Annotated in this window: 40 protein-coding genes, 1 tRNA gene and 2 rRNA genes (1 of these 43 running past the window's edge); 28 read left to right on the forward strand and 15 right to left on the reverse strand. The window is 33.3% G+C overall.

Translation table 11 applies throughout. The features are described 5' to 3' along the window. Nucleotides 1–1,288: ribosomal RNA gene (locus tag LI_RS06265) — 23S ribosomal RNA — on the forward strand; it begins 1,642 nt to the left of the window's first position. 32 nt (nt 1,289–1,320) lie between these two features. Beyond that, nucleotides 1,321–1,435, forward strand: a 5S ribosomal RNA gene (gene rrf / locus LI_RS06270). A 91-nt stretch (nt 1,436–1,526) separates the two neighbouring features. On the opposite strand, the gene LI_RS06275 is transcribed toward rrf, so the two are convergent. From LI_RS06275 to sctW, 4 genes are all read right to left on the reverse strand, one after another. After that, nucleotides 1,527–3,491, reverse strand: a complete 1,965-nt coding sequence (locus LI_RS06275) for a SpoIIE family protein phosphatase (protein ID WP_015353828.1) — start codon at nt 3,489–3,491, stop codon at nt 1,527–1,529. A 399-nt stretch (nt 3,492–3,890) separates the two neighbouring features. Continuing rightward, on the reverse strand, nt 3,891–5,171 hold the full coding sequence (locus LI_RS06280) for a sigma-54 interaction domain-containing protein (RefSeq protein ID WP_011527229.1): 1,281 nt from the start codon (nt 5,169–5,171) through the stop codon (nt 3,891–3,893). A gap of 8 nt (nt 5,172–5,179) precedes the next feature. After that, the gene (gene sctX, locus LI_RS06285) at nt 5,180–5,548 is read right to left on the reverse strand and encodes a type III secretion apparatus assembly protein SctX (protein ID WP_011527230.1); all 369 of its coding nucleotides are present in this window, start codon (nt 5,546–5,548) and stop codon (nt 5,180–5,182) included. A gap of 299 nt (nt 5,549–5,847) precedes the next feature. Then, nucleotides 5,848–7,035 carry a type III secretion system gatekeeper subunit SctW gene (sctW, locus tag LI_RS06290; RefSeq protein WP_015353829.1) on the reverse strand — a complete coding sequence of 396 codons (1,188 nt, stop codon included), beginning with the start codon at nt 7,033–7,035 and terminating at the stop codon, nt 5,848–5,850. Between the two features lie 859 nt (nt 7,036–7,894). Here sctW and LI_RS06295 point away from each other — a divergent pair. The 18 genes from LI_RS06295 (at nt 7,895) to LI_RS06380 (ending at nt 25,165) form a co-directional block, all read left to right on the forward strand. After that, the gene (locus LI_RS06295) at nt 7,895–8,542 is read left to right on the forward strand and encodes a hypothetical protein (RefSeq protein WP_015353830.1); all 648 of its coding nucleotides are present in this window, start codon (nt 7,895–7,897) and stop codon (nt 8,540–8,542) included. Between the two features lie 476 nt (nt 8,543–9,018). Then, complete coding sequence (locus tag LI_RS06300; protein ID WP_015353831.1) at nt 9,019–9,594, forward strand: hypothetical protein; 576 nt, start codon at nt 9,019–9,021, stop codon at nt 9,592–9,594. 923 nt (nt 9,595–10,517) lie between these two features. After that, nucleotides 10,518–11,024: a hypothetical protein gene (locus tag LI_RS06305; protein WP_011527234.1), complete on the forward strand. Its 507-nt coding sequence runs from the start codon at nt 10,518–10,520 to the stop codon at nt 11,022–11,024. Between the two features lie 613 nt (nt 11,025–11,637). After that, nucleotides 11,638–12,171 (forward strand): SycD/LcrH family type III secretion system chaperone, encoded by a 534-nt coding sequence (locus LI_RS06310; protein WP_015353832.1) that lies wholly within the window; start codon nt 11,638–11,640, stop codon nt 12,169–12,171. Continuing rightward, entirely contained in the window at nt 12,168–13,358 is a 1,191-nt protein-coding gene (locus tag LI_RS06315; protein ID WP_011527236.1) for a type III secretion system translocon subunit SctE, read from the forward strand. The genes LI_RS06310 and LI_RS06315 overlap by 4 nt, the downstream gene beginning before the upstream one ends. Nucleotides 13,359–13,423: 65 nt before the next feature. Then, nucleotides 13,424–14,203: a hypothetical protein gene (locus tag LI_RS06320; protein ID WP_015353833.1), complete on the forward strand. Its 780-nt coding sequence runs from the start codon at nt 13,424–13,426 to the stop codon at nt 14,201–14,203. A gap of 1,240 nt (nt 14,204–15,443) precedes the next feature. Beyond that, nucleotides 15,444–17,243, forward strand: a complete 1,800-nt coding sequence (gene sctC / locus LI_RS06325) for a type III secretion system outer membrane ring subunit SctC (RefSeq protein WP_015353834.1) — start codon at nt 15,444–15,446, stop codon at nt 17,241–17,243. Beyond that, on the forward strand, nt 17,243–18,664 hold the full coding sequence (sctD, locus tag LI_RS06330) for a type III secretion system inner membrane ring subunit SctD (RefSeq protein ID WP_011527239.1): 1,422 nt from the start codon (nt 17,243–17,245) through the stop codon (nt 18,662–18,664). Before sctC ends, sctD begins: the two co-directional genes overlap by 1 nt. Beyond that, nucleotides 18,661–18,867, forward strand: a complete 207-nt coding sequence (locus LI_RS06335; RefSeq protein ID WP_015353835.1) for a hypothetical protein — start codon at nt 18,661–18,663, stop codon at nt 18,865–18,867. The genes sctD and LI_RS06335 overlap by 4 nt, the downstream gene beginning before the upstream one ends. Before the next feature lie 21 nt (nt 18,868–18,888). Further along, entirely contained in the window at nt 18,889–19,356 is a 468-nt protein-coding gene (locus LI_RS06340; protein WP_015353836.1) for a hypothetical protein, read from the forward strand. 20 nt (nt 19,357–19,376) lie between these two features. After that, nucleotides 19,377–20,201 (forward strand): type III secretion system inner membrane ring lipoprotein SctJ, encoded by an 825-nt coding sequence (sctJ, locus tag LI_RS06345; RefSeq protein WP_015353837.1) that lies wholly within the window; start codon nt 19,377–19,379, stop codon nt 20,199–20,201. Nucleotides 20,202–20,221: 20 nt separating this feature from the next. Beyond that, complete coding sequence (locus LI_RS06350) at nt 20,222–20,878, forward strand: FliH/SctL family protein (protein ID WP_015353838.1); 657 nt, start codon at nt 20,222–20,224, stop codon at nt 20,876–20,878. Between the two features lie 4 nt (nt 20,879–20,882). Next, complete coding sequence (locus LI_RS06355; RefSeq protein ID WP_015353839.1) at nt 20,883–21,731, forward strand: hypothetical protein; 849 nt, start codon at nt 20,883–20,885, stop codon at nt 21,729–21,731. A gap of 53 nt (nt 21,732–21,784) precedes the next feature. Further along, complete coding sequence (gene sctQ / locus LI_RS06360) at nt 21,785–22,891, forward strand: type III secretion system cytoplasmic ring protein SctQ (protein WP_011527244.1); 1,107 nt, start codon at nt 21,785–21,787, stop codon at nt 22,889–22,891. A 76-nt stretch (nt 22,892–22,967) separates the two neighbouring features. After that, the gene (locus LI_RS06365) at nt 22,968–23,306 is read left to right on the forward strand and encodes an STAS domain-containing protein (protein WP_011527245.1); all 339 of its coding nucleotides are present in this window, start codon (nt 22,968–22,970) and stop codon (nt 23,304–23,306) included. 13 nt (nt 23,307–23,319) lie between these two features. Continuing rightward, nucleotides 23,320–23,763 carry an ATP-binding protein gene (locus tag LI_RS06370; RefSeq protein WP_011527246.1) on the forward strand — a complete coding sequence of 148 codons (444 nt, stop codon included), beginning with the start codon at nt 23,320–23,322 and terminating at the stop codon, nt 23,761–23,763. A 49-nt stretch (nt 23,764–23,812) separates the two neighbouring features. Further along, the gene (locus LI_RS07690) at nt 23,813–24,511 is read left to right on the forward strand and encodes a lytic transglycosylase domain-containing protein (RefSeq protein ID WP_011527247.1); all 699 of its coding nucleotides are present in this window, start codon (nt 23,813–23,815) and stop codon (nt 24,509–24,511) included. Nucleotides 24,512–24,679: 168 nt separating this feature from the next. Further along, nucleotides 24,680–25,165 carry a chemotaxis protein CheW gene (locus tag LI_RS06380; protein ID WP_011527248.1) on the forward strand — a complete coding sequence of 162 codons (486 nt, stop codon included), beginning with the start codon at nt 24,680–24,682 and terminating at the stop codon, nt 25,163–25,165. Between the two features lie 104 nt (nt 25,166–25,269). Here the strand turns inward: LI_RS06380 and LI_RS06385 are convergent, their stop codons facing one another. Then, the gene (locus tag LI_RS06385) at nt 25,270–26,958 is read right to left on the reverse strand and encodes a bifunctional metallophosphatase/5'-nucleotidase (RefSeq protein ID WP_011527249.1); all 1,689 of its coding nucleotides are present in this window, start codon (nt 26,956–26,958) and stop codon (nt 25,270–25,272) included. A 199-nt stretch (nt 26,959–27,157) separates the two neighbouring features. On the opposite strand from LI_RS06385, the gene LI_RS06390 reads away from it, so the two are divergent. The 4 genes from LI_RS06390 to LI_RS06405 all read left to right on the forward strand — a co-directional run bounded on the left by LI_RS06390 (nt 27,158) and on the right by LI_RS06405 (nt 32,764). Continuing rightward, complete coding sequence (locus LI_RS06390) at nt 27,158–28,246, forward strand: hypothetical protein (protein ID WP_015353840.1); 1,089 nt, start codon at nt 27,158–27,160, stop codon at nt 28,244–28,246. Then, nucleotides 28,246–30,711, forward strand: coding sequence for a mechanosensitive ion channel family protein (locus LI_RS06395; protein WP_011527251.1), 2,466 nt, complete (start codon nt 28,246–28,248; stop codon nt 30,709–30,711). Before LI_RS06390 ends, LI_RS06395 begins: the two co-directional genes overlap by 1 nt. A gap of 320 nt (nt 30,712–31,031) precedes the next feature. Next, complete coding sequence (locus tag LI_RS06400) at nt 31,032–32,195, forward strand: transglycosylase SLT domain-containing protein (RefSeq protein ID WP_011527252.1); 1,164 nt, start codon at nt 31,032–31,034, stop codon at nt 32,193–32,195. Between the two features lie 56 nt (nt 32,196–32,251). Continuing rightward, a complete protein-coding gene (locus LI_RS06405) occupies nt 32,252–32,764 on the forward strand; it encodes an OmpH family outer membrane protein (protein WP_011527253.1) in 513 nt (170 codons plus the stop codon). A 68-nt stretch (nt 32,765–32,832) separates the two neighbouring features. Here LI_RS06405 and LI_RS06410 read toward each other — a convergent pair whose 3' ends face one another. The 9 genes from LI_RS06410 to LI_RS06450 all read right to left on the reverse strand — a co-directional run bounded on the left by LI_RS06410 (nt 32,833) and on the right by LI_RS06450 (nt 45,723). Beyond that, a complete protein-coding gene (locus LI_RS06410; protein ID WP_011527254.1) occupies nt 32,833–33,612 on the reverse strand; it encodes a nitroreductase family protein in 780 nt (259 codons plus the stop codon). Further along, nucleotides 33,609–36,482: an excinuclease ABC subunit UvrA gene (gene uvrA, locus LI_RS06415; RefSeq protein ID WP_011527255.1), complete on the reverse strand. Its 2,874-nt coding sequence runs from the start codon at nt 36,480–36,482 to the stop codon at nt 33,609–33,611. The genes LI_RS06410 and uvrA overlap by 4 nt, the downstream gene beginning before the upstream one ends. A gap of 337 nt (nt 36,483–36,819) precedes the next feature. Then, complete coding sequence (locus LI_RS06420) at nt 36,820–37,530, reverse strand: hypothetical protein (protein WP_011527256.1); 711 nt, start codon at nt 37,528–37,530, stop codon at nt 36,820–36,822. Next, nucleotides 37,508–38,248 (reverse strand): energy-coupling factor ABC transporter ATP-binding protein, encoded by a 741-nt coding sequence (locus tag LI_RS06425; RefSeq protein WP_011527257.1) that lies wholly within the window; start codon nt 38,246–38,248, stop codon nt 37,508–37,510. The genes LI_RS06420 and LI_RS06425 overlap by 23 nt, the downstream gene beginning before the upstream one ends. Further along, nucleotides 38,235–38,792: a biotin transporter BioY gene (locus LI_RS06430; protein WP_011527258.1), complete on the reverse strand. Its 558-nt coding sequence runs from the start codon at nt 38,790–38,792 to the stop codon at nt 38,235–38,237. The genes LI_RS06425 and LI_RS06430 overlap by 14 nt, the downstream gene beginning before the upstream one ends. 37 nt (nt 38,793–38,829) lie before the next feature. Beyond that, the gene (gene alaS, locus LI_RS06435) at nt 38,830–41,484 is read right to left on the reverse strand and encodes an alanine--tRNA ligase (protein WP_011527259.1); all 2,655 of its coding nucleotides are present in this window, start codon (nt 41,482–41,484) and stop codon (nt 38,830–38,832) included. A 31-nt stretch (nt 41,485–41,515) separates the two neighbouring features. Beyond that, nucleotides 41,516–42,583 (reverse strand): recombinase RecA, encoded by a 1,068-nt coding sequence (gene recA, locus LI_RS06440; RefSeq protein ID WP_011527260.1) that lies wholly within the window; start codon nt 42,581–42,583, stop codon nt 41,516–41,518. Between the two features lie 100 nt (nt 42,584–42,683). Further along, the gene (gene metG / locus LI_RS06445) at nt 42,684–44,639 is read right to left on the reverse strand and encodes a methionine--tRNA ligase (RefSeq protein WP_011527261.1); all 1,956 of its coding nucleotides are present in this window, start codon (nt 44,637–44,639) and stop codon (nt 42,684–42,686) included. Nucleotides 44,640–44,772: 133 nt separating this feature from the next. Further along, entirely contained in the window at nt 44,773–45,723 is a 951-nt protein-coding gene (locus LI_RS06450) for a PSP1 domain-containing protein (RefSeq protein ID WP_011527262.1), read from the reverse strand. 452 nt (nt 45,724–46,175) lie between these two features. Between LI_RS06450 and LI_RS06455 the strand changes: the two genes are divergently transcribed. Continuing rightward, nucleotides 46,176–46,252, forward strand: a tRNA-Met gene (locus tag LI_RS06455). A gap of 515 nt (nt 46,253–46,767) precedes the next feature. Here the strand turns inward: LI_RS06455 and LI_RS06460 are convergent. Further along, the gene (locus LI_RS06460) at nt 46,768–47,385 is read right to left on the reverse strand and encodes a cytochrome b/b6 domain-containing protein (protein WP_011527263.1); all 618 of its coding nucleotides are present in this window, start codon (nt 47,383–47,385) and stop codon (nt 46,768–46,770) included. A 267-nt stretch (nt 47,386–47,652) separates the two neighbouring features. On the opposite strand from LI_RS06460, the gene ruvA reads away from it, so the two are divergent. Genes ruvA through thyX form a run of 3 tightly spaced genes read left to right on the forward strand, consistent with a single transcriptional unit; the run spans nt 47,653 to nt 49,989 of the window. Next, entirely contained in the window at nt 47,653–48,252 is a 600-nt protein-coding gene (ruvA, locus tag LI_RS06465; protein ID WP_011527264.1) for a Holliday junction branch migration protein RuvA, read from the forward strand. Between the two features lie 14 nt (nt 48,253–48,266). Further along, nucleotides 48,267–49,250 (forward strand): Holliday junction branch migration DNA helicase RuvB, encoded by a 984-nt coding sequence (gene ruvB / locus LI_RS06470; protein WP_113613298.1) that lies wholly within the window; start codon nt 48,267–48,269, stop codon nt 49,248–49,250. A gap of 16 nt (nt 49,251–49,266) precedes the next feature. Beyond that, nucleotides 49,267–49,989, forward strand: coding sequence for an FAD-dependent thymidylate synthase (gene thyX / locus LI_RS06475; RefSeq protein ID WP_011527266.1), 723 nt, complete (start codon nt 49,267–49,269; stop codon nt 49,987–49,989). The last annotated feature ends 130 nt before the right edge of the window (nt 49,990–50,119 follow it).

Below are 50,119 nucleotides of genomic sequence, written 5' to 3' on the forward strand. Positions count from 1 at the left end.
AACTCAGGTGGGTAGGATGAGAAATCCAAGGCGCTCGAGAGAACTCTGGCCAAGGAACTCGGCAAAATGGCCCTGTAACTTCGGAAGAAGGGGCGCTTTTGGGGGTGAAAATAAAACTATTGGAGCTCCTGGAAGCCGCAGTGAATTGGTGGTGGCGACTGTTTACTAAAAACATAGGTCTCTGCAAAGTCCAAAAGACGACGTATAGGGACTGACGCCTGCCCGGTGCTGGAAGGTTAAAAGGAGGTGTTAGCGCAAGCAAAGCACCAAATTGAAGCCCCAGTAAACGGCGGCCGTAACTATAACGGTCCTAAGGTAGCGAAATTCCTTGTCGGGTAAGTTCCGACCTGCACGAATGGCGTAACGATCTCCACACTGTCTCGGCCAGAGACTCGGTGAAATTGAAGTCGCGGTGAAAATGCCGTGTATCCGCAGAAAGACAGGAAGACCCTGTGCACCTTTACTATAGCTTGACATTGGATTTTGGGCTTGTATGTGTAGGATAGGTGGGAGCCAGTGAAACCTATACGCCAGTATAGGCGGAGGCAACCTTGAAATACCACCCTTACACGTTTAAGATCCTAACCCTGACCAGTTAGCCTGGCAGGAGACAGTGTCTGGTGGGTAGTTTGACTGGGGCGGTCGCCTCCTAAAATGTAACGGAGGCATGCAAAGGTTCCCTCAGCCTGATCGGAAACCAGGCGTTGAGTGCAAACACATAAGGGAGCTTGACTGCAAGACAGACATGTCGAGCAGGAACGAAAGTTGGCGTTAGTGATCCGGTGGTCCCGAATGGAAGGGCCATCGCTCATTGGATAAAAGGTACGCCGGGGATAACAGGCTGATCGCATCCAAGAGTTCATATCGACGATGCGGTTTGGCACCTCGATGTCGGCTCATCACATCCTGGGGCTGAAGCAGGTCCCAAGGGTACGGCTGTTCGCCGTTTAAAGTGGTACGCGAGCTGGGTTTAAAACGTCGTGAGACAGTTTGGTCCTTATCTTCTGTGGACGAAGGAGAATTGAGAGGGTCTTTCCCTAGTACGAGAGGACCGGGATGGACGCACCGCTGGTGGTTCTGTTGTCACGCCAGTGGCATAGCAGAGTAGCTATGTGTGGAAGGGATAACCGCTGAAAGCATCTAAGCGGGAAGCCCGCCTCAAGATTAGTTCTCCCCCCTCGAAAGAGGCTAAAGGACCCAGGTAGACTACCTGGTTGATAGGCTGGAGGTGTAAGTACGGTGACGTATTCAGCTGACCAGTACTAATAGTCCGTGAGGCTTGCTCTATTTTACTTTCTTCATCCCCTATACATATTTTGTCTTGGTGTCCATGGAGGAGGGGGTACACCCGATACCATCCCGAACTCGGCAGTTAAGCCCTCCATCGCCGATGATACTGCATATTTATGTGTGGGAAAGTAGGTCGATGCCAAGACTTTTTTATAAAAAAGGCTCTCTATCAGAGAGCCTTTCCTTTTAACAAACACCTCTCTACACACACACACACACACACACAACAACTCTCTCTACTTATACATAAATGCTAACATCGTTATATCGTCAGATTGTTCAGCTTCTCCTCTATGTTCTATTATTGTTTGATTTACTGCTGCTATTAATCCCTTTAATGACTTCTTCCTGTTCATATCAAGCGTTTTTTCAAAACGTTCAGTACCATAAAGCTCAAGATTTGGGGCCATTGCTTCAGTAACTCCATCTGTATATAGGAAGCATATATCATTTTTGTGAAGTTGAGTTTGATTATTTACATATTCAGCATGTTCTAGAACTCCAACAATTGGGCTTTGGTGGCTATTATCTAAAGTAGTTATAGGTTTATCTGTAGTTGAATTAATGATATATGGTAGACAATGTCCACAATTTACAAATTCTAATATACCACTTTCTGGATCAAATATTCCAATAAAAAGAGTAACAAACATATAGCTTGGATTATTTTTTCTAAGGACTTCATTTATTTCTTTTGCTACTTCAGCAGGAGATAAGCCTTTTCCTATAGCATAGCGAATAAGAGTTACTGTCATAGACATAAATAGTGCAGCTGGAATACCTTTTCCTGAAACATCACCAATAACAACAACTTGCTTTCCTTCTGGTGAAGTGAAAAAATCATAAAAGTCACCACCAACTGCTTTTGCAGGATCAAGAAAAGCAGAAATGTCATAGTGAGGAACAAGTGATGCTGTATCAGTCGTAGGTAAAATACCCATTTGGATATCTCTAGCAGCACTAATTTCACCTAACATACGTTCTTTTATAGTGGTTGTTTCCATTAGTTCACGGATATTTTGAGTAAGTGTTTTTCCCATCATAGAGAAGGCTCGTGACAACTGACCTACTTCATCAGAGCGTTCTATTGGTAAATCAGCTGTTGCAAGCTCTTCAGCTTCTGGTGAAGAAAAATCAATTTCTGCAAGAGATAAGGCTTTTTCTGTTAAGGTTTGTAGTGGAGTTATTAGCCTAGCTGTTAAAATTAGTGTGACAAGTAAACTATTTAAAATAGCAGCAAGAGCAATACCTACAAGTTGATGGATAAGGGCACGTGTTGGGGCTTCAATTTCTGATTGTGGAGCTGCTGCAACAATATACCAATTTAAAGATTTAAAGTAGGCTACATGGAGAAGTAGTTTTTCATCTTTCGATAATGAAATAACTTCTTCTGACATACTTTTATTACGAGCTTCTTCAAGTGTTTTTTCAGATATAAAATCTATTTTTTTACCTATATTATTACCTTTATGCGCAATAAGTGTTCCATCACTATCAAATACAGCTATAAAGCCATCCTTATGTAGATCAAATCCTTCTATTTTTTCTCTAATTGTTTTAGCAAGTTGTTCTTCAGCATCAAGAGCATTTTTAGAAATATCAGAAATATTTATAGCTGTTAGAATAATGTGTTGATCTTCTGGTGATGGTAATAAAAAGACAAGGATAGGATCAGATTTTGAGGAATTTTTATTTTCAAATACTGTAAATTCTCCATTAATTGGTAATTGTTCATAATTAAGTAATGATTCAAATGAACGATTTTTAGCATCTTTAAGGTTATATTTTGTTTTTAATGTGGTAAATAAAGGATCATTTACTAGAGGCTTTTTATTAGCATTATAAACTTCAATATGAATATTAAGCTGTTGTAATTGTTTGATCCACTCTTGGAGAAAAGTAGATTGCTCTTTTGATGGAAATTTTTCTAATATATTTAGATTTGAGTCCAACATCATAGCTATCCTACGAAGTTGATTTTTACTTTGTAGAGTATTTGTTGCTTGATATGTAAGAATATCAAAGTAGCGAGCTTCAAGTCCATCTTTAACAAAAGATGTTATACTTCTAAAAGTTTTTCTTTCTAGCTCAATATTAGACGAGCGAAAATCTTCATAAGCTGAAAAAATAATAGGAATGGCCGCCATAGAAATAGAAACAATGACTAATAAGAAAAGTTTCGTTCGAAGTGTGATACCCATGACGTCACCTTTTTGCATGATAGAGAGACTAGTTGTTTGTTACTAGTACTATCGACAGGAGTGCAAAATATATTAGGGCTATTTCATAGTTTTTTTGCATAGTAACTAATTAATAGTTGTTAGAAATAAAAAAATATTATTAATTAAAAATAATTATGTCTTTTCCTATAAAGATTTGGTATACCCTTAGCTAATGATTATAACATAAGTTATAACATAGTTAATTCTAATCTGTAGAAAAAAGGTAAAGAAATATGTAATAGGTAGTAAATAATATCAATATATTTTTCCAACACTTGGGAATAAATAGTATTTCTTAAAAAATAGTAAAGAAATTAATGCAATAGAAAGTATAGTGTTTAATAAATAGATTGGATAAAATAATTAGTTAGAGTTAGGTTAATCAAAAATTTTCAAACGGAGAAGTTTTTTACGTAAACCTTCTCTTGTAATCCCAAGTAATTCTGCTGCCTTACTTTTATTACCATTAGTTTGTTTGAGTACACGAATAATCAGATTATATTCCATTTGTTGTAAATTAAGAGAATCTTGTCTTTGTGATGTTTCTGATGGTGTTGTTAGGTTCTCTTGTATATCTTGGGTATTTTCTTCCCATTCTTTAATGATTCGTTGCGAGAGATCAGATGACTCAACTGTATCTCCGATTGTAAGAGCAGCAACACGTTCCATCTCATTATTAAGTTCACGTACGTTTCCAGGCCAACTGTAAGCTAAAAATTTTTTTTGCACATCATGAGAAAGAGTTAATGCTGGACGATGCAATTGAGAACAATGGTAGTTGAGAAAATTTTGTGCTAATAAGAGGATATCATCACCTCTACTAGCTAATGGTGGTAGTTTAATTTCTACTACATTGATTCGGTAGTAAAGATCCTCACGAAATTTTCCTTCTTTGACTGATTGTTCTAAATTGACATTAGTAGCTGCAATAATTTTTATATCAATAGGAATAGGTTTAGAGCTTCCTACTCGTACAACTTCTTTCTCTTCAAGTACTCGTAATAGTTTTGCTTGATTTGCTAAACTCATATCAGCTAATTCATCAAGGAATAATGTTCCTTTATCAGCTTCTTCTATTAGACCTTTTCGGTAATTTACTCCTGTTGCCACACCTTTTTCTATTCCAAACATTTCACTTTCAAATAGTGTGTCTGGTATGGCTGTACAGTTTACAGCAATAAAGGGTCCTGCACTTCTAGGAGAACTGTAATGAATCATTTTTGCAATGACTTCTTTACCTGATCCAGTTGGTCCTAATATCAATGTATTAATAGGATATCTTGCAATTGCTTTTGCAAGTTCAAGGACTTTATGCATTTCATCACATTGTCCAATAATTTTTTGTGATTGGTAATTTTCTTGTATAGTTCTACTTAAATGTGTGTTTTGTTCAGCAAGTATTTTTTTTGTTGATTCAAGCTCTTTATTTTGTAGTTGAAGATCATTAATAAGTTTAGCTTGTTGTAAGTTTTTTGCTTCAACTTTGACTAACATTAGACCAAAAGCTTCTGCAAGCCTCATAACTTGTGTTGGGGCAGCTCCATGTTTGGTAAGAGTAAAAAGTTTATTTTCGTCAACAGGTTTTTCCCAGGCAATAGATTCACAAAGATCTATAAGGGTTTCATAAAATATAAACTCATTAAAGACAGTTTCAGCCATTTTAATGATTATCCTTCAATCATTAGTGAAACATACATTTTAAGTAATGCTTCATTATCTATAAGTGGCTCTAAGTCATGTTGTAAAAAGTTTTGTATTTCTATTTGATTAGATTGACTAAGATTTTCTTTACATTTTTGGAGATTAGAAGAGAAAACAGATGGAATAAGAAGTCCTCCATCTCCCGCATCTGGGCAAATCGCCTCTTCTAATACAGTTTGAATATTAGAGGGAGCATAAGTGGCCTCTAAACTTGTAGTGGTTAAACTAGTAGATGCAAGTGAGCGTGATTGGGGTATTGTAGGTTCTGGTGTTTCTTGAGGTCCAAGAATTGTTCCAATACCAATACTAGCATCAAGTAGGGAAACCCTTTTCATGCATTACTCCTTACTCAGATATAGTTATTAAGTACATATTGCTACCCATTTAGTTATATTTCAAAGTTTGTAATTATGCTATTTTATTTTAATGTACTATTATACCCATCTATGTATAAGTTAAATTTAACTTATCTAGTATATAATATAGACTGTAGCTAGTTACTTTATCTAGTTAAATCATTATAGGAGATTTTTACTATAGATCTAATAATAATCTCTTTTTCAATAAGTATATTATATCTTAATAAATTTTATATAATATTGATTTAGATTTCATATTACCATTCTTATAGTTGTTATTGTATATTATTTTCATCTGGTTGTAGTGGTACATCAGGATGTTCTTTTTGAAAGAGGAATTCATCTTCTCTTCTTACAGCATCGTCAACAGCATCTTGTACAGCACCCATAACTCTTACACGATTTTCGACATTATCAAATACCATAATGGGAAATTTTCTTACAGCAGCTAACATCTCTTGTAAAAAAAGGACTTCTTTTTCAATATCTTGGGGATCAGCTTGATCAACAATTTTATCTATAGAGGAAGGAGAAATAAAATTTTCATTTTTTAGTGCAATTAGTTCACGCATCATTTCTAAAGGAGTTAGTGTACTATTTTCCCCCCCACCTTTATGTTTCTCTTTCCACCTGCTAAGGGCTGTAGTACATTGTTTATGAGAGCTATGAAGTTGTTGTGTTTTTTCAATATCACCCATTACACTTTGAAGATGTACTTTATCCATACTTGGATCAGCTGATTCAAGCTCTCCACCAAGTGTAGATAGAAGGAAATCAATGGCTCTATCCAGATCATCATCACTCTCATATTCTTCAAGAAGTCTTGCTAACACTGCATCAGGTGCAGCTGTTATAGTTACTGTTGTTGTATAAAGATCTCTTAACTGTGCTGCACTGCCTATATCAGTAAATTCTTTTGAATTTAGAGCTCCTTTTAGTCCTGCTTTAATTTCATCACCAAACTCATTTTCTAATGTCTCCATAGCATCTAATACAGATTTTAATCCTGTTGGCTGTGGAGATTCTGCACCATATTCTTGTGCAATTTCTGCAAGAGAAGCCCAAGCATCTGTTTTATTAGAAAATTGTTCTAATGTTTTTTCGAGTACATCTTGTGAACTTTGACTTGCACGTAATACCTGGGATAACATAGCTCTTTTAGCATTACGGGTATCATCATTCGTCAGCTCTGTATATTCTTGAACCATTTTTAATAGAGAATCAGATCCTTTCCCTTGTCTTTTACGATCTTTAATTGCAAAGTCGTCACTGCTTTTAGATTCAAGAGAAGTTGTTAATTCTTCTGAAGCATTATCAATCATGGACTGAGGTGTTTTTATTTGTGTGAGATTACGACCGTTCATACTACCGGTAGCTCTATTAGTATTACCAGCAGCTGCATTGGTCATTTGATTTGTTGTGGAAAGTAATCGTGGTGCAGGGATTCCACTAACATTAGCCATAACTATCTCCTAACTTATAGTTTTTCCCACAGTAATAACAATAATAAATAATAGAAGTTAACTTAGCCACATAGTTCTTTATTTAAGATGATACTACTTTTTACGTGTATTAGTTATAACTAAATAACTTTATTATTGTATCAAAAATAATAATAAATTACACAGGATAATTAATAAAAATTTTTATATTTCAGCCAGGTTAATAAATAGATGTTATTAAGTTCTTTAATCTCAGTATATTATTTGGTTAGTATAGAAGTTACTAACTAACCTAGTGTAATTCTACCTGTATAGTTTATATAATTATGTAACCTTATTAAGGAAGTTATAATTTTAATATATTTATTTTATATTGTAGTATAGAGCCAATAAAATAGTATAGTAATAATATATAATTTAGGTATTTTTTAATAAATGTGTAGTAAAATCATATTTTATTTTTAACTTATTGTAGTTATTAAGAAATATTTAGTTTAATTTCTCTCTATCTAAATTTAATCTATCTAAAGTAAGAAGTAATTTACTTATTAGTGAAGCAGTTATTATTTGTTACTAGTATTATTATCCAAGTAATTTTTTCTATTTATTTTAATAAAAATATTCTTAGTTAAGCTATCTCTTTGAAAAAGAAGAGGTATTATAGTAATATTATTGCTACTTACTTTTTTATTATTACTACTTACTTTTTAATGTTTATATTATAATAAGTCAGGTTGCAAATACAACAATGATGATAATAAGTAATATAAAATAAGTACTAACTATATAATAGTTAAAATAAAATGAATATATTTTGTTCTTAAAAGCTACTTAGTTTATTTTGATTTTTAACATTGTTTTTACTGGTGGAGGAAATATAATGTCTGATTCAACAAATTTATCTTCTTTTGGATTCCAAGGGAATAGTATGAATGACTTTACAAACTCAGAGGAAATGTCACAACCTTCTGAGGTACAAGGTAATTCTAAAGAAGTTAGGAGTAACTCTGAAAGAGGAATACCTCGAATTACAGTAGATCCTACAAAGAATCCAACCCCAATGTTTCGTTATGCTATGTTAGAATTAGTTACTGCTAGGAATATACGTGAATCAGCAACATCTCTAATGAATAGTATAGCAGATACACAGCGTGAACAAAAAGCTGCAAGTAGTTACCTTGATCAGTTTCGAAAGCATCAAAGTGATGTTAGCCAAGGTCATGGTAGTGGTAGTCAGGGGAAGTGGGAGCGGATACAACAGTGGCAAGTTGATTGGTTAAAATCCCATAATATAAAATATCCATCTAAGGTTGATACAGGTGACACATGGCTTAATGCTGATGAGTGGGATCTGATATGTAAAGGAACCCAAGCTTACATAGATAATATAGGCTCAAGTACACAGCAAAAAATGGTTCAAGCTCAAGATGCGCTAGGACAGTATAATGCTCAAGTTCAAGGAGCAACATCAAGTATTACTAACGATATTGAGTTGAGTAGATCTGTGAATACTACACAACCTTTCTAATGTAATGTATTGAATTGTGTAGTGTTAGAGTTTGCATAAGCTAATTAATTGAAGAAGTTAGTTGGCTTTTTAAAAAGATCTATCAAAAATTTTTTATTTATTATTGACTAAAAAGTAAAGGTAATAAAATAAGCAAGTAAATAATATGTACTATAGTTTCTTTAAGAAAGAATAACTTATCTTTGTTATTTTGTAGCTTATTAATTTATTGTCTCTATCTTTTGTTATATGAGTATCTCAATCTTGTCCCTTTTATTAGTATATAGCAACCTATCTGAGTATACATTATATTAGTTTTAAAAAATATTTTTTATCTTATTTTTGATATGCTTAACTAACTTATTTAAGTAATTCATCTAGCAAAATTAGATTAGATAGTTTTTTAGGAATTATAATACACTTATTACTTTTATTATTTATTATTTTATTATAATAAGGTAGTATTATCTCCAATATAAAATTTGAGGAGGTGTTCTATGAGTATAACTGGTGTATCTGGGGCAACTGGGGCAACTGGTGCAGCTGATGTAACTGGAACAGCAGCACCTAAATTTGCAGTAGATCCTACAAAGAATCCAACCCCAATGTTTCGTTATGCTATGTTAGAATTAGTTACTGCTAGGAATATACGTGAATCAGCAACATCTCTAATGAATAGTATAGCAGATACACAGCGTGAACAAAAAGCTGCAAGTAGTTACCTTGATCAGTTTCGAAAGCATCAAAGTGATGTTAGCCAAGGTCATGGTAGTGGTAGTCAGGGGAAGTGGGAGCGGATACAACAGTGGCAAATTGATTGGTTAAAATCCCATAATATAAAATATCCATCTAAGGTTGATACAGGTGACACATGGCTTAATGCTGATGAGTGGGATCTGATATGTAAAGGAACCCAAGCTTACATAGATAATATAGGCTCAAGTACACAGCAAAAAATGGTTCAAGCTCAAGATGCACTAGGACAGTATAACTCTCAAGTTCAAGGAGCCACATCAAGTATTACTAATGATATTGAATTAAGTAGGTCTGTAAACACTACACAACCTTTCTAATTGTTTATCTTATTCTAATGCAAATATTATTTTATCTTTGTTAAAAAAGTAAAGAAAAAATTTTATTTTTTAGTAGAAATAGTAATAGAGCTAAAGTAATCTTAGAGAAGAATCATACTAATAATAATTAGAAGAAATTAGAGAGGATACAACAGGTATATGTAGACTATTTATTTATTATTTATAATGTAGATATCCATCTAAAGCTAATAGCATAAAAAATAAGTTAACACTAGAAAGGTTAATATTACAACATGTTATATTCCTATGTAAATAATAAAAAATGGTTTGGATGCAAGGTGCATTGGAACAGTATACAGTAAAGTTCAATAAGTAACAGTAAATATTATTAGTATTAGCGGACAAAGTAACACTAATTGAATAGCAATCAGTCTATATTATTAGAATTTAATAAAAAAACTGTTCAAGACTAGTAAATATTAAATATAGTATTATACTATAGTAATAGGTAGTAAAAGATTACTAATAATAGACTATGGTATTTATTTTTAGTTAGTTACTATTATAACCTCTTAAAAACATAATTAACATTTTTATAATTTCTTTTGTATTATATCATATTATATTAGTAGCTATTAGTATATATTACGTCATTTTTATTATATACTCTTTTATGAGTAAACATTGTTCTTTTATTGTTTATAAGTGTAGTAATATATCTAACTGTCAATTTATTGCATGATAAAAATCGTAGTATATAATCAAAAGTGTTGATATCTAGTTAGTATTGTTAATCTATTTTAGTTTAACTATTGGTATACTCTTTGCTGATAGATTTTTATACTTTTTAACAAACATAACTTGATATTTTAATGCCTTACCTTACTGTAGTTAAATAGTAATAGTATATTAAAAAAATATTGTAACTTTAGATAGTTATTTTTAGTTAGGGGGAAATAATTATGAGTGGTGTTGCTCCTGTTGGCGTTTTTCCGTTACCTAATCCTGATAATTATAAAGATAACCCTGTGGCAATGTATGCATTTGTTTTGCTACTTTATGCTGATAGTTACCGTCAGGCTTCTATGAATAAAATGGACGAACTAGAAGTACTTCAAGGTGAACAGAAAGAAGCTAATGATATGATAGGATCATTTAATCAAAAACTTAGTGAAGTAGAGAAAGCTGGTGGTGGCGGTGTCACACGTCCAATGACAGCAGCAGAAAAAGCATGGTGTGATAAAAATGGTATTAACGTCCCTGGGTATCCAAATCTTAATGCAGAGAACTGGACTGCTGTAATTAAAGATACCCAGAAGGTTGTTGATACAAAAAGTACAGATATTCAATCTACTATGAATATTATTAAAGAGGCTACAGGTCAATATAGCTCATTCATGCAAGGTACAAGCACTAATGTAACTGCTTCTAATCAAATGTTAAACTCTATAGCAAAAAATATAGCTTAGACTTTATTAGTCTATATAACAGTCTATTTTATTTATTCTTTATTTATTTTGTCTCATCAGATATTTTTGTTAATTTCAACATACTCAAATAGAGTAATAGAACATATCTATTAATTTGTGAGAGAGGAAAGGCTAAAAGTATCTGATGAATTTTATTTTCTATTGTTGTTTTAATGGTGATTACTATTATTTAACATAGAAAAATATGCTTTGTATTTTATTTGTTATAATAGTTTAGTTGTTTTTAAACTAGCTTTAATTGTCAGAGAGGTTTTTATAAAAATGTAATGGTAGGGGGTAGAGGTTATTTTTTAGCGTCAACAAAGTTTTTATTTAGCCAACCTTGTTGGCAATTACATATGTCAATAGTACGTCTTAATAATCAAAAAAAGTATAACTAGCTGATAACTAATGTTTGGCATAGTCTCTGCAGTAAAAAAGACATTACGACGGAGGCGTTGTGCCGGTTAGTTCATGCTAATATACATAGACTTAGATGATACAAGCCGGCTAGAACGCCATAATAGTTCCAAAGGTTTAAATGATTGTTGTGAAGAGTATATGTTTAATATAAGCCATTGTAATTATAACATTTCCATAAAGGAGAATGGTTATGAAACAAGAGCGTCAAGAAACACAGGCTGCTACATCTGAGGCTCCAGTTATGGGAACTGATAATGATATGGAACGTGTAGAAGCTATTATGGATGCCTTGTCAACAGGTTCATCGATTGGTGACATCATTGGGATAACCCAAGAACAGATGGATGTGTTATATACCATTGCATATGGAGCATATCAGGCAAAAAACTATCAAGATGCAGAAACGCTCTTCCAAGCCTTGTGCTTATATCAACATATGGATGAAAGATACTGGATGGGACTTGCAGGAAGCCGTCAAGGACTTGAAAACTATAAGGGAGCAATAGAAGCCTATGAAATGGCAGGCCTTGCAGGGTCGCTAGGAGATCCCACACCATTTCTCTATGCGGGCATATGTTATATGAAATTCGGTGATAAAGAGTCCGCAAGAGTTGCTTTTTTAAGCACTGAAGCACTCTGCCAGGAGGGTAATCGTAAGCATGATTTAGTGAAAGAGAGAGCAAAAGCTATGTTGGAAATTCTCTCTGGAGGAGTAAAGCAATGACAAATTTTGGAGATATAAGCGGAAGCTCCGCAAGAATGAGTAGCTTGATGACTGGTACATCCGGTGAAGAAGGACTTGAAGAACTTGAAGGTGGTGTTCCTAAAGAGCAAGGTGGTCCAGGTAAAGGAGATGCTTCAGAGGCTGCTAAAGGTCAAGCAGCAGCAGATAGTATTAATTCAGCTGGTGGTACTGAAAAGCCTGGAGAAGTTGGTGATAAGGAAGATGTAGGGGAAGGTGGCGAAATACCTGAAGGTGGTGAAATACCTGAGGGTGGTGAAGAAGTTCCAGAGGAACCCCCATATGTCCCTCCTCCATTGGTTGAACCAGCTAAAATCAGTACAGTAACAGATCTCAGTACGTTAATGGGATCACTACAGCTGACAGAGCAAAAAAAGAATGCTGAAAAAACAGTAAATGAAATTAAAGCACAGAATAAAGAGCAACAAGTAAAGTTCCAAGAGCAAATTAAAAAGATTGAGGATAATATTGCTGAATCTAAGAAAAGTGGTATACTTAAGTTTTTCCAAAAGTTGTTTGCAGTTATTGGTGCTGTACTAGGAGCTATTGGAGGTGCGCTAGCTATTGCTGCAGGTGCTGCTTCAGGTAACCCATTATTGGTTGCTGCAGGTATTATGGCTATTGTAGCTTCAATTGATGCAGCAATGTCGTCGCTATCGGATGGTAAAGTGTCCATCTCAGCAGGGATTAGTAAGGCTCTTGAGGCTATGGGAGTACCAGCAGAAACAGCACAATGGATTGCATTTGGTATACAGTTAGCAATGATTGCAGTGACTATAGCTATTGGTTTTGCCTCTGGTGGTGGTGGAGCAATGGCTGGAGTGTCAAAAATAGCAGATATGTTTTCAAAGTCTCAAGATGTAGCTAAGTTGGCACAGATGATTGAAAAAGCTTCTAAAATAGTACAAATCGCTGGTTCAGTTAATCAGTCTGCTATAGGCGGTACAGGTATTGGTACAGCTGTAGTGCAAAGCAATATAAAAGCTAATGAATCTGAACAAAAAGAAATTGAAGCTGCTATTGCAAAAGTTAAAGCTAAGATAGAGACGTTACAAGACTTCTTTAAAAACCAAATGGAACAATTCAATGCTATAATGAAAATAATAACAGATATTATTCAAGATAGCGTCAATACAAAAATAGCTGTTCAACGTGGTGCACGTGAGTAATACCTTTAGTAAATACAGTGACTATACTATAATATATAAATTAATAAATTTTGGAGAAGACTATCATGATTTCATTAAATAATTCATCAATTCAAATACCACAACAAAATATAGAAGAAAGTACCTCACAAGAAGTAACTTCCTCCTCTGGTGGACAACCTGCTAAAGTTGATGGTGTATCAATCCAAGCCCCTAAGGCTCCTGTTACTTCTGCAGCTAGTAACTTAGAAGGAGTACAGCAAAGAGAAGCTCAAGAAAATGTTACAAAAATGGGCTTACCTGAGCTATCAGCTCCTAAAGGTGGTGGTTATGTTCAGTCAACAGCAGCTATGTTTGCAGAAGTTACAGTTGATGCTATGAATCAGCAACGTAAAGCTGCGCAAGACGTACAAAATAGTGCTCTTGAAGGAATGGTTAATAAGATGCTGGAAGCAGCTAAAGATATAAAAGAACAATCTAAATTAATGATGGGGTTAGGTATAGCAAGTTCTGTTATGACCACTGCAATGGGATTTGGGGGTACTATAGGTGGTGTAAAAAGTATGACAGCTAACCCTGGAGTAGGAACAACACCTCAAGCACAAGTTACTTCAAACAAGCTTACTTTAGGTAAGGAGATTGCTGAAGGTATAAGAGGTGGTATGGATACTGGTAAAGAGAGTCAAGTGAAATCTATAGATGCTGATATAAGAACAACTCAAGCAGAAGAAAAGAAACTAGAAGCACAAATGGAACTAGTAAAGCAATTTGCTGAAAATTCAAAGAACCTTGCTCAGCAAGCTCTGCAGATTATGTCAGAAGTTACTAGGGATGCTAATGCAACAACACAGCGTATTCTGGCGTAATAATTTATAGAACAACTAATATGAAGTTATTGAGAAATAAATATAGATTGTAATATATAGGAAATAGCGTGTAATTCTATATAGACAAAGCTATAATAGAGCATGTATCTAAGAAGGATACATGCTCTTTTTTATGTGTGATATATGTAGTGACATATGGAAAAGATAAAAAGATCTATTTAAAGAGTACCTCATTAAGAATATTGCTATTTAATAAATAATAATAATAATAATAATAAAGAAAGTTCAAAAGTGATATATATATATATTAAATAATTTATGATTTTATTTATCTTATTATATAATATAGTATTTTATTAATAGTATTGATAATATTAATATTAGTCATAGATTATCATTATAGGAAATTTTATATATTAGATAGTTTTTTACTAAAAGGATGTATATAGTTTATTTTTAACTCTACTTAATTAGATACATAATTTTTAATTATCTAGCTATATAAATTATTTTTTAAATATACTATTAATAATATATTAATTATATCTTAATTTATATATTTAGTATAGTTATGTAGAACTATATTTTATATGTTTATAATATAACAAAATAAAAATAAGTTTATCTATGTATATTAATATATTTATTTTTATCATATAGTATTATTTTGTAGTATTTATTTTTTTATATATAATTTAAATTATACTAACTATAGTTACATTAATATATATATATATTATAATAGATTATATAAACATTAGTTTAAAAATTAAAATTAGTTTATTACTAAATTTATATTTCATATATATATATATAATAGTAAAAATATATTTTTTAGTATAACGTATGTTTATTACTAGTTATGTATTCTATATTAATTTATAAAAATTAAACCATATTATTCATAATATATCTAAATAATTACATAATATAGTATATACATTCTATAACTCACTATGTATATAATAATATATTATTATTTTTAATAGATATTAAATATCTATTAATATATTTATTCACATAAAATAATTTATTATTTTTATATTTGTATTCATATTATATAATCAAATTTTGACATTTACTATATCTTATTTGCCATAGATATAAAGAGTTATAATAATTTTTATTGATAAAAAATATATATTATACTTAAAAATCATATGTTGTAGTTACAGTAGAGCTATTATGTTGTAATGTATAATCTGTGATCCATAATGTTGAATATATGATTTGGCTGTAATTTGAAATATTTTGTCCTAATTACTAGGTGGATAGGCCAATGTGGATACAGTTTGATTATTATATGAAAAATGCTCTTAGAGTTATTTTGAAAGTACTCTTTTATATACTTCTATGGAGCATTCTTTTTATACACTTAGTTAGTGTAAGCAAGGCTGAAACACTTTTTTCTTATTTATATACACATTATTCAGAACAAGAAAGTTTAGGTAGTCTTTTGACAGACTTTGCATTCACTCAGGGATATAGTGCTATTATTTCACCTGCTGTTCGTGGTAATGTCAGTGGTTTTTTTAAGGATGAGAATCCATACCAGTTTCTTGAAGGTATGAGGAGTGCCTTTGGTGTCATGTGGTATATGTTAGGAAAAACCATGTACTTTTATACACAGGCAGAACTGCAAAGAGTGTTTATAAGTCCACAAGTTATGACTGTTGAACGCTTATATCATATATTATTAAACTCTTCTGTTATTTCACCACAGTTACCTATTCAACTAAATGGAGATATGATTATCCTTTCCGGTCCTCCACATTACATTGAACAAGTATTACAGGCTGTATCTATTTTTGAGGTTTCTCAATTATCTAATATTACCATGCGTGTTTTCCCACTTAAATATGCATCTGCAGATGATATTGTTATTCAAAGTATGGATAAAACTGTTACAGTTCCTGGTATTGCTAGTATTTTACGTGCAATGCTTAATGGTCAACAAGAGACAGCAACAACAATAGTTGAACAGCCTGCAACTGTGAATAAGTTAAACGGAGAAGGACTTGCTTCAAAGGGTAAGGAAAAAACAGAAAAAGGTAATGAGGTAAAACAACAAGCAGCTGGCGTTAATATTATGGCTGATCCTCGTATGAATGCTGTTGTTATTAACGATGCGGCATATAGAATGCCTTACTATGAGGAAGTTATTCATGATTTGGATAAACCATTAGAGCTTGTTGAAATTCATGCTGCCATCGTAGACATTGATTCCGAATTTAAGAGAGACCTTGGTTTTACACTACAACAAGGAAGTTCTAAGAAGAGTATGACAATGGGTGGTGACTTTTCTACTACTCAACAATCACTACCACTTGAGATTACTAAAGGAACTGTCGAAGGCGGAGGTCTAACATATTCTACCATTTATTCAAAAGGGGTAGAGTTCTTTTTAGCACGGGTACAAGCTCTTGAAACAGAAGGTGAAGCAAGAGTTTTAGGGAAACCTTCAGTACTTACTGTAGATAATATTCAAGCAACATTGGAAAACACAAGTACATACTATATTCAAGTTCAAGGTTATCAGACTGTTGATTTATTCAAAGTTGAATCTGGTACGGTTCTACGTGTGACACCCCATATTATATATAATAATGATGGTACAAAATCTATTAAACTTGTTGTAGCTATCGAAGATAATCAAAATGATAATTCAACAGATCCTACTGTAGGTTCTAATGTTGTACTACCACCTATTAAACAGACAAGAATTAATACTCAAGGTGTTGTTAATACTGGCCAAAGTTTACTTATAGGTGGATATTACTATGAACAACAAGGTGTTAATGATAAGGGTATACCTATTCTCAAGGACATCCCTATTATAGGATATTTATTTAAAACAAATACAAAAACATCAAAAAAGATGGAACGGCTAATACTTATTACCCCAAGAATTATAATGCCTAATACAGTTACGCCTATACCTGCACATGTTGATGATCCTTCATTTCATCGTAGTGCAGTACAGGACACATATGATGATATAAAACCCAAAAGTTCTACAGGAGGAGGGTGCTCTAGAAAAAGAAGGGCTCCAGTTATTGAAGAGCAGAGGCTAGGCTAATGAGCAAAGTAGATGGTATTGGTATATATGTGTTTTCTGGGCCACATGTTGGTGCAGAAATTATTTTACCAGAGGGAAGCTATACTATTGGGACAAGTGACTCTTGTGATATAATTTTGACAGATATTTCTTTAGCTCCCAGACACGCTCAGCTTGATGTTCATATTGGAGAAAGTGAAAATACAACACATTTGACTGTTATCCCTTTAGAAGGGGGTGTTTGGTCTAATAATCAAGCTGTGCCAGAGTCAGGTTTTCAACCTAAACCTGGAGACTTTTGGTACTTAGGGAATACATCCTTTGGGTGGAACTTCCCAGGTAAAAATTGGCAAAATAAAGCAGCACAACAATATGCTGAAACACTTAGCCAAGCAGAAAATGATAATAATAACCTTGGATTAGAAGGTGGAACAACACAAACTCAGGAACAGAAAGATGATTTAGTTAAGAAAGTATTTGGAGATACACATCCTCAAGATGTTATTAGTAAAATTGATAAGTTTTCTATGGGAAAACTCATTGGTGTATGTCTCCTTATCCTTTTTTTAGGAGCTATTGCAATTTCTTATCAAAGGGATTCTGTGGATGAAAAAACACAAGTTGCATTTTTACAGAAAGTGCTAGAAGATAATGGATTTAGTGGTGTATCAGTTATCCCAGGTGCTCAACAAATTATTATTCGTGGAGTTGTACAAAGTGATGTTCAACGACAATTAATTTATACATTGGCACAAAGTGTGCATTCTCCTGTATATATTGATGTTGGTGTTCGTGATGACTTAGTTAACGCTGTAAAAGCTGCTTTTGCTTCTAGAGGTATTCATATTTCTGTCAAAGAATTTTCAGATCCAGGTATAATTAGTATCTCTGGATATATGAAAGATGGTTTTGTTGAAGAGTGGTCAATTTCTGCTATGAGGGATGACATTCCTATACCATTCAAGCTGGAAAAGCATATTGTTTATGCTAAAGAGGTTGCTGAAGTTTTAGACAAAATATTTGCAGAAAATAAAATTGGTTCTTTAAAAGTGACGTATCTTGCAGGAGAAATAGAAATAGTAGGGAGTTTTGATGAGGAACGTACTAAAAAGCTCGATAAGGCATTAGCAGAAATAAAAAAAGAGCTTGATGTGCCAATCATGTTTAAAATTCAACAAATCAAGCCTGCTCCTATTACGTCTGCACAAAAGGGTCAACCAGTTAAAGATGAAAGTGATGAGGAGTCATCAGTGTTAGGAGGATCTGTTATAAAGGGGGTAACATTATTACCAATACCATTTATTACATTAAGTACAGGAGAGCGAATTTTTAAGGGTGGGGTATTACCTAGTGGTTATACCCTTGATTCAGTTTCTTTAGACAAGTTGATCTTTTCTAAAGATAATCAATATAAAGAATATCCATTGAGAGGTGCAAATTGAGTGAGCCATTTATATCCTTATTTGATGTAGTAGACGGAGATCCTGATCATACAAAACTTCGTACTATTAAAAATGATTTTGCTGAAATGAAGAGTACTGTAAAAGCTGCTATGGATTCAGGTTTACCTCCAGATGAAATGAAAGTTGCTAATTTACTTTATTTAGGGATTCAGAGGGGAATGGAGATTCTTGAAACATTCTAATTAGTTATTTTGGAGGGCTATATGGCTGTTGAAACAGGTGTTGTTGCTCAAAGTAAACTCCAAAAAATTCTTAGTGAAGAGAGTGGGTTATATTCACAGGACCCAAGTGGAGCATTGTCTCAGCCTGCACCTGAGGATGTTCAGAATTTTCAGAAAATTCTCGAAGATGATAATCAACCGCAATTAAATGTAATAAGCCCTAGTTATCATACACAGGCTATAGAGCCTTCAGTACAAACGGAAAATATAGTACCTGTGGAGGAGGTGCATGAAGTAGAACAGATAGATTTACCTACGGATGTGCAGGATAGAGAAATAGCTATAAATAATTCTTCACAGATGGTAGCTGATCTTAATACAGGGGTCATTACACCAGTGGAGCTTCTTAGGTTACAAAAAGTTGTAGGAGTAGTTCAAACACAAGCAGTTACAACTACACAAGTTTCTCAACAAGTTGAACAAAATATAAGTACTTTTCTTAAAGAGTAGAGGTTGGTGTGTATCTCTATATGGAAAATGTAGCTGATTCTAATATAAGAAAGCTAAAAGTAATAGAATGGTTGTTTTTTCAAAAAAAGACTATTGTTCTTTTGCTTGCTATAATATTACTTTATGGTTGTAAAGTTGAGGTGTATCAAGGGCTTAATGAGATGCAGGCTAATGCTATGTTAGCAACCTTACTTAAACACGGAATTGTTGCTGAAAAACAAAATACAGGGAAAGCTGGTTATACTATAAGAGTAGATAAAAGTCGTCTTGCAGAATCTTTAGAGTTACTTCGTGAAAGCGGTTTTCCTAAAGAACAGTATAAAAGCCTTGGCTCTATATTCTCTGGAGAAGGGATGATTGCTTCAGCATCTGAAGATCAAGCAAGGTTAAGTTATGCTCTTTCTCAAGAGTTAGCAGGTACTTTTTCTAGAATTAGTGGTGTATTAAGTGCACGGGTACATGTAGCATTGGCAAGTGGCGATCAAGAGTTAGAACAACGTACACCTGCATCTGCGGCTATTTTTTTACTTCATACACCTAGCTCTCCTGTTGTTAATCTTGTTCCTAAAATTCGTGAACTCACATCAATGTCTGTTCCAGAATTATCTCCAGATAAAGTATCTGTTGTTCTTGTTCCTGTCAGAGAATCTATTACAATTCCTACAGTTGCTTCTCTTTCTTCTATTGGCGGTATGTTTTTTTCTAATGGGCATGCAACATATGTGTTACTTATTTTAGCTGGTATTACTGTATTAATGATGGTGGCTTTATTATATCTTAATATTATTTTTTGGAAGCATGTATGGACAGCATATAGTGAAAGTAAAAGTAATACAGATAATTAGTTATAAGGAAGCACTGTGTTATGGTAACGCAAAAAAGATATACAGATTTTCCTTCAATATTGTTTATTAAAAGTAATATGTTTTTCCCAGCACATGGAGTACATATTTTACATGAAAAGGATGTAAAAGCATTATTAACAGCAAATGATTTTCTTGAAGAAACAGATAAATATTTAAAAAATGCTACTCAAGAGACAGAAAAATTTTATAAAGAACAATATGCATTAGGATATAATAGTGGGAAAGAAGAAGGTAGTTTTGAACATGCATTAAAAATTTTTGGAACTATTTTTTCTTCTATAAAGTTTGTTGAAAATATAGAAACAACACTAGTTCGTGTAGTAACTGAAGCAGTTAATAAAATTGTTGGTGAAGTTGATACATTGAACCATATTAATGATTGGATTCAAAAAGACTTATTACAATTACAAAGAAAATATCAGCTCACTTTATATATATCTCACAATGATGAAAAATCTGTTACAATTTATATTAATACATTATGTGCCAACAAGCCACAATTAAAAAATTTTTTACACATAGTGTTAGATGATTCCATTAAACCTGGAAACTGTAGGGTAGAAAGTGAGCTAGGTAATGTTGAAGCAAGCATAAAAACACAAATGAAAGCTTTGGAGCAGTCATTAGGTGTTTCAACTGAACTGGAGGTGGAATAATAATATGAGCAATACAAAAATATCAACATACTCCTTTGGTGATAAGCCAGGATCAACTATTACTGGTGGATTTGGTGCTCAAAAACCAACTAGTTCTGATATAAATTTTTTTGAACAATCTATTATTAAGCATGATGATTACCCTAATAACTATGAAGTAAAAGAAGATAATTCTCAAGAGGAGGTTGAAGAAAAACCAACTACTCAGCCACCTAAAGAGCAAGTGACAGATAAAACAGAAGGTAAAGATGAAGCCTTTATAGAAAAAGATGATGCTATAGGTAAAGATAAAGACAAAATTCCAGGAAAGGGAGAACCTATAGAGAAAGAAGATGGAGTGGATAAAAAAGAACCAATAAAAGATGACAAAGTTGTAGCAGTAAAAAATCATGAAAAAGATGACGATTCATCATCTATAAAAGATGATGGATTAGATAAGCAGATTACTCCAATGATGTTATTATCAATGGTTTCAGGAAAAGATGATGACCTTAAGGTAGCACATGTTCAACAAATAAACTCTCCAACTATTGATTTAACAGAATTAGTACAAAGAATTATGGTTGCAGCTCCTTCAAGTAGTAATAATGGTGAGGTAAGAATAACATTAGCTCAAGGATTTGCAGGAACAGACGTAATATTAAGAAGAGATAAAGAAGGGATGCTATTAGTAAATTTTTTGGCATCAGGTACAGCAGCATATAATCAAATTGCAAATGCACAAGATTTATTGAAACGTAGGCTTGAAGTTGTTGAAGGTAAGTCAGTTAATATAGAAATATCAGACAAACAGCAGGAAACAGAAAAAGTAACTGCAGTAGAGGGTAGTGGAACATCAACAACAAATCAATAATAATTAGTATAGGATAGTTAGAATGGAATTACCTGGTTGATAAAGGCAGGCTAATGGTACAAACTACACAAAAATTATTTGAGCCTGCGAATCTTTTACCTCTAAGTGCGCAGGTCTATAATACAGCTTCTATGTGTATAAGACCTTGGCAGTTTATGCTCCAAGATCAATTATGTACTTTAGATTTACTTTTTCTTCATGATCCATTTAGCTCTGTATACACAATAGTCATTCATTGTGGAGAGGGGAGATGGGTTATTGAGTTTGGAAAAGTGCCTCCTCTTTCATTATATCCATCTTTTAAAGATAAACCTGAAGTATTATGTGTTCCTGAAGAGGTAAAACTTGCAGTTTTTGAATTACTGATTTCACCTTTTTTACATCAATTCGAAAATATGATGGGAACTCCTGTTGAGCTAGTTTCAAGTACACTTTCTCCTCCCAGTAGAGATAATTTTTCAGTAGCTTGTTCTATCCCTTTAGTGTTACATGTAGAGGGAAACGAAAATGAGATTCCTTTTTTGGTAAAAATAGAAAAAGAAAATGACGCAATATTGCTTTTATCACAATTACAGGAGTTTCCTTTAGCTTATAGTGATGTTGGGCCATTATCTATTTCTGTTGGTATTGAAGTTGGATATACCCAGTTAAGTACACAACAGTTACAGCAAATAGAAAAAGATGATATTTTAATTCCAGATCAGTTTTTCATACAAGAGAAGAAGATCCAGCTTCGATTTTCAAGATTTTTAGCAAATTGTACAATCCAAGGAGGGATGGCAACAATTATGGATGTTAATGATGTAGGATATCCAGAAGACCAAGGTAATGGTGGTGAGCAATTTGTAGAAAATCATACAGAGGCTCCTAATTCACATGGTCAACAACGAACAGCGAGAGCTAATTCTGGAAGGCAATCTGGTCAACAGTCTTCAGGTATTGATGTATCTGGTCTGGATTTACCAGTTGTATTTGAACTTGAACGTCAATTCATGACAGTGCAAAATATAGGATTACTTGCCCCAGGGTATACGTTTGCTCTATCAGTTGATGTCCAAGCTCCTGTTACTTTACGTGTAAATGGTAAGGCTATAGGGGTAGGGAGACTTGTAGATCTAAATGGTTCTTTGGGGGTACAAGTTGTACAAGTTATGCTCTAAATAAAACTAATATAGTTATATGATGTGTTTATTTTAACTACGTTATTATGATAATAACGGGTTGTAAGGAGTTTCCATGCGTGTGATTAGTGAAGAAAATAATGGTGTTATAGTTATTTCTCTTGATGGGAGAATAGATGCAACAACAACAACGTTATTTGAAGATGCCTGTAAAAAAGCTTTTGAAACTGGAGTGCCTGCTGTTATTGTTAATATGGAAAAAGTTGAATATATCAGTTCTGCTGGATTAAGAGGTGTTTTAACAATGCTAAAGCTAGGTAACGGGGCCTCTGTAAATTTAGTTTTTTGTTCTTTAGGAGAGATGGTCAGCGAAGTTTTTAGAATTTCTGGATTTAACTCTGTATTAACAATATATCCTACCATAAAAGAAGCATTAGCTGCACTCTCAGTATAGCGGAGGGGCATAAATGGCAACACTTACTATCCCTTCAGGGATTGAGCAGCTTCCACATGTTAATGCATTTCTCCGGAAAAGTATTCCTATGGCTTTTAAAAAGCGCATTCATTTGATAGAACTTGCAGTTGAAGAAATTTTAGTAAATATTTTTCGATATGCCTATCATAATGAAAATGGAAATGCTGAAGTGTCTTGTCAGTTTGTTAAACATAATGGGACTCCTTATTTTGTTATTACTATTAAGGATTGGGGAGAGCCATTTGATCCTTTCCAGGTTCCATTACCTGATCTCAGTTTAGATATTAATAATCGACCAATAGGCGGACTTGGTGTTCATCTTGTTCGAACTGCTGTTGACTTATATAAATATAAGCGGGAGAGTGATATAAATGTAGTGGAGCTCTTTTTTCAGTTTTTAGCAGAAGGAATGGGTAATAACAATATCTCTATTTAATTAATTCTTACTATGTAACTTTATTCTTTAGGGGATAGTAACTTTAGTTATGTTAAGGATTGTCCCGCTAAAATATACATTATTTGCTATAATTACCCTATTTTTTTGTTTTTTTGACACAACAAATATATTAGCTAATGAAATATTAAAAAATATACAATATACAAATAAGATAGCTGAGCAAACAATGTTAGCTATGCAGTATAGAGTAAAACAAGCTCGTACACCTCAGAAATATCATCCTAGTGAGCCAATATATGAAAATCTTTTAGATCAGATGGATGTATATAGTCTTTCTCCCAGCGCAAAAAAAATTGTATTACATAGAATGATTCCAACATATGTTAAGGAGAAGGTTTTTCGGGGGGAAATAAAACTTCCTTCAGATTGGAAAGAAATCATCCAAGTAGCCAGTACAAAACATAACTTAGATCCTGCTCTTATTGCAGCTGTAATACAGGTAGAGTCAGGCTTTTCTGGAGAAGCTCTTTCTCCTAAGGGGGCAAAAGGATTGATGCAACTAATGCCAGATACTGGTTTAGAACTTGGGGCTACAGATCTTTTTGATCCAATGACAAATGTAGATGCCGGTAGTCGATACTTACGACAGCAACTGGATCGATTTGGCTCTGTTGAGCTAGCTCTTGCAGCTTATAATGCTGGTCCAGGTGCTGTTATAAAATATGGTGGTATTCCACCATATAAAGAAACACAGGAGTTTGTAAAAAAAGTTTTATCTGCTTTTTAAACTTATAAAATGAAATTTTCTTTTAAGAGAGCATAGTAATAAAAAGTAGGTTGATATACTTTCAAGTTCTTTTTTATAGAGTATGTACATTGTTGTTTTATGTGATAATGTATATTCATAAGAGTAAAAATTTTTCCAGACAACTTGTGATAGCAAAAGGAGTCTGAAATGGAAACTAACTCAAGCTATCGGGGTTCGGATGATAGTAGCCTTATTCAACTTGTAACTTTCAAAATAGCAGGTGAAGAGTTTGGAGTAGATATATTAAAAGTTCAAGAAATTATCCGAATGATGCCTATTACAAAAGTACCAAATGCTCCACTATTTGTGGAGGGAGTTATTAATTTACGAGGAAAGGTTATTCCTGTAATTGATATGCGTAAACGTTTTGGTATGCCTTCTAGTGCTCATGATAGTCAGACAAGAATAAAAGTTATGGATTTACAAGGTCAAGTTGTTGGGTTTGTAGTAGATGCTGTATCTGAAGTCTTACGTATTAAAGAATCTACAGTAGAACCACCACCACCTGTTGTTGCTGGAGTAGGTTCTGAGTATATGCGTGGGGTTGGTAAACTCCAAGATAGATTGTTAATACTTTTAGATTTGGATAAATTACTTACTGAAAGTGAGCTAGAAACTTTGTCAGCATTATAGATAATAATAAAGTTGGCTTAATTAAGACATCACTTGATTCATATAAATTGATTTTTAAAAAAGAGACAACAAAGTACTTTGTTGTCTCTTTTTAGCTCTATTCTTTATTCATTAGGGACAATAATAGGTGTTACATTAACAATACGTCCATCTTTTTTTACATTGAGAGGAGAATGTTCTTTTAGATAGCTTATAACAGCTTCTACTGGACTTTTTTGGATATCTGTCCATTTTATGTCTTTTAACATTATAAATCCATCATGTCCCTCAGTAGGATATCCATTAATTATAACACGATATGTTTTATTAGGGTCCAGTGGCTCATATTTCCCATTATTTAAATATTCAATAGATTGAATGCGTTCACCTACAGGTTTTTCAGCATTTAAAGTGAATCTGAGTCCTGCAACTTGAAGAAAAGTTCCTGCAAAGGCAAAGCAATGTACTTTTGAGACTCCATTTTCTATAGCTTCCTGAATTATTTTTCCTGTAACATCTCCTACATAAAGTTTATCTTCAATAGGTATAGCTGTAACAACATCAAGTTTTTGTACAAGCCCTATAGGTAAATTTCCTCTTATTAATCCAGTGGTTACAATTGCTATTTGTGCTCCATTTGAGCGGCCTGCTTCTAATATTGCATCAAGAATAATATTAGCTGTTAATCCCTCTTGTTTTCTACAGTAAAAGAAAGGTTTTTCGTCTAGTTGTTCATTTGAAGGTTGGGATGTATCAAAATTTGGATTTCTAGGATGAGCTATTTCTCCAACTTTTACTTCAAGCTTTTCTTTAATAGGTATACCATAGCTATCAAGCAGTTCTGCTATGGATACTATAGCAGGATCATTACTAATTGGCTTATCAAGACGTATAACATCTCCATTCCATTTTTGAGGGATACCTTGTTCATCAAATGTTATATTAATCCTTCCAAGATATTCTAGTTTTTCTTTTGCTGTTACAATAAGTACAGGATGTCCAGAAGGTGAATGTTTTACTATAGGATAAGGCCCATAAGCATTAGGGTAGGTGTTAGAAAGCAAAGTATGTGTATGACCTCCTACAAAAACAGAGACATCATCGACTTTACTAGCAAGTTCCATATCTACATTTATTCCAAGATGGCTTAACACAATAATTGTAAATACATTTTGTTTTTTTATTTCTTGAATTGCATTACGTAATGCTTGTTCAGCATTAGTAAAAATGGCTTGAGAGCATGCTCTTGATCCAGTGGCTGTTGCTTCTGTAATAAGTCCTATGATACCAATACGTTTTCCTTCACGTTCTACAATGGTCCATGGAGTAATTGATGATTGCATTTCAGGATCTGTAAAGGTGAGGTTTGCAACTACAACAGGAAAGTTAAGTTGTCTTATAGCACTAAAAAATTCATAACATCCATGATCAAACTCATGATTTCCTGGTGACATAGCTACATATCCAAGTCTATTTAAAAACTTTACAAATGGGAGTTGATCTGGTGTATTTATAAAGTCAGAATGAAAAGCTGTTCCTACAAATTGATCTCCTGCATCAAGAAGAATAGTATTTGGTGTTGATTGACGAATGTCTAAAATAGATTGTGCTAAACGTGCCATTCCACCTACGCAATCTGGTGTAGTAGATGTGAAGCAAGGATTACCTGATTCTTTTTTAATTCCTCCAAGGTGAGAATGTATATCATTTGTATGAAGAATAGTAAGATCAAAGCTCCATACATCATAAGGTGTAACATATGTTAAAAATATAAGAAGAAGTGTGATATAAAAAACATATATTTTTTTGAACATATTATTTCCTTTTTATTATCATTATCATTATCATTATATTGTAGTAAGCTTTTTTTAAGCTAATAGTACTATAGGTAATATTTAAAGTTAGACTAGTTAATCATACTACTGTAACTATATGATGTCTAATTAAATTAGTAAACAGTTAGGTTAGGTTGGATATGTATCCTTATCCTGTGTTCTTATTAGGTTTATTCTTATGTATTCTATGTTAGAAAAGTTACAAGTCATAACTAGATATAGAGTCCTACTGGCTATAGTTAGCCTTATTTTAATAATATTATTTGGTGGTATTGGTTTTTGGTTGTATAAGTCACAAAAAAGCTCATTAGACTATGCTGTTACAAATATTAATAAAGCACTTGAAGAAGACAATCTTGTTTTATTAAGTAATTATGTTGATTTTGATTCACTTTCAAAAAATTTTGTTCATAGTATACTTCAGTATTGGTCAAGTTTTCGTATAGATGAATCACGTCAGAAAGAGCTTGAAGATAATGTACAGCAAATCATTCTATTAGCTCTAAGGCATAATGATAAAAATCAAGGCAATAATATTACTTCTGATAGTAGTATTACTTCTATTCAGACGATAGATCAAAAAATGCCTTTTAGCTTTTTACCTAAAGATTTTTTGAAACAACTTAAAGAAAAAAAGTTTACTATTTATAGACAAGATGAAGATATTGCTATTCTTAAAACATCTATAGTTCATAACGAAGCTGAATATCATACTGAGCTTAGTTTACTTGTACAACGAGTTGCTGGTAAATGGCACATTACAAAAATTATTAATGCTGATGAGTTAGTAAAATTACATATGGCTGCATTAGATAAAAAAGAAGATCAGTTGACACATGAAGTAGCTGTCCGTAATGACTATATTCGTAATGAAATGAATAAATATTATCATGTATCAGAGTGTAATGCTTTTGTTATAAAAAAAGAAAACAGTAATGATGAGGATGTCCCTTTAACTATTTCTGTTGGTGGAATTAATATGGGAAGTGAGGTATTACGTTCAGCTGGAATGCGGTGTTTTCTTTATGATATACATAAAAATATTCTAGCTGTCTTACCTCTTACAATGGCTAAGAATGTGTCACCTGGTGATTTTTTTGAACAGGAGTGGTATATGGAAATTCCAGAGAATGTATTGGGTCATTCTTTTTTATTAATGAAAGATAATACAATAAGTTGTGCAATAGAAGTAACAACAGTTATTCTTGCAGATGGAACATTTCTTTATCTCACCCCAACACCAGAGAAAGAAAGGCTTCATCCATAATGTTATTCCTTCTCCGTTTTATTCTTGCTCTTTTATTCATACCACTAGGAATAACTATAAGCTATGCAAAAGATACCCTTTCTGACCACTCATCTTCTTTGTCATTACCAAGTAAAGCCCAAGTAGTTAATGAAGTATGGATGTTGTTATTACAATCTAGAGTTGGTGAGTTAGAAGCAATTAGCTATGAGCTTTCTTCATTGTTTAAAGAGTTACCAAATTTTTCTCAACAACTTTCAAATAATATACAAGAGATAGAAAAAAAATATCAACAATATAGTGCAATGGCCAAAGTTAGTCGAGGACTACCTATAGAGCTGTCTTTAGTAGAAGAGAGATTAAAAAGGCTTGATAATCAATTATCAGTAGTTATGAGTCCATTGCTAGATACTCTCAATATTTTAAAGGTACGTTTAAATGAAGTTTCTTTATTAGAAGAAGATGCAGGTGTAAAAACAGAAAATTTGGGATCAAGTAAGGATTTAGATATTTTTGTTAAAAATCTTGCAGAAGTGGAAAATAAATTAGGAAGATTAGAGAAAAGAGTTAATGAAATTTTGAAGCCTGCCTATATGTTGAGGAATAATATTTTAGCAGTTCAAAGGCAGTTGTTAGAGATTATTCCGTCATTATGGAAAAGTTATTATCTTGCTCCTACAGGAAAGATTTATGAACCTGCAAGTTGGTTAAATATTTATGAAAGTTTAATGAGTTTTAAAGAGACGTTACTTGTACGTATAGCCGCAGAGTTGCCTGAAAGCAAGCAAGATTGGGGAAGTTCTTTACTAAGATTTTTTGTTATTTTAATTCCATTAGTTCTCTTATTAGTGGTTTTCTATAGTTTTTCTCGGCATTGGTCAGATGAGTTAAAAAACGTATGGGGGCATATAAGTAAACATAGTTTAATACTTCTTGCGTTAGGACTTGCATTTCATTTTTCTGCCTGGGTACCAGCAGGAGAAAATTATTTTTTATTATCTATGATTGGCACTATTATAATGAGTATTGGACAAGTAGGGCTTGCATGGAGCTTGTATACATTAGATAAATCTAACAAGCCAAAGTTTTCTCCTTTTTGGAAATTACTTATTCCCTTCTTTGGTGGAATTCTTTTATTATTATTTAATTTTTCAGGTATAATTCTTACATTGCTATGGGTTGGTATATTACTTGTTAGTTTTTATTATGATCAAAAAAAATGTAAGCTAGAAGATAGTTTTTCTCTTGTGAATAACTTATTACAACTACATATAGTGATTTTATGGATTACATTGATAATGACAATGCTTGGATGGACAAGAATATCAATTCTTCTTTGTATGAGTTATGCTGCACTTGCAATATGTATTCAACAAGCTGTTGGATTTGTTAGATTAGCAAACATTATTTCAAAGTATATACCACAAGAAGGCTTTCATGGACTTTTTAGTGGAATGCTATTGGCAGTTGCTTTGCCAGCGATTCTTATTCTAGCAATATCTATAACAGGATTATGGATTTTAGCATATCCTGGTGGAGCATATTTAATAACACATATAACAAAACTTGACTTTAGTATAGGTAAGGTATCTTTTAGCTTAGTCCAAATCTTATTTTTAGTAAGTGCATTTTATATAACACGTTCTTTTGTTTCTGTTGGTCGTATGTTTATTGCAAACCTTCCTAAACATAATATGGGTATGGATAGAACACTTATTGGCCCTATTCAAACAGGATTTACCTATACTCTTTGGGCAGTATTTTTCTTTTCTACACTATATATGCTGGGTGTAAGTCTTACTAGCCTAGCTGTTGTTGCTGGTGGTCTTAGTGTAGGTATTGGTTTTGGTTTGCAGAATATTACAAACAATTTTATTAGTGGACTACTTATAATTTTTGGACAAACCTTAAGAGAAGGGGATATTATTGAGGTAGGTAATAATCTTACTGGTATTGTTAGAAAGATTACTATTCGGACTACATTAGTAGAGACATTTGATAATGCAACTATTTTTGTTCCTAATGCAGAATTACTTTCTGGACGGCTCACAAATTGGACACGTAATGGTCGTACAGTAAGAAAAGATATCAATATTGGTGTTGCCTATGATTCTGATATAGGTTTAGTCATGGGTTTACTTAAAGAAATAGCTGATAATCATTCACAAGTTCTCCGCTATCCAGAACCTATGGTAGTTTTCAGTGATTTTGCAGCAAGTTCATTGAATTTTATTTTACGTTTTTGGGTTGGAGATCTTTCTCAAGCACCTGATATTATAACAGATTTACGTGTAATTATAGCAAAAAGATTTACTGAAAAAAATATTGATATTGCTTTCCCACAACTAGATATTCATATACGTAATGATAGTGTATTAGCATTACGTAGAATTTCTCCTATGGCATCTAGTGAATTACAACCTACTAAAAGTATAGAGGACCTTCCAGGTGTTACTAATAATAAGCCTATCATAGCTAACAGTTAGTTACTTATTTTATTTACTTATATGATAGGAACAGAGATCTCCTCTTTACTAACTTATTATTTATCTATTTACTTGGTGTACTTTTATTTATTTTTTTTCATAAACTATAAGAGGTTAGTTTTTATTTATGGTTAATTGCTGGTATTGTTATAGACTTGAAAAAAAAGAAAAAAGACTTATTCTTTATAGAGGAATAAGTCAGTTATAGGCTAATATTAATGAATAAGCTTCATAATCCTTCATTAAGTTTGTTTATTACATTAATCCACTAAAATAATATGATATTTTTATTCACGTTATAAATTGTTTGAGGTATAATTTTGTATTTGTATTCTATTCGACTTTTATCTATTCAACCTATTGCTATTTTGCGAGCTATGCTCACTTCTGGTTGGTTTGTTGATGCATTTTTATATTTTTTTGAAGGTAAAGGTAAAGTAACACGTTCCTTCTTATGTGTTTGTATGTTAGTTGTTGGAGGAATGTTTTTTATATTTATATCAGGTGCTTTCCCTGATTATAGAGGTATTGAAATTCGTAAACCGTTATCTCTAAGTTCTTTACCAATACCACCTCAAAAAGATACACGTCCCCTTTCAGGAAGTTTTTGGAACATCCGTGGAGCATTTGTACGTCAGGAGATTCCTTCAGATATAAATAGTCCAATACTATTTTCATCTCAGAATATGTTTCAATTCTTTGAAGATAGTGTAGGTTTGCGTACTGCTAAAGGGGTTACACCACTTGTTATTAAAGAGATGGACGAAACTATAGCAGAACTTTTTTCTACAAATACAATGTTAATTACATCGCTAGGAGAGCCATTAAACTTTGAAGGTGTTCCATTGCGTTGGAATATAGGTAGAAATTTATGTGAGATGACACCACAATCCATTGCACGTCGTAATCAATTTTTGAATAGTTGGATGAAATTAACAACTTTTTCAAAGTCATTAGTCCAACAAGCAGGGCAATACAAAGAGATTGTTGAAAAATATTCTAAGAAGTATAATCTTTCTGCTGAACTTATCTATGCGATTATTTGTGTGGAAAGTAGTTTTAATCCTGCACAAATAAGTAACCGTTCAGCACATGGACTTATGCAGATTGTGCCTGAAATGGCAGGTGTTGAAGTCAAACGTTGGTTTGGTTATTCTGGTTTACCAACAGCAGAAGAATTATTACATCCAGAAACTAATATAAAGTATGGGACATCATATTTGTATTTACTTATGACAAGACATTTAAGGCCTATTACAAATTGTTTATCTAGAGAATATTGTGCTATTGCTGCTTATAATATAGGTGTAGGGGCTATGTTGAAAACATTTGCTGTTACACCTGAAGAAGCTTTTGCTATTATTAATACATATACAGCAGCTGAGGTACAAGAACATCTTATGCAAAAGCTTCCTGCAAAACAGACAAGAGTTTTTTTAGAGAGAGTTCTTACTTTTAAGGAAAGCTTTACTGTTCTTCTTTAAACAAAGTAAATATATTAGAGTTTGGTGTTGTTAAAAGAAAATATAGGGATACTATAATGCCAAAATTGTTCATACTACTCTTTTATACACTAATTTTTTTTAGTGGATGTTGTGTAACTAGTAAAGTTGGTGTTATAGATCCTATAAGGTTATTCCAAGAAAGTGAACCTGGGAAAATAGGAATGAACCATTTGAAGACAATAGAAGATGCTATGCAATCACAGATTGATCTTGCACAAGGAATCTTGGAGAAATTCCCTAAAAATGAAAATGTTCGTGTCCGATTCCAAAATATTTTTATGGAATATCAGCAAAAACTTAACACAGAACAACAAAAAGTTGTTGAAGTTATGAACTCATTGATTCAAAAAACTCTTGATGAGTATAGAGTAAAAAATGGATATAATGTGATTATAACTAAAGACAGTTTATTATCATATGATTCTTCTTCGGATATAACCAATGATATTATTACCATACTTAATTCCACACCATTAACATTTGAGCCTGTTGTACTTGATAGATTTGATCCTGAAACTATAGTTCCACCATTATCTAATAATAACTAATTATAATTTCTAAGGTAATTCTAAAGATAGAAATAGTTAGAAGATTATATAGGTTTATTTTTTAAGTTCTATACTACAGTTAAACGTAATGGCTTTCGAGTGGGAATCCAAGTAAAGTGTACAGAAGGGTAGCCAACCATAAGGCCTGCATAAATTTTTCTATCTTCAGGAAGAGATAGTCCTAAATCTATATCTTGATTTGCTGCTGCAACAACAAATCCTGCCCAACATGATCCTAAATTATGACTATGTAGTGCAAGCTCAAGGTATGTTATAGCTGCTGTACAATCCTGAGCTCCCCATTTTGAATCTTTTTGTGCATGTGCAAGGATAACTGTTGGTGCATGGCGTAAAATAGGATCATATCCAGCATCAAATGCAGCAGCAATTTTACTATATTTTCCAGGTATAGTACGTGCCCAGTCAGCTACTCTAGAACTTAGTTCATGTAGTTTTTCTTTACCTTCAACTAAAATCCATTCTACCTGTTGACTATTTATAGCTGTTGGAGCATAGCGAGCTTCATCTAGTGATTCATTTAATATATCAAATGAAATTGATTGTTCTTTATAAAAACGGATTGATCGACGGCTTTTAAAAAGCATTGTCCTTTGCTGATCAGATAATGAAGGTTTTGTGGCTTTTTGAAGTAGATCTGGACATATTAAGTCAAGAGTTAATGCTGACCGAGGACAGATTGCAACACAGTGTCCACAATGGAGACAGTGAGATAATCTGTTGTTTTTTATAATGATGTTTTTAGAACGTCTTACAAGGATACTTACAGGGCAGACTTTTACACATTGACCACATTGGATACAAAGAGTTTGATTAAGAGAGAGACTCATAAAGTAATTCCATTAATTGTATGGTAGCTACGTTGAACGTTTACTTCTTCTAATAGAAATTTTCCGGTAATTGATTGTGGATCTTGCATAATTTCCTCAGGCGTCCCGGAAGCAACAATATGTCCACCATTTTCTCCTCCTCCAGGGCCTAAATCAATAACATAATCTGATGCAAGGATAACATCTTTATTATGCTCAATAACTACGACTGTTGCTTTTTTATCTACAAGTTGCTGAAGAACAGTAATTAATTTGCCTACTTCATGCATATGTAAACCTGTTGTAGGTTCATCTAGTATATATAATGTCCCTGGTAAGGAACGCTTACCAAGTTCTCGAGAAATTTTGATTCGTTGTGCTTCACCTCCTGAAAGAGTTGTTGCTGGTTGTCCTAGCTGAAGATAGTCTAAACCTACTTCTTCAAGAATAGCAAGTTTACGTTCTAATATAGGATAATTAGTAAAGAATTTACGTGCTTCATGGACTGCAAGTCCGAGGACTTCAGAAATATTAAGTCCACGATATCGAACTTCTAATGTTTCATGATTATATCTTTTCCCATTACAAATGTCACATGTGACATAAATATCAGGTAGAAAATGCATTTCTACACGAAGTTGACCGTCTCCTTTACATGTTTCACAACGACCTCCAGGAACATTAAAACTAAATCTACCTGGTTGATACCCTCTTTTTTTTGCATCAGGTGTCATAGCAAAAATATTACGTATCTCATCAAAAATTTTAGTATAGGTAGCTGGGTTGGAGCGAGGTGTTTTACCTATTGGAGTTTGGTCAATGGAAATAGTTCTTTCCACCTTTTCAATACCTTGAATACCATGGATTATTCCAGGTTGATCTACACGGATACCATGGGCAAGGGCAAGGTGTTTATAGAGTGTATCAACAACTAAAGAGCTTTTACCAGAACCTGAGACACCTGTTACACAGGTTAGTGTTCCTAATGGAAAGGAACATGTTATATTTTTTAAGTTATGAGTGGTAATACCCTGTAGTGTAAGATAATTTTTTGGCTGTCTACGTTTATCAGGTATAGGTATAGTTAAATCTCCTCGCATATATTTGGCCGTTAATGTATTAGATTCATTGATAAGTTGACGAAATGAACCTTGGAAGACTTTTTCTCCACCATGAAGTCCTGAGCCAGGGCCAAGTTCTATAATCATGTCAGATTCACGAATAGTTGCTTCATCGTGTTCAACAACCAAAACAGTATTTCCTCTTTTTTGAAGGCTTCGTAATGTAGAGACTAGTCTCTCATTGTCTCGAGGATGTAATCCAATAGATGGTTCATCAAGGACATATGTAACTCCAACAAGTCCTGATCCAAGTTGTGATGCAAGTCGTATTCGTTGTGCTTCACCTCCTGATAGTGTTGTCATTGTTCTCCCTAATGAGAGGTAGTCAAGACCTACGTTTATCATAAATTTGAGCCTATGAATAAGCTCTTTAAGGAGTGGTTCAGCAATAATTGCATGTCTACCTGAAAAGATAACCTGTTGTAGCCAGTTAAGTGTTTTTGACACAGGTATAGTACAAAGCTCTTGAATTGATACTCCTTGAATTTGTACAGCAAGAGCTTCTGTACGTAAACGTGCACCATGACAAACAGGGCAGTCCATGTTTTGTAGGTAGCGAGAGAGAATATCCCTCCACATATCGCCATATTGTAAACTTTGTTCAAGGATGGGAATAATTCCAGACCAGCGTTGATTGTCTATTGTCTTTTGTACTGTTTTTTTACTTTTGGATAGTTGAGAGGGAGTATCATTTATTTGTTCTCCATAAAATAAAATATCAAGAGCTTCAGCGTTGAATTCTGAGAGTGGTGTTGAAAGATTAAATCCATATTTTCTTCCAAGCTCTTTAAGAGATGATTCATAGCGATGAAAAATTTTCGGATTAGCCCAAGGTAAAATGGCTTTTGTATTAAGAGAAAGGCCTCTATTAGGCGCAATAAGTAATGGCTCAAAGTACTCTATGGTCCCTAAACCAGAACAGCGAGGACATGCACCTTGAGGGCTGTTAAAAGAAAAAAATTGAGGAGTGAGTGTAGGAAAGCTAATTCGACATGATGTGCATACAGATTCTGTAGCATGGATAGTATCTATTCCTTTTTTTTCATCAGATATACTTATTTCATGAATAATAACATGTCCTCCACCATAACGTAGGGCTAGTTCTACTGAGTCAGCGAGTCGTCCTCTTATATCATTTTTAATAATAAGTCGATCAACTACCAATTCAATAGTATGTTTTTTATTTTTATCAAGAGAGGGAGCTTCATCAATAGTATATAATATACCATCAATACGTACACGAACAAAACCATCAGCTTTAAGTTTTTTTAACTTTTCTATGTGTGTTCCTTTTTGAAGTTCAACAAGAGGCGAAAGAAGAATGATTTTTGTTCCTTCAGGTAATGCTAAAATATCCGCAATAATTTCATCTACTGAACGAGCTTCAATAGGTTTGCTACAACCTGTACAATACATTTTACCTAGACGAGCATAAAATACTCGAAGAAAGTCATAAATTTCAGTAGTTGTTCCTACTGTTGATCGAGGATTTCGTCCTGTTGTTTGTTGTTCAAGTGAAATAGCTGGTGAAAGACCTTCTATTTTATCAATGTCAGGTTTATCCATTTGAGGTAAAAATTGTCGAGCATAAGTAGAAAGAGATTCTATGTAACGACGCTGTCCTTCAGCATACACAATATCAAACGCTAAGGTAGATTTTCCTGAGCCTGAAGGTCCACAAATAACAACAAGTTTTTCTCTTGGGATATCAATAGTGATATTTTTAAGGTTATGTTGTCTAGCACCTTCAATATGAATACATTTGTTCATTATGGTTTATATATTCCTTATAGTATATACAGCAAAAATGAAAAGTTATTAGTTGGATTAAGTATAATAGTAGAGTTGCTGAGCTGTAATGATAACACATATGGTTTCATAGATAAATATTATGGCTATTACTAAATTTTAGTTATAATAGGACAAAAAACAGATTAGAATATCTTATAGTTAATTATATAAAAGGTAGGCTTAAAAACTATACCATAGAAATTAGAAGAAATCGTCTAATCTTTACAGTAACTTTATAAGCAAAAAGAAGAAGACTAAAGGGTTCAGAAAAAATAAGAGAAAAGTAGTAATAATTATAGATTATTAAGTATACTTATTAACTTAAAATAGAGAGGTAAATAAGGCAGCAGCTAATAGCTATTGCAATAAACATAGAGTAAGTTTTTGGGGGATGATTTAATTCCCATGGTTCTGGAGAGGCCAAATGTTTTGCTATAATAACAGTCGACTGTTTAGATATGGACATAATAAGAATACGTGTAGTTGTGCTCATTATAACTTGTATATGTTGTAGCCTAGAAAGAAGAGAAAGCCTATGCCTAGTAGTTGCTTGAATTTGTGAGACTGTATGAAATAATCGTGGAATAGTATGAAGCATTAATGAAAGAGCAAGTGTTATTTCCCATGTATGTTGCTTAAAAAAAGGACGGAGATACCATCCTGCAGCTAGTGCTATATGTCGTGGTGTTGTTTTTGAAATAAGACATAATCCTAGTAAGATAAGGACACAAAGTCGTAATCCCAATATAACTGTATTAGTCAGTAGTTCATAACAACTTATTGGCATAGTTAGACTATCTATAATAAATTTTATCATGCACCAACTACAAACAAAAAAGATAGCATGGTAATATAATGTAGATTTTTTATATATGGATTGATTGAAGAATGGATTATAAAGACAGTTAAGTAGACAAAAAGAAATTATACAAAGATAAAGAGGGGAAAGCCACCAAACTGTAATTCCACAAACTATAGTTAAAAGAAGAAGTGGTCGGGGATCATTATATAATTTGAGAAGATGCATTTTGTATCCAAAAAGATGGTAGACGAATATTCCACTCAGGATGTTCAGAAATCATATGTAATGTTTCTTTTGGTGAGCCAAAAAAGACTTGTTTTCCTTCAGATAATATCAATATGTTAGTTGTAATATCTATAATTTGTTCAAGATCATGGACGCTTATGATTCTAGTAAGACCTTTTTGACCAAGTTGTTGTAGTATTTTACTTAACTGGAGGGTAGCAGGATAATCAAGTCCAGAATATGGTTCATCTAAAAGAAGAAGATCTGGTTTAAGCATAAGTGCAGAAGCAATATTAAGCTTTTGTTTTTGTCCATGAGAAAGATGATGTACACTTGAATTCCAATATTTTTCAAGTGCAAACAATGAAGCTAACTCATAAGCTTTCTGCTTATATTCATCCTTAGGATTAGACCAAGGAAGAAGTAGATTTTCTTTCACTGTTGAGCCAAGAAGTTGTATTTCAACGTCTTGTAACAGTAATGCTGTTTTTTTTAATAGTGAAGATTCACTTCCAGGACAACAGATTTCATCCATTATATAAGTTCCTTCACAAATATGTTGGACACCTGCTAAGAGTTGAAGGAGAGTGGATTTACCTGAGCCATTACTGCCACAAATACATAAAAGGCTACCTGATGAAAGGGAGAATGTAATATCTTGTACTGCTGGAGTGTGTTCTTGTGGCCATTGAAAGGACACAGAGTTAAGCTGGATCATTAGGAAGTAATCCTTTTTTAAGCAAATATTTCCAAATAGCAAAAGCAATAACAAGCTTTAATATATCTCCAGGTAAAAATGGTAATACACCAGTAAGAATTGCTTTTGTTGGGGAAAAACTTAGTACCCACATTAAGCCTGTGGCACCACAAAAATAGGTTACCGCTAGTCCAAGGCTCATAAAAAGGATAGTTATAGCTTTTTTAGGTGGACAATTTTTGTTATGGCCACTACCAAAGCCAGTTAAATAGGCAAGACCTATAAATCCTATGAGATATCCTCCTGTAGGACTTAAAAGGACTCCTGGTCCAGCTTTACCTCCAGCAAACACAGGAAGACCAATGCAGCCTGCAAAAATATAAAGAATAACACATAGTGCTGCCCGTTTTCCACCAATACATAGTCCTGTGAGTGAAATAGATAGTGATTGGAGAGTAAAAGGTATTGGACCTAGAGGAAAACTAATAAAGGCACTTACAGCAATGAGTGCAGCAAAAAAAGCAATCCATACAATAGTATTAATACGGGTAAATGTAGAACTCATAGTATTATCTATTCATCCTAGTGTATTTTATGAGTCACTATTGGTCTTCTAGTATATTTTTTAAAAGTTCAAAGGTTTCAGAGAGACCAGATGGATTTGTTCCTCCTGCTTGTGCTTGATCAGGCCGTCCTCCTCCTGCGCCATGGATAGGTACTACAATTTTTTTTATAAGTTCTGAGGCAGTGAAGTTATGGTGAAGATCTTTTGAGACATAGAGCAATAAGTGTACTTTTGTTCCCTCTGTTGATGCAAGACAGACTATTCCAGAAGAAAGTTTTGAACGAATATCATCCATTATATCTCGTAAAGCTTTAAGACTGAAATTTTTTAAATTTGCAGTTAGTACATCTATGTTATTTATTCTAGTGAGGTTATCTAAAAGATGTTTTCCTTGATTAGATAGAGAGCTAGACTCTAATGTGTCTACAGTTTTTTGTAAGTTTTTATTTTCAGAGAGAATTGATGTAACTTTTTCAACAACTTTTTCTGGTTTTGTTTTAAGAATAGCCGCAGTTGTGGAAAGCTCTTTTTGGTATTCTTTAATATAAGCAAGGGTATTTCTACCTGTAATTGCTTCAATACGACGAACTCCTGCAGCTATACCTGTCTCAGATACAATAATAAAACAGCCTGCTTGTCCTGTGGATGTTAGATGAGTACCACCACAAAGTTCAATGGAGGCTGTCTGGTTTTCTGAACCAATAGTAACAACACGTACAATGTTTCCATATTTTTCTTCAAATAGAGCCATTGCACCTTTTTCAAGAGCTGATTGTTGATCCATAAACTCAACTCTAAGAGGTAAGTTAGCCATAATAATAGTGTTTACTTGTAGTTCTATAGCATGAATTTCTTCTTCAGTGAGGGGGGCTATATGTGTAAAGTCAAAACGTAGGCGTGTTGGACTAACAAGAGAGCCAGCTTGTCTAACATGGTCACCAAGTATTTTTTGTAAAACTGATTGCAGTATATGAGTGCATGTATGGTTTCTTGCAGTATCTAGACGTTCAGATTCTGAAACTACTAATAGTGCTTCTTGATCAAGTAAGATAGTTCCAGATGTGACAGTAACAACATGTACAATAAGATTTGTTGCTGGTTTTAATGTATCAACAACTTGTGTTTTACCTGTTATTGTACTGAGTATACCTATATCACCAGTTTGTCCTCCTGATGTCCCATAAAAAGGGGTCATATCTGTTATAACATAGCCAGAACTTTTTGTAGGGAGTTCTTCAATAGGAAGACCATCTATATCAAGTAACGCAACAATTCTTCCTGTTCCTGAAAGATTTTCATATCCAATGAATTCTGATTGCATACCATCTTCAAGAAGTGTTTGAAAGCAAGCTTCAATACGTTTTTCTCCAGATCCTTTCCATTGGCTTCTAGCTCGTTCTTTTTGTTCTTGCATTAAGTGTTGAAAGTTAGCTTCATCGACAGCAAAATGTTTTTTTGATGCAATATCGTTAATAATATCAAGTGGGAAACCATAGGTATCATAAAGTTTAAATGCAATATCTCCAGGAAGTTCTTTAGTATTTTTTTCTTTAAGAGCATTAAGTTCAGCTTCAAGTAATATAAGACCTTTATCTAATGTAATAGAAAAACGTTCTTCCTCATCAAAAACTACACGTGACATAAACTCAGATCGACTATACAGTTCAGTATAGATATCTCCCATGAGCTCAACAACTTTATTTACTGTTTTATATAGGAAAGGTTGATTCATGCCTATTTGTTTTCCAAAACGAAAAGCTCGTCGGATGAGTCTTCTTAATACATAACCTCTTCCTTCATTTGAAGGTAAAATTCCATCAGCAATCATAAAAGCTATAGCTCTACTGTGATCAGCAATAACACGTAAAGCTATATCTGTTTCTTCATGTTTTTTATAGTGAACGCCAGCAATAGATGCCATATATTGAATAATAGGTTGGAAAAGGTCTGTATCATAATTAGAAGATTTTTGTTGGCAAATGGCTACAATTCTTTCAAGCCCCATTCCTGTATCAATCGAAGGTTTGGGTAGTATTACTCTCTCTCCGGATGGGAGTTGTTCATATTGCATGAAAACAAGATTCCAAATTTCAAGAAATCGATCACAGTCACAAGAACCAATTCCACAGTTATCACCACAACAAAATGTTTCACCTTGGTCAAAGTGAATTTCAGAACAAGGTCCACAAGGTCCTGTATCACCCATAGACCAAAAATTATCCTTTTCTCCCATTCTATAAATACGACTAGGCTCTACACCAATCGTGTTTACCCAGATGTCATATGCATCATCGTCATCTTTATAGATAGTAATATAAAGAAATTCTTTTGAAAGATTGAGTTCTTCTGTTATAAATGCCCAGGCAAATTGAATAGCTTCTTTTTTAAAATAGTCTCCAAAAGAAAAGTTACCAAGCATTTCAAAAAAAGTATGATGGCGAGCTGTACGTCCAACATTTTCTAGATCATTATGTTTTCCCCCAACTCTTAAACATTTTTGAGCTGTTGTCGCACGTAGGTAATTTCTTGTTTCTTGACCAGTAAAGACTTTTTTGAATTGTACCATCCCTGCATTTGTAAAAAGAAGCGATGGGTCATCACGTGGAATAAGAGAAGAAGATGGAATTTCCTGATGATTATAGTTTTTAAAATATCCTAAAAATTTTTGGCGAATATCATTAACTGTGAGCATATCTTGTTCCTAATTAAAAGTGATTAAGGAATTAGATATCATAGTTATCTTCAAGTTCATCGCTTACAGGACAAAGGAGTTTTTCAGGGTTCATTCCTAAGTGTTCCATGAGCGCTGTTTCAATAGAACTTTTTAGACTAGTATTTTCATCAAGTAGAGCTCTGACTTTTTCTTTACCTTGACCAAGCTTTTCAGAACCAAATGCAAACCATGATCCGCTTTTATCAATGATACCAGCTTCGACACCAAGATCAATGAGTTCTCCGGAGCGAGAAATACCTGTTCCCCAAATGATATCAAATTTTGCTTCACGGAATGGAGGAGCCATTTTATTTTTGACAACTTTTACTCGTGTAAGTGAACCATAAGATTCTTCTTTATCTTTAAGGGTTTGTATCTTTCGTATATCCATTCTCACAGAGCTATAGAACTTTAGTGCATTACCTCCTGTTGTTGTTTCTGGACTTCCATAACCAACTACACCAATTTTCATACGAATTTGATTAATAAAAATAACTGCAGTATGTGATTTATGGATAGTACCAGTAAGCTTACGTAGTGCATGAGACATAAGTCGTGCATGTCCACCAACCTGAGTTTCTCCCATAGAACCTTCAAGTTCTGTTTGAGGTATAAGAGCAGCAACAGAGTCAACAACAACAAGATCTACAGCACCTGATCGTACTAACATATCAGCAATTTCAAGTGCTTGTTCCCCATGATCTGGTTGGGAAATAATAAGTTCGTCTGTTTTTACGCCAAGGCGTTTAGCGTAGGCTATATCTAATGCATGTTCTGCATCAATGAAAGCAGCTGTACCACCTAATTTTTGACATTCAGCTATAATATGTAGTGTTAATGTTGTCTTACCGGAAGACTCTGGTCCATAAATTTCTGTGACACGACCACGAGGGATACCTCCAATACCAAGAGCTAAGTCTAGCCCAATAGAGCCAGTAGGAATTACAGCTACTTTTACATGTACATCATCTGAGAGCTTCATTACAGCACCCTGGCCAAATTTTCGTTCGATAGTATCTAGTGCTGTTTTAAGGGCTTCTCGGCGGGAATCTTCAGGAGAAATAGATTTTTTTGCCATGGTAACTCCAAGGTCTTATTATAAATAGTAAGTAATATATGAATATAATATAAGCTGTACTAGATGTATAGTTTATATTTTAGCTAAAGTTTTTGGGAAGTTATGAAACAATACTTCCAGTAGGTACAGGGGACTCTACGGTTACTAAAGAAAGTCCACTAGGTGTTTTTGCAAAGAGAATCATACCTTGAGATTCAATTCCTCTAATTTTTTTAGGAGCAAGGTTTGTGACAACACATACTTGTTTGCCAAGCATTGACTCTGGAGTATATTGTTGAGCAATACCTGAAAGAATTTGTCGAGGCTTGTTTTCTCCTATATCGATAGAAAAACATAGAAGATTATCTGCATTTGGATGTTTTGATGCCTCTACTATAGTGCCTATACGTATTTCAACTTTTTGCAAGTCATTAAAAGATATTTCTTCTTGTTCATATATTGATGGTTGTGACCCGTTGGATTGGAAAGACATTTTATTTTCCTTATCACTTATTTCTTCTTTTAGCTCTATTCTAGGGAATAAATTTGATGTTGGTGCAAGCATAGTTCCTGTTGTTAACTGCTCCCAAGCATGAATATCATTATTTATACATGTGGTAGGTATATTCCCATATTTTTTTGATTTAGATGTTGAGATTCCTAACTGTTTTAACATAGTAATGGTTATTTCTGGCATGATTGGCCATAAGCTAATGGCTACTTTTCTCATACACTCTAATGTAAGTCGAATGACCGTTTTCAGACGATCAGTTTGTCCTTCTTTAAATAATTTCCATGGTGCTTGAGTGTCTATATATTTGTTTAGTGCACGAATAAGTTCCCATAAAGCTTCAACTGCTTGAGAAAGACGCATATTTTTCATGAGTTGTATATAGTTATATTGTGCATTCTCAGTAAGTTGACGTAATTGCATATCAGGTTCTGTGTACTCTTTAGCTTCAGGTAATAAGCTTTTAAAATATTTAGTTGACATTGAAAGAACACGGTTAAATAAATTCCCAAGATCATTCGCAAGATCAGAATTAATACGATGTTTAAGCGATTCTTCAGAGAAGTTAGCATCAGAGCCAAAATTCATCTCTCGTATAAGGAAGTAACGAAAAGCATCAAGGCCATATTGCTGAATAAGAGTAATAGGATCTATAGCATTATTTAAAGACTTTGACATCTTAGTATCACGATTCAACCAGTATCCATGTACATTTAAATGCTTATACATTGGAAGACCAGCGGACTTAAGCATAGTGGGCCAAAAGACAGCATGAGGTTTTAATATGTCTTTAGCAATAAGATGTTCTCCAGGCCAAAATGTTTTATAGTATTCACCAGTTGGCCAGTTTAATGCAGAAATATAGCTTATAAGGGCATCAAACCAAACATAGCATACATAGTTTGTATCAAAGGGCAATTCAATACCCCATGGAAGTCGAGTTTTTGGACGTGATATACATAAATCTTCTAATGCTCCACTTTCTAGTAGAGAGAGAACTTCATTTTTATATCTCTCTGGTCGAATAAGATTTGGATGTTGTTGAAGATACTCTATAAGCCATGAGAGATATTTAGACATTTTGAAAAAGTAGTTCTGTTCTTCAATAAACTCTGGTTTTGTTTTGTGTTGAGGACAAAAACCATCTTCTAGTTCTTTTTCTGTATAAAAACGTTCACATCCTAAACAATAATACCCTCCAAACTCTCCAAAATAGATGTCACCAGCATCATAGATATGTTGAAGAAATTTTTGAACTGCTTCTTTATGTTGTAAATCTGTAGTTCTGATAAATGCATCATATGTGATATTGAGTTGAGGCCAGAGATTTTGAAATTGTCTACTTATAGAGTCTACAAACTCTTGTGTTGAATATCCTGCAGCTTCTGCTGCTTGAATAATTTTTTCTCCATGTTCATCTGTACCTGTAAGAAAGAAAGTTTTTTCTCCTAAGATAGAATAAAAACGTTGTAATACATCAGCAACAATTGTTGAATATGCATGACCAAGATGAGGACGTGCATTTACATAGTAAATAGGTGTTGAGATATAATAAGTAGAAGACACACATACTCCTTTTTCAGTGTTACATAAATGTCTATTTTTTCTCTTGTTAGGTTTAGTTATTTTTTTCTAATAGCATAGTTATCTTTTAGTGTATAGAAGATAAAAGTTTTTTCTATTTATAGACCTAGTATTACTAACTTTCTGTAAGAATAGTATCAAGAGAGTTATCGTCTATTTTATTGGTATCATGATCTGATAAAAGTGTTAGAAAATCAGAAGAGGGATGTGAAGTTTTATTTTGGTGAGGTATATTTTGTTTAATTGTTTGAGGAGTAGTATGTGTGGGATGAAGTTTATCCCATTCTTCAAGTGTGTATTCAATTTCTTCATTAGACATGTTAAGTACAGTAATAGTATTTTTGAACAGATTTGTTCGGATGACTTTTAAACTACCTTGATCTGTTTGGTAACGTTTACCAATTTTTGGACTTTGTTTGTTAAATATTTGATAATTTTCTTGTTCATAGCTAAGGCAACAAAGAAGTTTACCACAGCTTCCTGAGATTTTTGAGGGATTTAGAAATACGTTTTGTTCTTTTGCCATTTTTATAGAGACAGGTGAAAAGTCTTTTAAAAATCGTCGGCAACAACAGACTCTGCCGCAATTGCCAATAGCACCAGTAAGTTGTGTTTCATGACGTTCACCAATTTGGCGAAGTTCTATTTTAGCATGATATTCTCTTATAAGATCTTTTATAAGGTCACGGAAATCAATGCGGTTAGGTGCAGTAAAATAAAAGATGTATTTGCTCTGATCCAAGGTAATTTCTACATCAACAAGTTTCATTGGGAGTTGATGTTCATGAATGCATGATTTACAAAATGCAAAAGCATTTTTTGAAAACTCTTTATTTTTATTAACTTGTTCTAAATCTTTCTGTGTTGCTTTACGAATGATGGATGGAACAGTTAAAGGATCAATGGAGTTAGGAAGACTTTGTAATATATCTACAACTTGTGTAAGGCTTATCCCCTGCTCTAGTTCTACAACAACTTTGTCTCCTTTCATAATGAAAGGATCTTCACAAAAAAAGATATCTTTTTTCCCATGTGGTCTAAAACTTGTATTAAGTATACGTTTCATGGCCTAAAACTCATTTATTATATATAGTAATTTTAAGATAAGTTTTGTTCTTTTTTCGGTTATTATCACATCTGTGTCAATCATAGTGTGAGATTAGGGTAGTGATTTGTAATTAAAAATTCTAACTGTAGATAGTGGTTAGATTATATTATAACTCTGTTTAGAGAAGAAAGGCATAAAAATATTTTCTATACTGAAAAGTGAAGTTTTAGAGATCCTATATTATGTGTAATATATCAGTTTCATGGGGCTTTACTTGGATATTAACCTAAATTAGTAAGCTCTACTTTTAAGTTTGACTCACTAAGAATAAAATTTATAATAAACTATAAATAAATATAGTTTTATAGTCATTAGGATAAGTTAAACTATAGGTAACAGAATAAATAAGTATTATAAAAAACACTTGTCAAATAAGGATGAATCAGGTATTTAGTCCACAATCTTTGTATGGCAAGGTAGCTCAGTTGGTTAGAGCATGCGGTTCATACCCGCAGGGTCGGGGGTTCAATTCCCTCCCTTGCTACCAATTCAAAATGACTATATTCATTATCAACTATATTTATTAAATTAGATGAATTAGTTAAGGATGATAGTCTCTTTTATCTATTATAACATTAAATTTTGATAGTTATAGGTAGTTAAGAGGAGGTGTTGCAATACTAAGCTGTAGTTCTCCTGAGAGGAGGATAAATGCTTTCCAGATATATAAGAAACATAAGCCATTGTTTAACACCTCTAACTAGTTTGATATTAATACTTTTTATTAAGTTATCTACTAGATAATTAAGGTTTAGAGGTTTAAATTTTTATTTATTAATTATAACTCATATGTAAATTTTATTAGTTTATTATAGTTACATCTATACTTATTCTAGTATAAAATCACTACCAACTTTATGGGTAGTTAATATTTTTTTGCTACCTTTGGTGATAAAGTTTTTTAGCTTTGAAAAGCAATCTTTAGCAGCACATTATATATACATTGTAGAATAATCAAAAAGGAACAGTTTTTTATCCTATATTTGAAGTATAGTTGTTTTTTTAGTCAGACTTTTTTTGTCTCATTTTTTTTCGGGCTACTCTTCGTTGCCATACAATAAAGTGAATAGTAGCCATAGTTCCATGTCCTAAAAGGTAGAGGGCTAAAAGGGTAGCACTGACTTTATGTACTTCTTTAAAAAAGTGTGCATAAAGTCCATCTGTTTGCCATCCAATAAACCAAATTATTCCTGCTAATTCTGTAAGAAGTAAAGCTCCTAATCCAAGTCCTTGAACAACAGCAGCTAAACCACCACTTGTTGGGGGTATAAGTTTAAAAGATAAGCTTACTTTTAAATCTTTTATAAGTTGTTTAGTATCACCCCATAGATAAGGATAAAAGTGCCTTATACCTCTATGGAAAAGACATGCAGGTATGAAGAGTAATGTTAATAGTGTAAGAAGGATACCAATAGAAATATGGACCCAGAGGAGACTACTACATATTATATATGTATCTGGATTTTTTGTAGAACATAAAAAGCCATATCCAAGAATAAGGTTAATAACTATAAGTAATGTAATAACAATATGAAGTATTCTTACAACTGGTGGTTGGAAATAACTCATGAACTTCCAAAGTAAAGCAGTCTGATTAGAAAAGAATTTGGCTATAGACATATATACGCTACCCCCTTTTTCTTATCACTACTACATTTACTATATAGCTTATGTTATTTATCTATAAATAATAAGTAATATAAAAATGTTAATGTTTCTTATCATAAAATTTTATGATAAGAAAATATATTCTTTAAATTATATTCTATCTATAGAATATAGTTACATATTTAGATTAATTCCAAATAGTAAGCTCTTTTCATAAGCTAAGCTTTAGTATACAACACAATAAAGATATAGAAGAAGAGGTTACTCTTTAGGAATAGTATGATTGCATATCTTGAAGGATATATTGCAGAGTTTGGAGAAACAAGCTGTGTTGTTGCTACCTCTAGTGGTATTGGGTATGAAGTTTTTTTAACTACACCTACACGTTCAACATTACCTAATAAAGGAGAACAAGTACGTTTTTATATTTGTCATATTGTACGGGAAGATATACAAGAACTGTTTGGCTTTGAAACATGGGATGAGCGACAAACGTTTATTGTTTTAACATCTATATCTAAAGTCGGTGCACGTACAGCACTTAACATGCTTTCAACTTTTCGACCAAATGATCTAAGACAATGTGTTATAGAAGAAGATATTTTTGCTCTTACTCGTGTATCTGGAATTGGAAAGAAGACAGCACAACATATTTTTCTTGAACTTAAATATAAACTTCAAATTGATGGAAATAGTACTACATCTTCTTCCCCTTCTATTGGTCAAAGTCTTTTTTATGATATATTAACAGGTCTTCAAGGACTAGGATATACTAAAGAAGAAAGTTCTGTAGTTATAAAGTCCGTTTTGCAACATGAACCAGATTTAGATGTTGGTAGTGCTCTTAGAAGATGTCTGAAACAGCTGGTAAAGGGGTAACAATGCCTGAAATAATGCAGTCTTCTTACCCTGATGAGACACTTTATAGAGAAAAAGATGATAGTATTCGCCCTTCTCGACTCGATGATTTTATTGGTCAAGAAGAGTTACGTGAAAATCTTAAAGTGTTTTTAAATGCTGCTCGTGATCGTGGTCAGGCTATGGATCATACATTATTTTATGGAAATCCAGGGCTTGGAAAAACAACCCTAGCTCAAATTATTGCAGCAGAACTAGGGGTAAACCTTATTTGTACTTCTGGTCCTGTCCTTGAGCGTAGTGGAGATCTTGCAGCAATACTAACAAATCTTTCAAAGCATGATATACTATTTGTTGATGAAATTCATAGAATGCCCATTACAGTGGAAGAAATTTTATATCCTGCACTTGAAGATTATAAACTGGATTTAGTTATTGGACAAGGACCAGCTGCTCGTACAGTAAAAATTGAATTGGAACCTTTTACCCTTGTAGGAGCTACAACACGTATTGGTCTTATATCTTCTCCTTTGCGTGATCGTTTTGGAATTATTAGCCGACTTGAATTTTATACACCTGAAGAGTTATCACAAATTATTTTGCGTACAAGTCGTATTCTTAATGTTCCTATTACTAAAAAAGGCGCTATAGAAATTGGTCGACGCTCTAGAGGTACGCCGAGAATAGCTAACCGTTTATTAAGACGTGTTAGAGATTTTGCAGCTGTTTTTGGCTCAGCAACTGTAGATGAAGAGCTTGTAAATCATGCATTACAGAAACTTGATGTGGATGAAAAAGGTTTAGATCAGATGGATCGAAAACTTCTTACTGTCCTTATTGAGCTTTTTGCTGGAGGTCCTGTAGGAATAAAAACATTAGCAGTTGCATGTTCTGAAGAGGTTCGTACAATTGAAGATATTTATGAACCTTATCTTATTCAGTGTGGTTTTATGAAGCGTACCCCCCGTGGTCGTATGGCTACGGTGAAGGCTTATAAGCATTTAAATTTAACGGATTAATCTTATTGGAGCATATATGCCTGGAGTTACCCCTAGGGTTGAATTATTATCCTATACACCAGAACCGTTGTCAGTTATTTATGCATCATTTAGACAGTGTTATCATGCTGGATTTGTTGGAGATATGTGGAAGAAACTTCTTGATGGAGAAATACCAAAAGAGAAACAAGCTAGTTTTATCCATTCATTAATTGAATCAGGCCATACAAGTCCTATTGAACATGTAAGTTTTACGTTTGCTATTAGTGGTGTTTCAAGAGCACTTACACATCAACTGATCCGTCATAGACTGGCTTCCTACTCTCAGCAGAGTCAACGGTATGTGGATGGATCAAAGTTTGAATATATTGTTCCTCCTTCTATAGCTAAGGATCCTAAAGCACTTGAAAAATTTACAGAACTTATGGAGAGAATAGGAGAGGACTATAGAGAGCTGAAGGCTTTGCTTGAATCTGGTAAAAGAACAGCTTCTTCTATTGAAGATGCTCGGTTTGTTTTACCACAAGCAGCTGCAACAAATATTGTTATGACAATGAATTGTCGTGCATTATTAAACTTTTTTGAGCATAGATGTTGTTTTCGAGCTCAATGGGAAATTAGAAATGTAGCATACATGATGCTCAAACATTGCCGAATGATTATACCTGCTATTTTTGATCCTGCAGGAGCAAAGTGTGAAAGACTTCAATATTGCCCTGAAGGAGAAAAATATACATGTGGACTATATCCAGTGCGTTAATATAATTTATATAACAAGATATTATAAATAAGCTCTTATATAAAAGTATAAGAGCTTATTTTTTTTTTTAATAACTTTTAAAAGTATAATAGTAGTAGTAGTAGTAGTAGTAGTAGTAGATGGCTAATAT

The sequence above is a fragment of the Lawsonia intracellularis PHE/MN1-00 genome (assembly GCF_000055945.1).
GTDB lineage: Bacteria > Desulfobacterota > Desulfovibrionia > Desulfovibrionales > Desulfovibrionaceae > Bilophila > Bilophila intracellularis.

Bases quoted from the DNA above. Each gene is read 5' to 3' on its own strand.
- LI_RS06275 (WP_015353828.1), bottom strand. From the start codon at position 3,491: ATGGGTATCACACTTCGAACGAAACTTTTCTTATTAGTCATTGTTTCT.
- LI_RS06280 (WP_011527229.1), bottom strand. From the start codon at position 5,171: ATGGCTGAAACTGTCTTTAATGAGTTTATATTTTATGAAACCCTTATA.
- sctX (WP_011527230.1), bottom strand. From the start codon at position 5,548: ATGAAAAGGGTTTCCCTACTTGATGCTAGTATTGGTATTGGAACAATT.
- sctW (WP_015353829.1), bottom strand. From the start codon at position 7,035: ATGGCTAATGTTAGTGGAATCCCTGCACCACGATTACTTTCCACAACA.
- LI_RS06295 (WP_015353830.1), top strand. From the start codon at position 7,895: ATGTCTGATTCAACAAATTTATCTTCTTTTGGATTCCAAGGGAATAGT.
- LI_RS06300 (WP_015353831.1), top strand. From the start codon at position 9,019: ATGAGTATAACTGGTGTATCTGGGGCAACTGGGGCAACTGGTGCAGCT.
- LI_RS06305 (WP_011527234.1), top strand. From the start codon at position 10,518: ATGAGTGGTGTTGCTCCTGTTGGCGTTTTTCCGTTACCTAATCCTGAT.
- LI_RS06310 (WP_015353832.1), top strand. From the start codon at position 11,638: ATGAAACAAGAGCGTCAAGAAACACAGGCTGCTACATCTGAGGCTCCA.
- LI_RS06315 (WP_011527236.1), top strand. From the start codon at position 12,168: ATGACAAATTTTGGAGATATAAGCGGAAGCTCCGCAAGAATGAGTAGC.
- LI_RS06320 (WP_015353833.1), top strand. From the start codon at position 13,424: ATGATTTCATTAAATAATTCATCAATTCAAATACCACAACAAAATATA.
- sctC (WP_015353834.1), top strand. From the start codon at position 15,444: ATGTGGATACAGTTTGATTATTATATGAAAAATGCTCTTAGAGTTATT.
- sctD (WP_011527239.1), top strand. From the start codon at position 17,243: ATGAGCAAAGTAGATGGTATTGGTATATATGTGTTTTCTGGGCCACAT.
- LI_RS06340 (WP_015353836.1), top strand. From the start codon at position 18,889: ATGGCTGTTGAAACAGGTGTTGTTGCTCAAAGTAAACTCCAAAAAATT.
- sctJ (WP_015353837.1), top strand. From the start codon at position 19,377: ATGGAAAATGTAGCTGATTCTAATATAAGAAAGCTAAAAGTAATAGAA.
- LI_RS06350 (WP_015353838.1), top strand. From the start codon at position 20,222: ATGGTAACGCAAAAAAGATATACAGATTTTCCTTCAATATTGTTTATT.
- LI_RS06355 (WP_015353839.1), top strand. From the start codon at position 20,883: ATGAGCAATACAAAAATATCAACATACTCCTTTGGTGATAAGCCAGGA.
- sctQ (WP_011527244.1), top strand. From the start codon at position 21,785: ATGGTACAAACTACACAAAAATTATTTGAGCCTGCGAATCTTTTACCT.
- LI_RS06365 (WP_011527245.1), top strand. From the start codon at position 22,968: ATGCGTGTGATTAGTGAAGAAAATAATGGTGTTATAGTTATTTCTCTT.
- LI_RS06370 (WP_011527246.1), top strand. From the start codon at position 23,320: ATGGCAACACTTACTATCCCTTCAGGGATTGAGCAGCTTCCACATGTT.
- LI_RS07690 (WP_011527247.1), top strand. From the start codon at position 23,813: ATGTTAAGGATTGTCCCGCTAAAATATACATTATTTGCTATAATTACC.
- LI_RS06380 (WP_011527248.1), top strand. From the start codon at position 24,680: ATGGAAACTAACTCAAGCTATCGGGGTTCGGATGATAGTAGCCTTATT.
- LI_RS06385 (WP_011527249.1), bottom strand. From the start codon at position 26,958: ATGTTCAAAAAAATATATGTTTTTTATATCACACTTCTTCTTATATTT.
- LI_RS06390 (WP_015353840.1), top strand. From the start codon at position 27,158: ATGTATTCTATGTTAGAAAAGTTACAAGTCATAACTAGATATAGAGTC.
- LI_RS06395 (WP_011527251.1), top strand. From the start codon at position 28,246: ATGTTATTCCTTCTCCGTTTTATTCTTGCTCTTTTATTCATACCACTA.
- LI_RS06405 (WP_011527253.1), top strand. From the start codon at position 32,252: ATGCCAAAATTGTTCATACTACTCTTTTATACACTAATTTTTTTTAGT.
- LI_RS06410 (WP_011527254.1), bottom strand. From the start codon at position 33,612: ATGAGTCTCTCTCTTAATCAAACTCTTTGTATCCAATGTGGTCAATGT.
- uvrA (WP_011527255.1), bottom strand. From the start codon at position 36,482: ATGAACAAATGTATTCATATTGAAGGTGCTAGACAACATAACCTTAAA.
- LI_RS06420 (WP_011527256.1), bottom strand. From the start codon at position 37,530: ATGCATCTTCTCAAATTATATAATGATCCCCGACCACTTCTTCTTTTA.
- LI_RS06425 (WP_011527257.1), bottom strand. From the start codon at position 38,248: ATGATCCAGCTTAACTCTGTGTCCTTTCAATGGCCACAAGAACACACT.
- LI_RS06430 (WP_011527258.1), bottom strand. From the start codon at position 38,792: ATGAGTTCTACATTTACCCGTATTAATACTATTGTATGGATTGCTTTT.
- alaS (WP_011527259.1), bottom strand. From the start codon at position 41,484: ATGCTCACAGTTAATGATATTCGCCAAAAATTTTTAGGATATTTTAAA.
- recA (WP_011527260.1), bottom strand. From the start codon at position 42,583: ATGGCAAAAAAATCTATTTCTCCTGAAGATTCCCGCCGAGAAGCCCTT.
- LI_RS06450 (WP_011527262.1), bottom strand. From the start codon at position 45,723: ATGAAACGTATACTTAATACAAGTTTTAGACCACATGGGAAAAAAGAT.
- LI_RS06460 (WP_011527263.1), bottom strand. From the start codon at position 47,385: ATGTCTATAGCCAAATTCTTTTCTAATCAGACTGCTTTACTTTGGAAG.
- ruvA (WP_011527264.1), top strand. From the start codon at position 47,653: ATGATTGCATATCTTGAAGGATATATTGCAGAGTTTGGAGAAACAAGC.
- ruvB (WP_113613298.1), top strand. From the start codon at position 48,267: ATGCAGTCTTCTTACCCTGATGAGACACTTTATAGAGAAAAAGATGAT.
- thyX (WP_011527266.1), top strand. From the start codon at position 49,267: ATGCCTGGAGTTACCCCTAGGGTTGAATTATTATCCTATACACCAGAA.